This is a genomic window from Gordonia sp. 852002-51296_SCH5728562-b (assembly GCF_001665475.1).
Lineage (GTDB): Bacteria > Actinomycetota > Actinomycetes > Mycobacteriales > Mycobacteriaceae > Gordonia > Gordonia sputi.
On the sequence record NZ_LZMI01000011.1, the window covers coordinates 1 to 57671 of the forward strand.

The 57671-nt window shown below is 65.0% G+C and carries 59 protein-coding genes and 1 tRNA gene; 21 read left to right on the plus strand and 39 right to left on the minus strand.

The features are described 5' to 3' along the window. Positions 1–245, plus strand: a 245-nt coding sequence (locus A5766_RS02700) for a hypothetical protein (RefSeq protein WP_231894525.1), incomplete at its 5' end; no start/stop codon positions are given. Between the two features lie 41 nt (positions 246–286). Here the strand turns inward: A5766_RS02700 and A5766_RS02705 are convergent. From A5766_RS02705 to A5766_RS02745, 9 genes are all read right to left on the minus strand, one after another. Further along, positions 287–790, minus strand: coding sequence for a hypothetical protein (locus tag A5766_RS02705; RefSeq protein WP_005208320.1), 504 nt, complete (start codon positions 788–790; stop codon positions 287–289). Positions 791–950: 160 nt separating this feature from the next. After that, entirely contained in the window at positions 951–1367 is a 417-nt protein-coding gene (locus A5766_RS02710; protein WP_064863141.1) for an Rv3654c family TadE-like protein, read from the minus strand. Next, positions 1364–1741 carry a TadE family type IV pilus minor pilin gene (locus A5766_RS02715; protein ID WP_064863140.1) on the minus strand — a complete coding sequence of 126 codons (378 nt, stop codon included), beginning with the start codon at positions 1739–1741 and terminating at the stop codon, positions 1364–1366. Before A5766_RS02715 ends, A5766_RS02710 begins: the two co-directional genes overlap by 4 nt. A gap of 1 nt (position 1742) precedes the next feature. Continuing rightward, the gene (locus A5766_RS02720) at positions 1743–1976 is read right to left on the minus strand and encodes a DUF4244 domain-containing protein (protein WP_064863139.1); all 234 of its coding nucleotides are present in this window, start codon (positions 1974–1976) and stop codon (positions 1743–1745) included. Between the two features lie 83 nt (positions 1977–2059). Beyond that, complete coding sequence (locus A5766_RS02725; protein WP_064903301.1) at positions 2060–2668, minus strand: type II secretion system F family protein; 609 nt, start codon at positions 2666–2668, stop codon at positions 2060–2062. Then, entirely contained in the window at positions 2665–3495 is an 831-nt protein-coding gene (locus A5766_RS02730; protein ID WP_064903303.1) for a type II secretion system F family protein, read from the minus strand. Before A5766_RS02730 ends, A5766_RS02725 begins: the two co-directional genes overlap by 4 nt. After that, the gene (locus A5766_RS02735) at positions 3492–4706 is read right to left on the minus strand and encodes a TadA family conjugal transfer-associated ATPase (RefSeq protein ID WP_197501283.1); all 1215 of its coding nucleotides are present in this window, start codon (positions 4704–4706) and stop codon (positions 3492–3494) included. The genes A5766_RS02730 and A5766_RS02735 overlap by 4 nt, the downstream gene beginning before the upstream one ends. Then, complete coding sequence (ssd, locus tag A5766_RS02740; protein ID WP_064903305.1) at positions 4703–5764, minus strand: septum site-determining protein Ssd; 1062 nt, start codon at positions 5762–5764, stop codon at positions 4703–4705. Before ssd ends, A5766_RS02735 begins: the two co-directional genes overlap by 4 nt. A 1187-nt stretch (positions 5765–6951) precedes the next feature. Next, entirely contained in the window at positions 6952–7707 is a 756-nt protein-coding gene (locus A5766_RS02745) for a hypothetical protein (protein ID WP_064903307.1), read from the minus strand. 105 nt (positions 7708–7812) lie between these two features. Here A5766_RS02745 and A5766_RS02750 point away from each other — a divergent pair, with 105 nt between their 5' ends. The 6 genes from A5766_RS02750 (at position 7813) to A5766_RS02775 (ending at position 13871) form a co-directional block, all read left to right on the plus strand. Beyond that, a complete protein-coding gene (locus A5766_RS02750) occupies positions 7813–8292 on the plus strand; it encodes a GyrI-like domain-containing protein (protein ID WP_064903309.1) in 480 nt (159 codons plus the stop codon). A 173-nt stretch (positions 8293–8465) separates the two neighbouring features. Next, entirely contained in the window at positions 8466–10418 is a 1953-nt protein-coding gene (gene acs / locus A5766_RS02755) for an acetate--CoA ligase (RefSeq protein ID WP_064903311.1), read from the plus strand. A gap of 197 nt (positions 10419–10615) precedes the next feature. Next, positions 10616–11278 (plus strand): HEAT repeat domain-containing protein, encoded by a 663-nt coding sequence (locus A5766_RS02760; RefSeq protein ID WP_064903382.1) that lies wholly within the window; start codon positions 10616–10618, stop codon positions 11276–11278. Next, positions 11241–12266 carry a MerR family transcriptional regulator gene (locus A5766_RS02765; RefSeq protein WP_331710676.1) on the plus strand — a complete coding sequence of 342 codons (1026 nt, stop codon included), beginning with the start codon at positions 11241–11243 and terminating at the stop codon, positions 12264–12266. Before A5766_RS02760 ends, A5766_RS02765 begins: the two co-directional genes overlap by 38 nt. 105 nt (positions 12267–12371) lie before the next feature. Next, entirely contained in the window at positions 12372–12905 is a 534-nt protein-coding gene (locus A5766_RS02770) for a phage holin family protein (protein ID WP_064861919.1), read from the plus strand. Between the two features lie 3 nt (positions 12906–12908). After that, a complete protein-coding gene (locus A5766_RS02775; RefSeq protein WP_064861918.1) occupies positions 12909–13871 on the plus strand; it encodes an alpha/beta fold hydrolase in 963 nt (320 codons plus the stop codon). Positions 13872–13958: 87 nt separating this feature from the next. Here A5766_RS02775 and A5766_RS02780 read toward each other — a convergent pair whose 3' ends face one another. The 4 genes from A5766_RS02780 to nth are packed head-to-tail and all read right to left on the minus strand — an operon-like array spanning position 13959 to position 17438. Beyond that, positions 13959–15161, minus strand: coding sequence for a MarP family serine protease (locus A5766_RS02780; RefSeq protein ID WP_064861917.1), 1203 nt, complete (start codon positions 15159–15161; stop codon positions 13959–13961). Beyond that, complete coding sequence (locus A5766_RS02785; protein WP_064861916.1) at positions 15158–16009, minus strand: NUDIX hydrolase; 852 nt, start codon at positions 16007–16009, stop codon at positions 15158–15160. The genes A5766_RS02780 and A5766_RS02785 overlap by 4 nt, the downstream gene beginning before the upstream one ends. After that, on the minus strand, positions 16006–16752 hold the full coding sequence (locus tag A5766_RS02790) for a TlpA family protein disulfide reductase (RefSeq protein ID WP_064903315.1): 747 nt from the start codon (positions 16750–16752) through the stop codon (positions 16006–16008). Before A5766_RS02790 ends, A5766_RS02785 begins: the two co-directional genes overlap by 4 nt. After that, positions 16752–17438: an endonuclease III gene (gene nth / locus A5766_RS02795; RefSeq protein ID WP_064903383.1), complete on the minus strand. Its 687-nt coding sequence runs from the start codon at positions 17436–17438 to the stop codon at positions 16752–16754. Before nth ends, A5766_RS02790 begins: the two co-directional genes overlap by 1 nt. 189 nt (positions 17439–17627) lie before the next feature. On the opposite strand from nth, the gene A5766_RS02800 reads away from it, so the two are divergent. From A5766_RS02800 to A5766_RS02815, 4 genes are all read left to right on the plus strand, one after another. Continuing rightward, positions 17628–17840, plus strand: coding sequence for a hypothetical protein (locus tag A5766_RS02800; protein WP_005171585.1), 213 nt, complete (start codon positions 17628–17630; stop codon positions 17838–17840). A gap of 237 nt (positions 17841–18077) precedes the next feature. Then, positions 18078–18752 carry a Crp/Fnr family transcriptional regulator gene (locus tag A5766_RS02805; RefSeq protein ID WP_064903317.1) on the plus strand — a complete coding sequence of 225 codons (675 nt, stop codon included), beginning with the start codon at positions 18078–18080 and terminating at the stop codon, positions 18750–18752. A 128-nt stretch (positions 18753–18880) separates the two neighbouring features. Continuing rightward, a complete protein-coding gene (locus A5766_RS02810; RefSeq protein WP_064903319.1) occupies positions 18881–20008 on the plus strand; it encodes an AAA family ATPase in 1128 nt (375 codons plus the stop codon). After that, positions 20005–22167, plus strand: coding sequence for an AAA family ATPase (locus A5766_RS02815; protein WP_156527343.1), 2163 nt, complete (start codon positions 20005–20007; stop codon positions 22165–22167). The genes A5766_RS02810 and A5766_RS02815 overlap by 4 nt, the downstream gene beginning before the upstream one ends. On the opposite strand, the gene A5766_RS02820 is transcribed toward A5766_RS02815, so the two are convergent. From A5766_RS02820 to A5766_RS24235, 6 genes are all read right to left on the minus strand, one after another. After that, on the minus strand, positions 22133–23020 hold the full coding sequence (locus tag A5766_RS02820; protein ID WP_231894526.1) for an MBL fold metallo-hydrolase: 888 nt from the start codon (positions 23018–23020) through the stop codon (positions 22133–22135). The genes A5766_RS02815 and A5766_RS02820 overlap by 35 nt on opposite strands. 83 nt (positions 23021–23103) lie before the next feature. Continuing rightward, positions 23104–24225: a flotillin family protein gene (locus A5766_RS02825; protein ID WP_064861923.1), complete on the minus strand. Its 1122-nt coding sequence runs from the start codon at positions 24223–24225 to the stop codon at positions 23104–23106. A 153-nt stretch (positions 24226–24378) separates the two neighbouring features. Beyond that, the gene (locus A5766_RS02830; RefSeq protein WP_005208260.1) at positions 24379–24588 is read right to left on the minus strand and encodes a hypothetical protein; all 210 of its coding nucleotides are present in this window, start codon (positions 24586–24588) and stop codon (positions 24379–24381) included. Positions 24589–24592: 4 nt separating this feature from the next. Next, complete coding sequence (locus tag A5766_RS02835) at positions 24593–25369, minus strand: sulfite exporter TauE/SafE family protein (protein ID WP_064903389.1); 777 nt, start codon at positions 25367–25369, stop codon at positions 24593–24595. 19 nt (positions 25370–25388) lie between these two features. Further along, positions 25389–25865: a RidA family protein gene (locus A5766_RS02840; RefSeq protein WP_064903323.1), complete on the minus strand. Its 477-nt coding sequence runs from the start codon at positions 25863–25865 to the stop codon at positions 25389–25391. Between the two features lie 10 nt (positions 25866–25875). Next, complete coding sequence (locus A5766_RS24235) at positions 25876–26040, minus strand: DUF4177 domain-containing protein (RefSeq protein ID WP_005208255.1); 165 nt, start codon at positions 26038–26040, stop codon at positions 25876–25878. Between the two features lie 43 nt (positions 26041–26083). On the opposite strand from A5766_RS24235, the gene A5766_RS02845 reads away from it, so the two are divergent. The 3 genes from A5766_RS02845 to A5766_RS02855 are packed head-to-tail and all read left to right on the plus strand — an operon-like array spanning position 26084 to position 29056. After that, on the plus strand, positions 26084–27127 hold the full coding sequence (locus A5766_RS02845; protein ID WP_064903324.1) for an ArsA family ATPase: 1044 nt from the start codon (positions 26084–26086) through the stop codon (positions 27125–27127). After that, positions 27127–28236: an ArsA family ATPase gene (locus tag A5766_RS02850; protein ID WP_005208253.1), complete on the plus strand. Its 1110-nt coding sequence runs from the start codon at positions 27127–27129 to the stop codon at positions 28234–28236. The genes A5766_RS02845 and A5766_RS02850 overlap by 1 nt, the downstream gene beginning before the upstream one ends. A gap of 7 nt (positions 28237–28243) precedes the next feature. After that, positions 28244–29056 (plus strand): alpha/beta fold hydrolase, encoded by an 813-nt coding sequence (locus tag A5766_RS02855; RefSeq protein ID WP_005208252.1) that lies wholly within the window; start codon positions 28244–28246, stop codon positions 29054–29056. A gap of 29 nt (positions 29057–29085) precedes the next feature. On the opposite strand, the gene A5766_RS02860 is transcribed toward A5766_RS02855, so the two are convergent. Further along, positions 29086–29397: a WhiB family transcriptional regulator gene (locus A5766_RS02860; RefSeq protein WP_005208251.1), complete on the minus strand. Its 312-nt coding sequence runs from the start codon at positions 29395–29397 to the stop codon at positions 29086–29088. A gap of 404 nt (positions 29398–29801) precedes the next feature. On the opposite strand from A5766_RS02860, the gene A5766_RS02865 reads away from it, so the two are divergent. Next, positions 29802–32255 carry a penicillin-binding protein gene (locus tag A5766_RS02865; protein WP_005208250.1) on the plus strand — a complete coding sequence of 818 codons (2454 nt, stop codon included), beginning with the start codon at positions 29802–29804 and terminating at the stop codon, positions 32253–32255. Positions 32256–32397: 142 nt separating this feature from the next. Beyond that, complete coding sequence (locus tag A5766_RS02870) at positions 32398–33474, plus strand: metallophosphoesterase (RefSeq protein WP_005208249.1); 1077 nt, start codon at positions 32398–32400, stop codon at positions 33472–33474. Positions 33475–33642: 168 nt separating this feature from the next. Here A5766_RS02870 and A5766_RS02875 read toward each other — a convergent pair. Continuing rightward, a tRNA-Pro gene (locus A5766_RS02875) sits at positions 33643–33716 on the minus strand. A 317-nt stretch (positions 33717–34033) separates the two neighbouring features. Here A5766_RS02875 and A5766_RS02880 point away from each other — a divergent pair. From A5766_RS02880 to A5766_RS02890, 3 genes are all read left to right on the plus strand, one after another. Beyond that, positions 34034–34441 (plus strand): DUF7144 family membrane protein, encoded by a 408-nt coding sequence (locus A5766_RS02880; RefSeq protein WP_005208248.1) that lies wholly within the window; start codon positions 34034–34036, stop codon positions 34439–34441. A 351-nt stretch (positions 34442–34792) separates the two neighbouring features. Further along, positions 34793–35425, plus strand: a complete 633-nt coding sequence (locus A5766_RS02885) for a lipocalin family protein (protein WP_064903326.1) — start codon at positions 34793–34795, stop codon at positions 35423–35425. Between the two features lie 60 nt (positions 35426–35485). Next, positions 35486–36529: an acyl-CoA dehydrogenase family protein gene (locus tag A5766_RS02890; RefSeq protein WP_064903329.1), complete on the plus strand. Its 1044-nt coding sequence runs from the start codon at positions 35486–35488 to the stop codon at positions 36527–36529. Between the two features lie 7 nt (positions 36530–36536). Here the strand turns inward: A5766_RS02890 and A5766_RS02895 are convergent, their stop codons facing one another. The 13 genes from A5766_RS02895 to A5766_RS02955 all read right to left on the minus strand — a co-directional run bounded on the left by A5766_RS02895 (position 36537) and on the right by A5766_RS02955 (position 50721). Further along, entirely contained in the window at positions 36537–37898 is a 1362-nt protein-coding gene (locus A5766_RS02895; protein WP_005208238.1) for a dipeptidase, read from the minus strand. 31 nt (positions 37899–37929) lie between these two features. Next, the gene (locus A5766_RS02900) at positions 37930–38955 is read right to left on the minus strand and encodes an AraC family transcriptional regulator (protein ID WP_064903331.1); all 1026 of its coding nucleotides are present in this window, start codon (positions 38953–38955) and stop codon (positions 37930–37932) included. After that, positions 38948–39292, minus strand: a complete 345-nt coding sequence (locus tag A5766_RS24595) for a helix-turn-helix domain-containing protein (RefSeq protein ID WP_064903333.1) — start codon at positions 39290–39292, stop codon at positions 38948–38950. The genes A5766_RS02900 and A5766_RS24595 overlap by 8 nt, the downstream gene beginning before the upstream one ends. After that, on the minus strand, positions 39289–40089 hold the full coding sequence (locus tag A5766_RS24600) for a hypothetical protein (protein ID WP_064903334.1): 801 nt from the start codon (positions 40087–40089) through the stop codon (positions 39289–39291). The genes A5766_RS24595 and A5766_RS24600 overlap by 4 nt, the downstream gene beginning before the upstream one ends. Beyond that, the gene (locus tag A5766_RS02915; RefSeq protein WP_082965426.1) at positions 40031–41194 is read right to left on the minus strand and encodes a helix-turn-helix domain-containing protein; all 1164 of its coding nucleotides are present in this window, start codon (positions 41192–41194) and stop codon (positions 40031–40033) included. The genes A5766_RS24600 and A5766_RS02915 overlap by 59 nt, the downstream gene beginning before the upstream one ends. After that, complete coding sequence (locus A5766_RS02920; protein ID WP_064903340.1) at positions 41166–42173, minus strand: helix-turn-helix domain-containing protein; 1008 nt, start codon at positions 42171–42173, stop codon at positions 41166–41168. Before A5766_RS02920 ends, A5766_RS02915 begins: the two co-directional genes overlap by 29 nt. Before the next feature lie 4 nt (positions 42174–42177). Then, entirely contained in the window at positions 42178–42846 is a 669-nt protein-coding gene (locus A5766_RS02925; protein WP_064903341.1) for a hypothetical protein, read from the minus strand. A 198-nt stretch (positions 42847–43044) separates the two neighbouring features. Next, positions 43045–44448 (minus strand): glutamate decarboxylase, encoded by a 1404-nt coding sequence (locus A5766_RS02930; protein ID WP_064903343.1) that lies wholly within the window; start codon positions 44446–44448, stop codon positions 43045–43047. A 73-nt stretch (positions 44449–44521) separates the two neighbouring features. Next, positions 44522–46486, minus strand: a complete 1965-nt coding sequence (locus A5766_RS02935) for a YhgE/Pip domain-containing protein (RefSeq protein WP_005207249.1) — start codon at positions 46484–46486, stop codon at positions 44522–44524. Position 46487: 1 nt separating this feature from the next. Beyond that, on the minus strand, positions 46488–47261 hold the full coding sequence (locus A5766_RS02940) for an ATP-binding cassette domain-containing protein (protein WP_231894527.1): 774 nt from the start codon (positions 47259–47261) through the stop codon (positions 46488–46490). Positions 47262–47267: 6 nt separating this feature from the next. Further along, positions 47268–48584 carry a metal-dependent hydrolase family protein gene (locus A5766_RS02945; protein ID WP_064903345.1) on the minus strand — a complete coding sequence of 439 codons (1317 nt, stop codon included), beginning with the start codon at positions 48582–48584 and terminating at the stop codon, positions 47268–47270. A gap of 327 nt (positions 48585–48911) precedes the next feature. Further along, entirely contained in the window at positions 48912–50384 is a 1473-nt protein-coding gene (locus tag A5766_RS02950) for a hypothetical protein (RefSeq protein ID WP_064903348.1), read from the minus strand. Between the two features lie 94 nt (positions 50385–50478). Continuing rightward, positions 50479–50721 carry a hypothetical protein gene (locus A5766_RS02955; protein ID WP_005209563.1) on the minus strand — a complete coding sequence of 81 codons (243 nt, stop codon included), beginning with the start codon at positions 50719–50721 and terminating at the stop codon, positions 50479–50481. Between the two features lie 82 nt (positions 50722–50803). On the opposite strand from A5766_RS02955, the gene A5766_RS02960 reads away from it, so the two are divergent. Further along, a complete protein-coding gene (locus A5766_RS02960; RefSeq protein ID WP_005209561.1) occupies positions 50804–51763 on the plus strand; it encodes a GlxA family transcriptional regulator in 960 nt (319 codons plus the stop codon). Here A5766_RS02960 and A5766_RS02965 read toward each other — a convergent pair whose 3' ends face one another. The 5 genes from A5766_RS02965 to A5766_RS02985 form a co-directional block, all read right to left on the minus strand. After that, entirely contained in the window at positions 51764–52339 is a 576-nt protein-coding gene (locus A5766_RS02965; protein ID WP_387316958.1) for a hypothetical protein, read from the minus strand. It lies immediately after the preceding gene. 26 nt (positions 52340–52365) lie between these two features. After that, entirely contained in the window at positions 52366–52842 is a 477-nt protein-coding gene (locus A5766_RS02970; protein ID WP_005209551.1) for a Dps family protein, read from the minus strand. Between the two features lie 124 nt (positions 52843–52966). After that, positions 52967–53398, minus strand: coding sequence for an organic hydroperoxide resistance protein (locus tag A5766_RS02975; RefSeq protein WP_064864390.1), 432 nt, complete (start codon positions 53396–53398; stop codon positions 52967–52969). A gap of 150 nt (positions 53399–53548) precedes the next feature. Next, complete coding sequence (locus A5766_RS02980; protein ID WP_005209549.1) at positions 53549–55003, minus strand: catalase; 1455 nt, start codon at positions 55001–55003, stop codon at positions 53549–53551. Positions 55004–55139: 136 nt separating this feature from the next. Continuing rightward, on the minus strand, positions 55140–55613 hold the full coding sequence (locus tag A5766_RS02985; RefSeq protein ID WP_156527348.1) for a Fur family transcriptional regulator: 474 nt from the start codon (positions 55611–55613) through the stop codon (positions 55140–55142). Positions 55614–55829: 216 nt separating this feature from the next. On the opposite strand from A5766_RS02985, the gene A5766_RS02990 reads away from it, so the two are divergent. Then, positions 55830–57608, plus strand: a complete 1779-nt coding sequence (locus A5766_RS02990; RefSeq protein ID WP_064903353.1) for an alpha/beta fold hydrolase — start codon at positions 55830–55832, stop codon at positions 57606–57608. The last annotated feature ends 63 nt before the right edge of the window (positions 57609–57671 follow it).

Sequence of the window (57671 nt, forward strand, 5' to 3'; positions counted from 1 at the left end):
AGTGGGCGCTCACCTGGAGCGCCCACTCCGACAGTGTCACCATGACGCTCGGCGACCGGATCTGGCAGCACGGCGAAGGGCTGGGCGACAACTCGATGCACGCCGGCGCCGTGTATCACGGTGTCCTGGTGAAGGATTCAGAATCGAAAACCTACATGCAGATGGCCGGCTTCACCTCCGCCGAGCACTCGCTGACCTGGTGCAACCCGGACAAGTACGGGTACTCGCGGGAGTGCGGAGCCTGATCAGGCCCCGCAACATCAAAGACCCTTAAGGTAATAGCGAACTATGCGCCGCATTCGCTGGCGTAATCGTTGGTGCGGCAGAACGGAATCGAGTCCTGGCCGGGATGCAGCGACATCAACAGGACCGTGTGTCCTTCTCGTTTACCCAGCGCGCCCTCGAACTGCTTCCCGGCGCCCAGTATTCCGTAGCTGCCCTGACCCAGCTTCTTGGTCTGCGTCTTGACCTCAGTCAGGATGCCGCAGTCGGGGAACACCGTGGTCTTCTGCGCCTTCCAGGCCAACGTCCACGTTTCGCTATTCGACGCACCGCTGCCGAGTGTGATGGTTCCGGAACCGTTGTCGCGCAGATCAATCGATCGCCCGTGCCCAACCCACTGCCCCGCATACGGCGCGCGATCCGAGCATGCCTCGGCCGGGGCCGACGATGCAGGCGGTGCCGCGTACCGCGGGTCCTTGGTCCCTCCTGCGTGTGCGGCAGCGGGCATCGACAGGACCACCGCGGCAGCACAGAGTGCAGCAGCGCCGGCGGAACGGGAGAACTTCATGGACGACCTCCGAGATTCGGACGAACGAGACAGTGGTGCGCCACTGGACGGTACCCAGCCCGATGCTGCATCGATGTAACTCGATCGGGTGAAAGCCGTCATTTGAGTACGAACGGACTACACGGACCGGCGCCTGACGGTGTCGCGGGTCGGGAAGTAGTCACGGGCCCTCTGCCGGGCCGGCTCGCGCCCGCGCCGACGCTGCTCGGACCCCCAACGCCCCCAGGGACACCGACACACGCACACCGACCACGACGTCCTCACCGACGACCGCGCACTCGAACACCTCCGCCCGCGGCCGCTGCTCGGCGGTGAGCGACTTGGCCGTGGCACACGGGTCAGCCCGCGCCGCAACATGATCGGCCGCCGCGGCCAATGCGGCGAGATCGGCGGCCGACTGCGCCCGATGACGAGCCAGCGTCGCCGCACCCACATAGATGACCAGCACGATCAGGGCTGCGATACCCGCGATTGCCCCGGCCGCGGCCACGGTGGCGTAGCCGCCCTCATCGCGGAGAAGTCGAGTGAAGCGTGAATCCCGCTGCGTCCGCGCCCCACCCGACCGGCGACAGGTCACCGCATCACCCCCGGCGCGACGTCGACCTGGTCGGCACCATCGGGCTCAGGGACGGCGACGGCCCGCGCAGACAATGTCAGACCCGGCACCATCGGCGCTCCGCGACGGACCTCGACGACGATCCGATCTGCCTGCGCCGCAACAGAGATCTGCGCACCCGGCACGATCTGCTCGCCTGCGGCGCGGGCATTATCGTCACCCGCGGCCGTCAGCCGAGCGACCTCGCGGGCGGCGTCGGCACAACGGACCTGAGTGGTTACCGCCATGACCACACCCACCGCGAGAATCACCACGATCACGACAGCCGAAATCGCGTACGCTCCCTCGATCGTGACCATCCCCGACTCGTCGTCGATAATCCGTCGCGGCCGCATCTCAACCCACCGACGTGTTGAGCGCCTTGGTGATGATCCCGGTCAGAGCGCTGACAATGTTGTCGCCACTGACCACCGTGTACAAGATCGCCCCGAACGCTGCGGCCGCAATCGTGCCGATTGCGTACTCCGCGGTGCTCATGCCTTCGTCGTCGGTCATCAATCTGGTCAGGTTCGCGTTGGTACGAACCGTGATTCGTTCGAATCCGCTTCGGGTCGCGTGGAGAATCTTCATGATGTGCCTTTCGGTTGAGGTGAAACTGATTGGTGCTGCACTGCTTTGACGTTGAGAACCCACGAAGAGATCCATCGAGTCTTCTAAAGACCGGAGAGTGTTGAGCCCGCGAGGCCGATCACAACCGGGACGATGCCGAGACACACGAACGCGGGGAGAAAACACAGGCCGAGCGGACCGCTCACCAGCACCCCTGCCCGCTCGGCACGAGCATGCGCGTCGTCGTGCGCTCGACGTCGGGTTTCGGTGGCGAGCTCACCCACCTGGGCCGACAGCGCCGACCCCGCACGAGCTGATCGCCGAGCGAGCATCGACAACTGCTCGAAATACTCGGTGTCGGAGGGTTTTCGGCGTGCTGGTCGAACTCCAAGTGGCGTCGACCACGCACGTTCGGGCTCGGCGCCGAGCTCGAGTAGCTCCGCCGTAGCGGTCAGCGGCTCCGCCAACGCCGTCGGTGCTGTCTGTGCGACGGCGAGTGCGGAGGCGGGGACCGTGAGACCTGCGCGCAGACACACTGCGAACAGGTCGAGGCCCGCGGCGATGGCAAACGGATCGTCGACCTCACGGTGCTTTCCGAGCCACCGCGCTTCTCCCGAGGGACTATCAGGCGGCTCGACGACCCGATACAGCAGCCACCGCCGCGGCGGCAGGATCAACACCGCTGCAGCGAGTAGCAGCAGCGACATCGTCATCCGCGCACCACTTTGTCGGTGATCCGTTCGGTCCACACCACGCCCGCAGCGACCAGCGCCGTGCCGATCACCAGCAGCATGCCGCCGAGACCCCCGCCGAGCAGCACCTGGATCGGGCGCGCGCCCGTCGCCTGACCCAGCCCTATCCCGAGGAGCGGAAGTCCTGCCAGCACAACGGCAGTCGCGCGCGCCCCCGCAAGGCCGGCACGCGTGCGCTCGGTGAACGCGCGTCGCGCGGCGAGGTCGGCGCGCAACGACTCGAGCAACTCCCCCATCGGGACGCCCGAGTGCTCCGCGGTTCGCCACGCGACGGCGATCCGGCGCCAGGACTGATCCGCAGAATCCGAACCAGATCCCTGCCCCCGGCTCTCAGACGCCCCATCGACGACGACGCTCCCCCCGAGTTCGGCTCGTGCGGCCAACACGGTCAGCCCTTCGGCCACCTCCGATGGATCATCCCTACCCTCCGAGATCTCGCGGGCTGCAACGGCACATGCGCGGGCGGGCGGAGCTCCCACCGAAAGCTCGGCGATCACCAGCGCCAGAGCGGTCAACATCTCGTCGCGCTGAACCTCGTGCTCGGCCGCACGACGTCTTCGCCGACGGAGCCAGACGACCAGCGCCACCACGATCGACGCCGCCACCGCACCCGAGATCCCTCCGACGAGCAGCGCCACCAGCGGCGCACAGACCAACCCACAAGCGCTCGGCTGCAACGGTGTCCATCGCGTGGCCGCCGTCCCGGTCAACATCGACACGCGATGCTCGACCCGACTCGTCGGCCACCACATCACCCCAATCGCAAGCGCCGCCAACACGATGCTCATGTGCGCTCCTCGACCAACGCGTCGAACTCCGCGCGGTGCTCGGTGAATCCACTGTTTCGCAGCCAAACCGGCAGGATCGTCACCCATCCATCGGCGTTCCGGGATACCATCCCGACTTCGACAATCCCCCGCGCTCCACCGGCTGTACGGCTGACCCCGACAACGATTCGGACGGCGGCCGCGAGCTGTGAGTGCAATGCTTCTCGGTTCATTCCCCCAAGTGCCGCAAGCGCTTCCATACGAGCAGGAACCTCCGAGGTCGAGTTGGCGTGCAACGTCCCGCCGCTCCCTTCATGGCCCGTGTTGAGTGCGGTGAGAAGGTCGATGACCTCGGCACCGCGAACCTCCCCGACGATGATGCGGTCAGGTCGCATCCGCAGCGCTTGTCGAACCAGGACTCGTACCGGAACCTCGCCCATCCCTTCGACATTCGACGTTCGTGCGACAAGACGCACCACATGTGGATGTGCCGGGGCGAGTTCCAACGCATCCTCGACGCACAGCACCCGATCAGTCGGGGCCATGGCACCGATCAACGCGTTCAGCAGAGTCGTCTTGCCCGACCCGGTTCCGCCGACGATGAGAAAGGCGAGACGTGCGGCGACCGTCGCTTCGAGCACCTCGACCAACTCGGGCGGGACCGCCCCCGACGCGATCAGTCCCGCCATATCCATTCCGGCCGTGCGCAATACCCGCAGAGAGATACATGTACCGTCCGCGGCCAGCGGAGGGATGACGGCGTGGAGCCGCACGGTGAGTCCGCGTCTGCCGAGCGACGTGAGCTGGGCGTCGACCCACGGTTGCGCGTCGTCGAGACGTCTGCCGGCGCCGAGCGCCAGCCGACTAGCGAGTCGTCGAACGGCCGCATCGTCGTCGAAGGTGATACCAGTCGGTTCGAGACCACTGCCTCGATCGACCCAGACCCGCTGCGGGCCGACGACGAGCACGTCGGCGACGCCGGGCTCGGCGAGCAGTACCTCGAGTCGTCCCGCGCCGGTCAGTTCGGTCTGCAGATGCCGCAGTGCCGCAAGCAGGTCGGTGTCGCCGAGAACCCCACCCGATTCCGCGCGAATCGCCTCCGCGATGACCGCTGCCGTCGGTTCGGCCGACTCCTTGGCGAGGCGCTCACGCACCCGGTCGATCAGAGCGTCGTCGGACGTCGCGGTCACCGCCTGCACGCGTGAACTTCGCTGTGCCGCGGCACTACTCATGATGCCGCCACTCGAGCGTCGGCGAATCGTGAGTACACGGCCGACGCCGCCCGCCCCAACGGACTGCGCGGCGCGACCCGCAGACGTCCTGCTTCGAGACGCATGGCCAGGCGCGGGTCGGGCCGGCACGCGGCGATCAACGGCACACCAACCGCTTCGGCGATCTGCGCTGCCCGCAACCCGCCGGGAGACGGCCCGCGGATCACGAGTTCGACGCGCGGGCACGCCGGCAGCAATCGAGCGATCAGGAGACGTGCGGCGGCGGTACCTGCGACGGTCGGAGTGGTCACCACCACCACCAATTCGGCCGACTCTGCCACTGCGCGCACCACCGGGGTGTCGGCGCGTGGGAGATCCGCGATCACCAGGTCGCCGTGCGCACGACCGGCGTCTACCGCTGCGAGCACAGGGCCACGCGAAAGCGACCGGATGTCGTCACGCCTCCCGGTGACCAGCGCAAGCCTGTCGTTATACCGCGGCAACGCATTTCGGAGCGACGCACCGCTGACCGCACCCTCGTCGAAGGAAAGGTCTTGCCAGCGGAGCCCTTCGCGCGCTTCCACGCCGAGCGTGAGATCCAATCCGGCCCCGAGCTCGTCGATGTCGAGTAGCAACACCCGCTCGCCGCTGTCGACGGCTGCCAGCGCACTCGCCACGGCGAGCGTCGACGCTCCCGCCCCGCCGTGCGCCGGAATGAACGCCAATGCTCCTGCTTGGCGCGATGCCGGCAGTCTCAGTTCGGTGAGAATCCGCACCAGGTGGGACTCATCGTCGGGGAGCACAGCCGAATCGACGGCGCCGAGATCGAGCGCACCACGCCACGTCGCAGAGGCGGGTTCGACGTCGGAGATCAGCACGACGCCTCCGCGCCGTGGCAGCGAGCTCTGTGCGAGCGTGGCGACAGCGGGCGGATCGAGCACGACCGCACGAGTTCTCAACCAATCCCGCCGGCACTCACGCGCGTCACCGGGGATCAGCCGATAGCCCGCTGCGGCAGCGCACCGGGCAACGTCGTCGTGCAAGTGTTCGGCCACAAGGGCGAGGAGGTCGTCGGACATGAACTGAGCATGCGTCGCACCGCCGACCGGTACGCCCTGCTACCGCGATGCGTGGGCGCATCTGGGGACAGAGGCTTGCTTGTGGATGAGCGCCGCACGCGCAACGCAGCTCACCCGGCAAGTGTCGACGCAGCGGGATTTACTATGATGAATTATCGGTGCGATGGTGTACGCTAGGCACGTCTAACGCACCGGATCGACGCGGCGAGACCGTCTTGACGCGGCCAGACCGTCCAGCCCAGAGAGCAACCCAGCCCGGTTGCCGACAAAGAAGAGACCCCCAGACAGAGGACAACCCCGGCCAGGGGGGGGAGGGGGCCGGGGTTGTCGCGTTTCAGCCCCGGGGGGTCGGGCTGAAAGGCGCCGGTTCAATAAAGAACCGGGTAGCACCGACTATACACACTCGAACGCCAGGTGAGAATACTGATTGCAGCATTTGCGATAGTTTGCCAAGCGGTCATTCGTCCCAAACGACCGTCGTGATGCGCGAGGCCTGGACCTGCGAGTACGTCGATTCGCCCCTCCGCTGGGCGGGTGACGTTAAAGATGTTTAACCGAATCGGCACGGGTGATGTGTGGGTCGGATGACCGGCGGGCATCTTTCGGCTTGATCCTGATCATCCGGATTCTCGCCCCGGAACCCGTCCGTCGAGCTCGCTTGCGGGAGTTTCCAGAGCGGCTCGCCAAGGGGCTTGATGTGACGCCGATCACGGTGTAGAACGTAAATCACGGAAAACTCGTCGAGCAAAGTCCGATCCGGAAGAGAAGGACCGAACCCCCCGGCGAGCACTCCCAGCACGGGCGGCAAGCACCCACGCGGAGCACGCCGCATGAGGCACAAGTGTTGTGCGCCTGCGACATCGCGGCTTCGAGCAACAACTCCGACAACTGCAGCGCCACGCCTGGCCCGAGAGTTCGTCCGGCACCGACATCGACGGATGCCGTGAGCGGGCCAGAGAGCAAGGGCAGCGCGACGGAGGAGACCTGTTCTCGCAGAACGTGATCCCTCGCCGAGGCGGTGACCACAACCCACCGCAGCACGCTTGGTAACTTGGGTCCGTGCTACGCGGGCGGCAACCTGTCGAGAGACAGGTGGGCCGCCCGCAGTGCTGTCTGGGGCGCAGGCTGTCTGGGCAAGTCTTCGCCCGCTGGCAGCGTCCGGCCCCCCGGCACCAATCAGGCAGCCATCATCCCGCGCGAGCGGCGTCGGCGATCGACCTCGCCTCGGTCGCTCCGGCCACCATCGCCTCGCAGCAGAACACGATCCACGCGCCGAGCGCATCAGGCTGACCGGTGCCGAATCCCGTTGCCAGCGAGTGATATTCGTCGACCTTCTTGAACCAGGTCACCTCGGGTACGCCGAGGTTGTGCGGATCGAGGCCACTCGACGTCGACGTCAGGCGCGACGCCGCGCGGGCGACGACACCGCTGGCGCTTCCGAAGGCGTCGAGTGTCAGCAGTTCGCCGTGCACCACCGCGGCCAACACCGGTGCAGGCACCGACGTCGCACCGGTGATCAACTGGCCGAGGAGTTCGAGTCGCGTCGCGACGTCGGCTCCCGGTCGCGGGCGGCCGAGCAGGTCGGGGTCGTCGACGAGGTCGGCGGCGGCCAGCATATGCAACCGCGCGAACGCCTGCGCGGGCGCGCGTCGATACACCGCCGTCAACGCATCGAGCGAATCACCATCGAGCGCCTGGGCCACCCGCATCGCGCCGGCCAGGATCGGGTCGTCGAAGTCTCCGTCACGCCTCAGCTCGACGCTCCCACCGTCAATCGCCGCAGACGATCGGCCGGCCCGCCACGACGCCTCGGTCGCGGTGTTGTTCCAACCACGCAGATTGGCCGGATGCCGGTGCACAGCGCCGAGCGCGTCGCGCGCACGGTCGGCGGCCTCGCGCACGCCGGGCAACTCCGTAAGCGGCGCAAGTGGGTCGGTAGTCACAGTTCGCCACGGTAATCGATTCCTGCGCTGCCAGATTCTGTGCCCCGCGGGCGCTCACCCAACGAACGCCCGGTCGGAGCCATGCAACCGTGACATCGTCGGTCTATGTCCGTCCTCACGCAGCACCCACAGATCACCACCGTCGACGCCGAGCAGCTGGCGCTGATCCGCGCGACCGTACCCTCTGACGCGCTACGCGGCTTCTACGACGACGCGTTCCGCAGACTGCCTGGGGCGATCGCGTCGTCGGGCCTGGCGATCACCGGACCGCCACGTGGGCTGACATTCGGACTCCCTACCGACGCCATCGACGTCGGTGTGGGCTTCCCCGTCGACGGAGTCGTCGAAGCGACCGATGACGTGACGCCGTTCCGAACCCCGGGAGGTCGCGCGGTCACCTACGACCACCGCGGCAACTACGACCATCTGTCCGACGTCTACGCGGAGTTGTTCGCGTGGATTGCCGATCACTCCCTGGTTCGCGGGGATGTCGTGTGGGAGATCTATCTGACTCAGCCGACTCCCGACGCCGATCCAGAGGACATGATCACCCAGATCTTTGTCCCGGTGACAGACGCGGTGTGAACCGTTCGTCGCGCACCATCGACAGCTCGGCGCGCGAGCTCTGCCGCCAGTCCCCCGGCGCCTGCAACGCCACCCCAACGTGACTACCCTCACAATGAGACCCCGGCACGCCCCACCTCACCGTGGGTGGAGTCGCGTGAATGCACACCGAGAGTGAAAGGCCCTGCTCAGAGATGTCCACAGCTGCACACCCCACCGCACAGGTGTATCCGCCGACGCCCGAGTTCGTCGCGCAGGCGAACGGCACCGCCGCGCTCTACGACCATGCCGACGCCGACCGCCTCGAGTTCTGGGCGGAGCAGGGCAGGCGCCTGGACTGGGACACCGATTTCGACCAGGTCCTCGACTGGTCGGATGCACCATTCGCGAAGTGGTTCGTCGGAGGCAAACTCAACGTGGCGGTCAACTGCGTCGACCGCCACGTCGCCGCGGGCAAGGGCGACCGTGTCGCGATCCACTGGGTCGGCGAGCCCGGCGATTCGCGTGACCTCACCTACAGCCAGCTCAAGGACGAGGTGTCCAAGGCGGCCAACTACTTCGCCTCGATCGGCCTGGTCCCCGGCGACCGCGTGGCCATCTACATGCCGATGGTCCCCGAGGCGCTCGTCTCGATGCTCGCGTGCGCACGCCTCGGCCTGACCCACTCGGTGGTGTTCGCCGGGTTCTCCGCAGGCGCGCTGCGCTCCCGCGTCGACGACGCCGAGGCCAAACTCGTCATCACCACCGACGGCCAGTTCCGCCGAGGCAAGCCCGCACCTCTCAAGACCGCCGTCGACGAAGCACTCGGCACCGGCGACGCCGCCGCGAAGTCTGTCGAGAAGGTCCTCGTCGTGCGTCGTACCAATCACGATCCCGATCTGAACTGGGTCGAAGGTCGCGACGTGTGGTGGGAGGACACCGTCGACGAGTCGTCGACTCATCACGAACCGGAAGCCTTCGACTCCGAGCACCCGCTGTTCCTGCTTTACACGTCGGGCACCACCGGTAAGCCCAAGGGCATCGTGCACACTTCGGGCGGTTACCTGACCCAGGCCAGCTACACCTTCCATTACGTCTTCGACCACAAGGAAGGCCGCGACGTCTTCTGGTGCGGCGCCGACATCGGCTGGGTCACCGGCCACTCGTACCTCGTCTACGGGCCGCTCTCCAACGGGGCGACCGAAGTGGTCTACGAGGGCACCCCCAACTCCCCCAACGAGCACCGTCACTTCGAGATCATCGAAAAATACGGTGTCACAACGTATTACATCGCTCCCACGCTGATCCGTACGTTCATGAAGTGGGGCCGCCAGATCCCCGACGCCCATGATCTGAGCTCCATCCGACTGCTCGGCAGCGTCGGCGAACCGATCAACCCCGAGGCGTGGAAGTGGTTCCGCGAGGTCATCGGAGCCAACTCGGCACCCATCGTCGACACCTGGTGGCAGACCGAGACCGGCGCCATCATGATCTCGCCGCTACCCGGCGTCACCGCGACCAAGCCAGGCTCGGCCATGGGACCGCTGCCCGGCATCTCGGCGAAGATCGTCGACGACAACGGCCAGCCTGTCGGCGCGGGCGAGCAGGGCTACCTGGTCCTCGACAAGCCGTGGCCGTCGATGCTTCGCGGCATCTGGGGCGACGACGAGCGCTACCGCGACACATACTGGTCGCGGTTCGCCGAACAGGGTTGGTACTTCGCCGGCGACGGCGCCCGCTACGACGACGACGGGGCACTCTGGGTCCTCGGCCGTGTCGACGACGTCATGAACATCTCCGGCCACCGCATCTCCACCGCGGAGGTCGAATCGGCCCTCGTCGGGCACTCCGGTGTCGCCGAAGCCGCCGTGATCGGAGCTGCCGATGAGACCACCGGGCAGGGCATCGTCGCGTTCGTGATCCTGCGCGAAGGCGTAGCGAACACCGGAGATCAGCTGATCAAGGAGCTCCGCGAGCAGGTGTCGGTGGAGATCTCCCCGATCGCCAAGCCGCGTGAGATCAACGTCGTGCCCGAACTGCCCAAGACCCGATCGGGCAAGATCATGCGACGTCTTCTCAAGGACGTCGCCGAAGGCCGCGAGCTCGGCGACACCTCGACACTGGTCGATCCCTCGGTGTTCGAGGCGATTCGCAGCCGAAAGGGCTGATCCGCACACAGTTGCTCGCCCGTTTTCAGTCATTCGGCGCGGCGCCGGCCGGCAAAAGCCCAGGTCGGCGTCGACGGTCGACGGAAAAATGACTGAAAACGGGCGAGCTGCGTCTGGAGATCTCGTTGTCCCGGCGGCCTTGCTCTTGACCCTGACACGGTGACAGGGTTTTGACTCAGGTCGTGGAGGTGATCACGATGACTCAGACACTCATCGACGCGCTGTCGGCGCCGGATCCGTCGATCCGGCTGCGCGCAGCACTGGCGGCGGGGACCGAACCCGATCCAGCGCTCGTCGACGCACTGGTACACCGCAGCGGCGTTGAATCCGACTTCTTCGTCCGCGACATGCTGACCTGGGCACTCACTCGGACGCCGCACGCAGCGACGGTGCCGCGAGTGGCCGCGGAGTTGGACTCGACGTCGGCGCAGGCGCGCAGCCAGGCATTACACACGCTGTCGAAGATCGGCGATCGCAGTGTCTATCAGCACATCACGGGCCTGCTGCACGATCCAGACGACGAGGTAGCCCGGACAGCGTGGCGGACGGCGGTTGCGCTCGTTGCCGATGACGATGAGGACGTCTCCGATCTCGCAGCCGCCCTGGCCGCCGAACTCGGCCGCGGCGACCGAGAGGTGCAGCGCAGTCTCAGTCGTGCGCTGAGCGCGCTCGGCGAGGCAGCAATCGGCGTTCTAGACTCGGCGAGCACAAGCGGCCACGAGGCAGTGCGCATTCACGCCGACGCGACCCGGCGCCTGATGAACGACCCGGGCGGCGGGTTCGCCGACGCAGTCGAACAAGCAAAGCGCGCACTGACACTGCGTGGTGCACCCGTCCGCATCGACCATGCTGATCGGTGAGGTGTCGCGGCATTCGGGCGTGAGCGTCCGGATGCTGCGGCACTACGACCGGCTGGGGCTGGTGCGACCGGCGACCCGCACCGCGGGCGGGTACCGCGACTACTCCCCCGACGACATCGCGCGGCTGTTCCGCGTCGTCGGACTGCGCGCGCTCGGGGTGTCACTGGCAGGAATCAAGACACTGCTGGACACCCCGGGGACCGCCGAACCCGCAGACCTGGTCGACGAGCTCATCGCGAAGACGCGCCAACGCATCACGCGCGAGACCGCGTTGCTCACGCGCCTGACCCGCATCGCCGACGCCGCGCCGACCGACTGGGAGGACGTGCTGAACTCGGTGAAACTACTCCACGACCTCGACTCCGACTCCCCGGCCCTACGCCAGCGGGCCGCGCTGACCGCACACGGCGGGCGACTCTCGCCGGAGGCGCTCGCGAAAGCCGTTCTGGCCGAGCGCGATACGAATGTCGCCGGCACCCTCGTCTGGGCGCTCGCCGATTTCGCCGATCCCGCTGCGGAGGCCGCACTCGGTGCGGGTCTCCTCTCCCCAGACCCCGAGATCCGACGCCGTGCGGTCTCGGCGATCACGAAGCTGAACACCGACACGTCCGTCGAATTGCTGCGACGCACCGCACTCCGCGACACCGACCGTGCCGTCGCCGATGCCGCGTCGCTCGCCCTCGCAACGCGGGGTGACACTGCCATGATCCCGCGGTTGATCAACATGGTCGTCGACGGCAGTCATGACGTCGACGCCGCCGACGCGATCCGCGACCTCGCACACACCTCCGCAACCGCCGACGAGATCGCGACGGAACTCGGCAGGCTCCTCGATGGCGACCACGTCGATCCGCAGGCACGGAGCAGACTCGCCCAGGCACTCGTCGACCTGCCCGGCGAGGTGGCCGTGCACATCCTCGACGCGCAGACCGACGACCGCGATCCCGCGGTGGCCGCACTCGCCACGCTGCGACAACACCGCTCATGACCGGGTCGACCCGCCGCCACGCCACGTCGACGCGGCGGCGGGCACAACCGCGAAGACCCGCGCATGGCAACATATGGCAGGAGAACGCCAAAGACGGAGGATGCTGTGAGTGGAAACGAGTCCGGCCAGTCCGACTACCGCAACGCAGGGGGCAAGACACCGTCGATTCCGTTGAGCGACGCCGACCGCGATTCGTCCGGCGAAGCCAGCGTCGGAAGCCTGGTCAAGAACGCCACCGCGAGTGTCTCGACGCTGTTCCGGTCCGAGGTCGCGCTGGCCAAGGCGGAGCTGGTCGACGACGCGAAGAAAGCGGGGGCGGGCACCGCTCTGCTGATCGTGGCGGGCGTGATGGCTCTGTACGCGAGCTTCTTTTTCTTCTTCTTCCTCGCCGAACTGCTCGACGAGTGGGTCTCGCGCTGGCTCGCGTTCCTGATCGTGTTCGCGATCCTGGTTGTCATCACGCTGATCGCAGCCTTCGTCGGCTACCTCGTGTTCAAACGAGTTCGCGGTCCGAAGAAGACGATCAGCAGCGTCAAGGAAGTGCAGACCGTGCTGCCGGGCCGCCACGACGACGGCCCCGGCTCGTCGCTCGGACACGGCGGCAGTCATCCTGCGATACCGCCCGCACGCGAGGCCTGAGATTTGGCCGCAGCCCCCGACCCGTCCAGTGTCCGGTTCGCCGGGCCCTGGCGTCATCTCGACGTACGTGCCAACGGGGTGCGGTTCCACGCGGTCGAGGCCGACGGCCCGGGCACGTCCTCGGAACATCCAGACCGCCCACTCGCCTTGCTGCTTCACGGTTTCGGTGAGTTCTGGTGGAGTTGGCGCCACCAACTGGCCGACCTGACCGAGGCCGGTTACCGAGCTGTCGCGGTCGATCTGCGCGGCTACGGCGACAGCGACAAACCTCCTCGCGGTTACGACGGTTGGACCCTGGCAGGCGATACCAACGGCCTCGTGCGCGCGCTCGGGCATACATCCGCGACGCTCATCGGCCACGCCGACGGCGGGCTGGCATGCTGGGCGACCGCCACGCTGCACCCACGTGCGGTGCGCGCGATCGCGGTCATCTCCTCACCTCATCCGCGGGTCCTGCGGCGCGACGTGTTGCGAGACGCCGAGCAGCGGTCGTCGTTTCTCGGAAACTTCTTGAGCAACCAGGTGCCGCGCATGGCCGAGCGACGACTGACCCGACACAACGGCGCATTCATCGGCGAATACTTCGCCGAGCGGTCGGGGCTCGCATGGCAGGACACCGACGACTACACCGACACTGTCGACAAGAACCGATCCGCGATCCAGATTCCCGGCGCCGCACACTGCAGCCTGGAGTACCAGCGCTGGGTGTTCCGGTCGCAATTTCGACCCGACGGCGTCCGCTTCATGGACCTCATGGAGAAGCGGCTGTCCATCCCGGTCCTCGCGGTGCGCGGCGTCGACGATCCCTACATCACCGACGAATCAGTCGGTGCCGGTGCCGAATGGGCCTCGGACTTCGACTATCGCCCCATCCCCGGCAGCGGTCACTTCGCCCACCAGGAGCGGCCGAGTGAGGTCAGCATGCTGCTCGGCGACCTCCTCGCCGGCACCGGCCGCGACGACTAGCGCACGCTCGACGTCCCGCGGCGCACAGTCGGCAGGCTCGATCGCAAACCCCTCGCCGACCGTGCGCTTCCTACGGCCGAGTGTGCGTCAGGAGTGCACGCACTCGCCCGTGCTCACGCGCGCGGTGCGGCGTTCGGAGGCGTCGAGGTCGGACTTCACCTGCTTGGCGGTGAGCACGAAGCCGGTGTTGTCCGCGGTGTCCTCGGCGGCGCCGAACACGACGCCGAGCACGTCGCCGTCCGGAGTGATCATCGGCCCGCCGGAGTTGCCCTGGCGGATGGTGCCACGCACCGTGTACACCTCGCGCAGCACCTGGTTGGTGCGGTAGATGTCGGGTCCCGACAGGTTGATCGTCTCGCGCACCCGCACCGCGGTCGACGTGAACGGACCGGCCTCGGGATAGCCGAGCACGATCGCGTCGGCTCCCGGCTTCGCCGACGAGTCGTCGAATTGCAGTGCCTTGGCGCTCAATCCGGGGACGTCGAGGACCGCGATGTCGGTGCGGCTGTCGAAGAGCACCACCTTGGCGGCGAGCGAGTCGCCGCCCTCGGTCTGCACCGTCAATCGGCGGGTTCCGGCGACGACGTGCGCGTTGGTCATGACCCGCTCGGGCGACACGACGAATCCGCTGCCCTCCAACGCCTGCTGGCAGCTCGGGGCAACACCCTCGATCTTCACCACGCTCTGCTGTACTCGCGACACCACCGCGGAATTCTCCAGCGACGTGTCGGGTGGGTCGACGTTCGCGACAGGAGTCTGCACGAAGGGGCCGATCACCTCGGGCAGACCCGAATCGTCGAGCATCGGTCCGAGTTCGCGGGTCGGGAAATCGCGCAGCCACGTCGGGGCGACGGAATCGACACCCCGCAGAATCGTGGATCCGCGCACCGCGCTTGCGATTTCGGGCGACGACGCGCGTCCGAGCGGAATCGCCAGCAGCCAGGCCGCGACCAACACCGCGATGACCTGCAGCATCAGCCCGATCACGCTGTCGACGTGCCGCAGCGCCGTCGACCTGATACCACCGCGGGCCGCTCGTCCGAGCACCATGCCCGACGTCTCGCCGATGATGACCAGCACCACGAGCAGCGCAACCCCGACGACGAGCCGCATACTTCGATCGTCGATACGTGAAAGTATGTGGGGCGCAATCAAAATGCCTGCCACCGCGCCCAGAATCACGCCGACGACCGCCAGTCCCGACGCCACCGCGCCCTGCCGCCAGCCACTGAGCGCGGCGAGCAGTGCGAGCACGATGACGATCACGTCAACCCATGTCGATCCGCTCACCGGGCGGCATCCTCGGACGCCTCGGTATCTCCGTCGCCGGAATCAGCCGCGCGACGCAGCGTCGGAAATCCGCTCAGCTGAGGCGATCCCGCGCGGGCGATCGCCTCCTCGAGCGGGCGGACGTCGTCGTGGTTCCACGGGACGTCCCACCCCGACGCATCGCTGATCGCCGCGAGGAGCCCACCGGTGAAACCCCACACCAGAAGTCCGTCGACGAAGAATGCCGGACCGCGATAGGCGCGCGCACCGAGCACCGACCGCTGCACCTGAAAACGGTTCTGCGGTGCCAACATCTCGCGCAGATTCACGCGCACAACGCGCGACGTCTCGCCTGCGTCGACGACGCCGACCGGTCCCGGTTCACGCCAGTGCGCGACAACCGGGGTCACCTCGAAGTTCGAAACGGGTACGGGAAAGCTCGGCAGATTGGCGAGGACGTCGACGCTGCTCGCCTCGAGTCCGGTCTCCTCGGCGGCTTCGCGCAGCGCGGTGCCGACGGGATAGTCGTCGCCCGGATCGAACGAGCCGCCGGGGAAAGCCACCTGCCCGCTGTGCTGGCGCAACGTCGGGGCTCGCTCGGTGAGCAGCACCTGTGCGTCGGCGGGCAGGCCGCCCGGATGGTCGGGGTCGGCATCCCACGAGCCGGAGAACAAGATCAGCACCGACGCCGCGCGGCGGTCGCGACGCAGCATCGACGCCCAGCGCGAGCGGTCGCCACCGCGATCGAGCACGCTGTCGGTCACGGCCGAGACATTGCCGGTGAGCTGCCGCAACCACGGAGGAATCTTCGCTGTGTCGACGAGCTGCCCGACGTGTGGCTCCTGCGACGGCTGTTCGGTGCGCGTCACGTGGCGACACCGGTGGCGTCGCGCACGGCGTCGGCAACCTCGTCGACGCTGCCGAACTCCTTGGGAAGTATTGTGGCAATGGTTCCGTCGGCGCGGAGCAGGATGGTCGACGGGAAGACTCTCGGTGCCCGAAGTGCTGCCGCGACCTTGCCGTCGACGTCGAGGACCGTCGGGAGATGGACGCCGACCTCGCGCAGGAACGTCAACACCGCGAACGGATTACCCGCGCCCTGTTCGGCATGCACGGTGAGCACCGTAACCCGATCGCCCGCGCGCCGCGCGTACTCGGCGAGTACCGGCAGCTCGCGCCGACACGGCAGGCACCACACCGCCCACATATTGATGAGCACGGGCTTTCCTGCAGTTCCGGCCCCGAGGTTGTAGGCGTTGCCGGTTGCCAGACACGGCGCGACGACCCCCGCCAGTGCCGCGCCGGACGATTCCGGCAACCCGGCGTTCGGGCATGGTTCGACGGCGGCGTCGGCGCGGGCCTTGGCGAGCGTGGCGTCGTCGACCTTGGCGTCGGGGACCGCCGCGACACCGGAGTTGTCGGTCGGCGAACCGAGACTGTTCGACGATCCCGAATCGCGCGGCCAGATGGCGACGATCAACGCGACCATGACGACGAAGAAGACCAGCGTCCAGCGCAACGACGTCGGAAAACGGCTGCGTCGACGCTGGGGTGGCGGGTCGTCGTGCGGGCTCGGTGCGTCGGGGCCCGACGTCGTCGCGGATGTGCCCACTACGCGGAGATCCCTGCGAGCTCGAGGATGTGGTCGGTTTCCGGACCCTTCACGAGCTTTGCCGCCTCGGCTTTGTCCGTCGGACCGAGTCCGACGGACGGACAGTCATGCGCGAGCACACAGACGCCACACGCGGGCTTGCGCGCATGACACACGCGCCTGCCGTGGAAGATCACGCGATGCGAGAGGTTGGTCCACTCCTTGCGCTCGAAGAGCTCTCCGACGGCGTGCTCGATCTTGACCGGATCGGTTTCGGTGGTCCACCCCCATCGCTGTACGAGACGCGAGAAGTGGGTGTCGACGGTGATGCCCGGGATGTCGAAGGCGTTGCCGAGCACGACGTTGGCGGTCTTGCGACCGAATCCGGGTAAGCTGACCAGCTCTTTCAGCGTGTGCGGAACCGTGGAGTCGAAACGTTCGACGAGCGCCTGCCCCAGCCCGATGATCGAGTTGGCCTTGTTCCGGTAGAAGCCCGTCGAGCGGATCATCTCCTCGAGTTCGGTGCGATCGGCCCCCGCGTAGTCGGCGGCGGTGCGGTATTTGGCGAACAGCGCGGGTGTCACCTGGTTCACGCGGACGTCGGTGCACTGCGCCGACAGGATGGTCGCGACGGACAGTTCGAGCGGGTTGGTGAAGTCCAACTCGCAGTACACGTGCGGGAACTCGACCTTGAGTGCACGGTTCATGCGGCGTGCACGGCGAACCAGACCGAGATGGGTTTCTGTCCTGGCTCCCGCAGCCGACTTACGTGCACTCACACGCTTCAGGTTAGCGATCGACTCCGACCAGGTCGGTGGCGACGGCTTGATAACAAGTCAGTGAAGGCGACGATTCCAGTTATGAGCCTCGTCGGCGGTCGGTGTTTACTGATCGGTATGCAAGGACTCGCCGCACTGCTCTTCCCAGCTGTGTTGATGCTTTTCGCACTCGCGATGGAGAAGGTTCAGCACCACACGGACCGGCTCAGCGTCTCCCGCGACAACGTCGAGGAGTTTCTGCAATCAGCTGAGTCCCAGCACGTGGACACGCTGGCCAGGGACGGATTTCCCGCAGCGCTCGACGAGCTGCGCGAGCGTCGCGCGAGCTGAGCGCAACCCCAGACCACCACACGAAACGAACTACGTCGACGTCGTCGACCACTCGACGATCACGCCCTCGCAGGGCGATCCTCATGATCCACACGGCCCCGCCACAACATCAATTCAGCACGCGCAACACGGCCCCAAAGTGGCGCTAGTGACCCATCCAACACATATGCTTCAGGGCGAGAGTAGCGTTGCTGAGTGCGTGTGTCGTTCACGCGGCCGATGAGAAAGGTTCCTTAGGTGGAGGAAGTACTGGCGCGGGCGGGAATTTTCCAGGGTGTGGAGCCCTCCGCTGTCGCGGCGCTGACCAAGCAACTACAGCCCGTGGATTTTCCGCGCGGACACGTGATCTTCCATGAGAGAGAGCCAGGAGACCGCCTCTACATCATCCTGTCGGGCAAGGTGAAGGTCGGACGACGCTCACCCGACGGACGCGAGAACCTGCTGACCATCATGGGACCGTCCGACATGTTCGGCGAGCTCTCCATCTTCGACCCGGGCCCGCGCACGTCGTCGGCCACCACGGTCACCGAGGTCCGTGCCGTGTCGATGGACCGCGACGCGCTGCGCGCCTGGATCAAGGATCGCCCCGAGATCGCCGAGCAGTTGCTGCGCGTGTTGGCCCGACGCCTGCGTCGCACCAACAACAACCTCGCCGACCTGATCTTCACCGACGTCCCCGGACGCGTTGCCAAGCAGCTGCTGCAGCTCGCACAGCGCTTCGGCACCCAGGAGGGCGGCGCACTGCGCGTCACCCACGACCTGACGCAGGAAGAGATCGCCCAGCTCGTCGGCGCATCCCGCGAAACCGTGAACAAGGCGCTCGCCGACTTCGCACAGCGCGGCTGGCTGCGCCTCGAAGGCAAGAGCGTCCTGATCGCCGACTCCGAGCGACTCGCGCGCCGCGCGCGGTAGTTTCCCGTAGCTTGACAGGTCCCGTACGCAATGCAGCGTGCGGGACCTTTTTGCGCACCCAGCTCACCTACGTCACAGATAACGTACGTCTATTGCGACGTACGTTATCGGTGACGTAGAGTTGGCCCATGCGCCCCCTCTTCCCCAACCCTGGCGGTGTAGTCGATCCCGATGACCTCGTCGGTCGTGACGCGGAACTACTCAAGATCAAAGAGGCAATCTCCAGGAGCGGCGGCGCGTACGTCACCGGTGAGCGCCGGATGGGCAAGACTTCGATCCTCAAGAAGCTCCATTCAGAACTGGAACAGGCGGGTCGGGTCGTCATCCGGCTCAGCGCAGAGACCGATCGGATCGACACCTTCACCGAACGACTATTGCAAGAACTCCGCACCCACCGCCTTATCTCACGTGGCATTGCGAAGTGGGAGAAAGAGGTCAGCGGCGAGTTCGCACTCAAGTTTCTCGGCAGTGGGCTCAAACTGTCAGGCAAGGCAAAGAAGGGGCACGACCAGCCAGTCGAGCTCGACCTCATGCAGCTACTCTCCGCCACCTCAGGCCCCAGGGGAGCGGTATTGATCATCGACGAGATCACTGTGCTGTGCAATGCCCTCGGACCCGAAAACGCAACCGCCTTCCTCGGCGACCTTCGCGCCCACAGGCAGGGTGAACGACCGCTTGCCGTCGTCATCTCCGGCTCCATCGGGCTACACCACGCGCTTCCCGACACCCGCGTGATCAACGACCTCTGGCAAGTAAACGTCGGGGCGCTCAGGAGTGAAGAGGCGTCCGAACTCGTCAACCGACTGGTACTCGGGGTCGGCGTCGAGTGGACACACGCGCTGGAGACCGAGATCCTCCAGGCAACGAGCGGCATCCCCTACTACGTCCAAGCTGTCGTACAACAGCTTGCCGACGACCCTGATCGCACCGTGAATGACATCGTCGACTATTGCATCAATGAAAATCTCTGGAACACCGAGCATTACGATTCACGACTTGATGACTACTTCGGTCGCGACGATGCCCGGCTCGCCCGAGCCGTGCTCGACGAATTAGCGATGAACGACGCACTGGATGTCGACTCTCTGACTGCGCCCCTGAGTGCGGTACTCGGCGCTGCCCCTGATCGCGATGATCTCTTGCGAGTGCTCCGCCTGCTCGAGAAGGACCACTACCTGACGCGCGAGTCGATGACCGATCGCATGTCCTCCCAATTACTACAACGCATTTGGCGGACGCACCGGAGGCTGGGATGACTCGATCGCGCCCGCGGCCCTTCACACCGGCACAAGAAGACCCAGCCGTCCTCGACCAACGGACCGTCGGTCGAGATCGCCTTCTGGACACGTTGACGCAACGCCTCAAAACAGCTGCGACCACGCGCTCACGCCCCCACACACTTCTCGTCGGGCCACGCGGTTCGGGAAAATCGCACCTGCTACGAGTGGCATTGCACCGCATGGCACAGGATTCAGAGACCGCCGCTCGATTACTCGTTGCCGAGATAGCCGAGGATGCCACGGGCATCACACGATACGACGACCTGTTGTACGAAATCGGTGTGGCCATCGGCCTACGGCCGGAGCGAAGGAGCAACACCACTGACCTCGAAGGACAGATACTCGACGCAACCGCCGATCGCACGCTCGTGTTGGTGATCGAGAACCTCGACCGCGTGTTCGCGTCGATTTCGACTGCGGGTCAACGCAATCTACGTTCGTGGGTCGAAACATCGGGCCAGATACTGCTTTTCGCGGCAACGCCGTCCCTCTTCGCGGGAGTGCAGGACCGCACGGAGCCGTGGTTTGGCGGGCTCATCACCACTCCACTCGACGGTCTCTCCACAGAGGCCGGGCGCAAGCTGCTCACACGCCTCGCAGTGGACGGGGGCGACACCGCACTCGCAACGTTCCTCGATTCGGACGTGGGCGAAGCTCGCGTCAACGCCGTCGGAGCACTCACCGGCGGTTCTCCGCGCATCTGGATGGTCTTATCGGAATGTCTCACTGTCGACTCCCTTGACCAACTGATCCCTGCAGTCGAGGACCTGGTCGAAGGGCTCGTGCCCTACTACCAGCAGTTGCTCTGGGACCTTGCGCCGAACCAGCAGGCGATCGTGCGCCAACTTGCGGAAGGGGCGGCTGCTGCGCAGAGCGCGAAAGAAATCGCCGACGCAACAGGACTCACCCAGCAGACAGTCAGCAAGGCACTGGAATTGCTCCGGAGCGGTCGATGGGTGTCAGCAGAAAAGGTGCCTGGCGGCGACCAACGCAAGACCTGGTACTCCCTTCGAGAGCCGATGCTGAGGCACCATTTCCAGTGGCGTAGCGGTCGCGGCGAACCTCTGGCGCTCGTCGTCGAGCTACTGCGCGAGTGGTATCAACCCGGAGCACTCCGAACGCAGCTGGCGGGCGCTGCACCCAATTCGCCCGCCGAGCGATACCTGTTGCAATCGCTCAAACCTCAAGTACCGACGTTCGACTTCGGCTACAACGCTCTTAGCCTCGTAGATCTTCTCACCGAAGCTCGGCGGTGGATTGATGGCGAGGACGAGATGTACACCGCCGATTGCGGACGTTACGTCGAACTCTGCGTCCTGATGTATCGCGGCGACGACCTGTTGCCCGCCGAGCACGTCGGTTCTCGGCCGCCGCTGGCAGCCACTGACAGTGCCGTGGCGCACTGCCTCGACTCCGCCGACAGGGAGTCGCTGGTCGGCCTCTTGGCTGCCGCATCCGAAGCGACCACAGGGCCAACCAAAGCCGGGCTGCTGCTGGTTGCGGGAGGCTGGCTACAGAATGTCGATCCTGGTGCAGCCGTTGAGTTGCTGCAGTCCGCATTGGCGGAGACAGGGGGACACGCGCCGCTTGACTTCGCGATCCGTCTCGAGATTGCCGGATGCAGCGGACGCGCATCGGCTCGGCGCGGGCTTGACGAATTGACGTCGATGCTGGACGAAGTCGTGGAAGTGCTGGGAGAAGCCCACCTCATCACCCTCACCACCCGCGGCTTGATCGCCTACTACACCGGCGAAACCGGCCACCCCGACACCGCACTCACCCTCTACCACCAACTCCTCGACGACCACACCCGCATCCTCGGACCCAACCACCCCGACACCCTCACCCTCCGACAGTCAGTCATTGCGATTCTGGTCGACTCCGACGAGCCCGAGCATGCGCTGGACATTGCACTGCGGGAGCCCCCGATCATGCCGGCGCACCTGCTTATCGCGCTGATGCGCCTGCCGTCGGCGCCGAAAGGACTCGACATCCTCTGGCACGCTGGGCATGGCGACGAAGAAGCATACGTGAGGCTTCCAGAAGAGCTGAAAGATGTTGCAGCACAGCTCAAAACCATCGTCGCCGAAGCCGCCTCGGTCACGCCTCCCGCAGGTACTGCAACTGCGCCTTGACCGACATACGGGCGGCAGGCCAGAGCTTCTTGTCGACGTCGGCGTAGACCTTGCGAACCACCTTCATGGGCTTCGCATTCTTCGCCGAGACACCCATGTCGTCGAGCGCGGCCACTATCTGGTCGAGCCGATCCTCACGGTGCTTCTTGTAATACCGCGCCACGGGACCGAGATCGGGATGGTCGGGGCCGTGCGCGGGCAGTAGCGTCGCGCCCTCACCCTCGACGATCAACCGGTTCAACGAGTTCAGGTAGTCACGCAGCGTGCCGTCGCTGGGATCCAGCACGGTGGTGCCACTTCCGAGGATCGTGTCACCGGTGAGAACCGCGCGCTGGTCCTCCCACTCGACGAGAAAGCTCACCGAATCGCCGGTGTGCCCCGGCGTGTGCAGCACCGTGATCTTCAGCCCGGCGACCTCGATGACCTCGCGGTCGGCGAGAGGTGCTGCGCCACGCGAGTGTTCGGCAAGCCGCGCCCGCGTCGGCCCGCCGGTGTGCTTGTGCAGCGCCTTGATCGCGCCGGTGTGGTCCCCGTGCCGATGCGTGATCAGCGTCAACGCGATTCCGGGTTGCTCGGCGATGCGCTTGACATGCTTCTTGTGCTTACGCGGGCCTGGGTCGACGACGACGCACTCGGCACTACCCGGAGCACGCAGCACCCAGGTGTTGGTGCCGTCGAGTTCCATCATTCCGGGGTTGTCGCACAACAGAACCGACGCAAACGGCGTCACCTCGCGCAGCACCCCGTACGCGGGATGCTGCGCGGCAGAGGCGTCGGACGCCGTGGGAGTTTCGGATTCAGCGGCATCGGATGCAGCGGCGGCAGGGGCGTCACGATCGCCTGGACTCGTCATGCACACAGCGTAATGCGGCTCACACCGCCCGAATCCGACCGCCCTCCCCCGGCGCACTCACGCTGCACACCAACCCGTACCGACTACTGGCCGGAACCGTTCTGACTCTGCTCGGCGGCGGGCCCCACCTGCAGCTGGTCCTGCAGGCTGCGCAGCAGACCGGCGCCCTGGGTGATCACGCCGGTCATGATCTCGTTGACCCCCTCGGCGCCGTTGTACACGGTCAGATTGGCCGAACCGAGCCCCTTGGCGACCTCGGCGACGAGGTCGGGCAACTGCTCGATCAACTGCTGGTCGAGCGCGATCCGGTTGTTCTTCGCCGCCGCCTCCGACGAGATCTCGACGGCCTTCGCCTCGGCCTCGGCGAGGATCTGGGTGCGTCGGGCCTCGGCTTCGGCAGGCTTCACGACCTCCGAGATCAGTTGCTGCTCACGGAGATCGGCCTGCGCCTGCGCCAACACCGACTGCTCGCGGATGATCTCCTGATTCACGCGCGCCTCTGCCAACGGACCCGCCTGCGCCGCCTCGGCATTGGCCTTGTCGGTCTCCGACTTGATCTGCGCGCGCTTGATCGACGTCTCACGCTCGTAGTCGGCCTGGTTGCGCAGTGATTCCTGCTGCGCCTTGGCGGCCTCCTGGTCGGCGCGGGCACGCTCGACGGCGGCCTCACGCTGAACCTTGGCGATGTTCGGTGCAGCAAGGGCGTTGATGTACCCCGAATCCATGTCGTCGATCGACTGGATCTGGAAGGAGTCGACGACCAGCCCGATCGACCCCATCTCACGCTTCGACGCCTCGAGCACCTGACGGGCGAGCGTGTCACGCTCACGGATGATCTGCTCGACGGTCATCGAGCCGACGATCGAACGCAAGTGACCTGAAAAGACTTGTCCGGTGAGCTGATTCATCTCGGCCTCCTGCTCGGAGATGAAACGCTGCCCGGCGTTCACGATGGACACGACGTCGCCGCCGACTTTGTGTGCGATCACCGCGCGCACATTCAACTGGATGCCCTGCGTCGTCACACACACCTCGCGTATCGACGCCTCGTGTAACGCCATAGACAAGTAGCGCACCTTGCGGAAGAAGGGCATCACCCATTTGCCGTGTCCGACAACGACAACGAACGGCGCGCCTTCGTCACCGGACTTCTTGCCCGAGATCAACATCGCCTCGTCCGGTTCGGGAACGTGGTAGCCGAGCATGAACACTCCTCTGCGTTGGGTCGGGTACAGCATGCCGTAACCGACGCGACAACCATCCACCGCGTCGTTCCTTTGTCCGACGGCCCCGCACACTGCAGCCCGGGATCACATTGCGGCCCGGCATACGGCAGCGCCTGAAGTACGGCGATACCTCTACACACCATCGGGCGGGGCGATCCACCGTTCGACGTCGACGACGCGCCCGGGCAGCACGCCGATCACGAGGATGTTCTCGCCCTCGTCGATGGCCTCGCGCGCCTGCGCGAGGTACCGCTCGGTACCTCCGGCGATGCGCAACTCGACCTCACCGAGCGAGTCGCCACCTCCGATACCGAGCGTCACGATTCCGATCGCACCGACCATGGCTTCACCCCCGACTTCGATCCGGTGTGCCGACCATATCGAAGCCGAGCTTCGCGACCATCACGACGACCACCACGAGCAGCACCCACCGCACGAACGAGCTCCCTCGCCCCAGCGCCATATGCGACCCGAGTTGGGCGCCTGCGATGTTCCCGACGGCCAGTGCCAGTCCGAGGAGCCACATCACATGGCCCTGCGCCGCGAACACCGCGAGCGCGCCAAGGTTGGTTCCGGTGTTGATGACCTTGGCCATCGCCGAGCTCTCGAGAAAGCTCGTGCCGACGAGCGCTGTGAGCGTGATGATCAGGAACGTGCCGGTACCGGGACCGAGCACGCCGTCGTAAAACGCGATGACAACACCGCAGATCACCAGCCCGAGAATGATGGACCGGCGTGACTTCCCGGTCACGTCGTGGGAGCCGAAACGCGGGTTGAGAGCGACGAACAGACCGACCGCGACCAACAGCACCAGCACAATCGGGGTGAACACGTCGGCGGGCAGCAGACCCGCGACGAGCGCACCCAGAGCCGAGAAGACGACCGCACAGGCGAAGACCGGGGCGAGGCGTCGACCATCCATCGGTACCCGACGCGAGTAGCGCCATGCGGCAGACGACGTCCCGAAGATCGCCATCAGCTTGTTGGTGCCCAGCGCCGTCGCAGGAACCAGACCGGGGTTGGTGATCAGTAGCGCCGGAATCATGATCAGGCCGCCACCGCCGACGACGGCGTCGACCCAACCCGCGGCGACGGCCGCGACGAGGAGGACTACGACGTCGATACTCACCGGGTGGTGGGTATCACGACTCGGGCGTGACCTCGACGATCAGCTCGACCTCGACCGGCGAGGCCAGCGGGAGTTCTGCGACACCGACGGCGGAGCGCGCGTGGACACCGGCTTCTCCGAAGATGTCGGCGAGCAGATCCGACGCCCCGTTGAGTACCTGCGGCTGACCGCAGAAACCCGGTCCCGAGGCGACGAATCCGGTCACTTTCACGATGCGGGTGATCGAGTCGAGTCCGACGAGCGCGTCGATCGCCGACAACGCGTTCAACGTGCATTGTCTGGCGGCGCTGGTCGCCTGGTCGGGCGTGACCGTGCCATCGGCACCCTCGTGGACCTTGCCGCGGAACTCGAGTTTGCCCGACACGAAGGGCAACTGCCCCGACGTGTAGACCAGGTCACCGATGCGCACGGCCGGGACGTAGTTGGCCACCGGCTTGGCGGCGGGAGGCAGGACGATGCCGATCTGCGGAAGTCGCTCACTCCAGCTCATGAATCGCTCCTCAGCCCTTCGGACGCTTGAGATATGCCACGTGCTGTTCGCCGGTCGGGCCGGGCAGCACGCTGACCAGTTCCCATCCGTCGGCACCCCAGGTGTCGAGGATCTGTTTCGTGGCGTGCGTCAGCAGCGGCACCGTCGCGTACTCCCAGGCGGTCACTTCAGTCATGGACCCACCCTAACCCGAGAGACCCAGCATCTAAGGTGAACCTGTGGCCGACAAAACAGCCGACGGGCAGACACTGCCAGGCACCGCCGACGAAGCGGAGAACACCTGGCCCGACAGCGCTTCGCGGGCCCGCCTGCACTTCGTCTCCGGCAAGGGCGGAACGGGTAAGACAACCGTCGCCGCAGCACTGGCGTTGGCGCTGGCCGCCGACGGTAAACGGGTGCTGCTCGTCGAGTGCGAGGGTCGTCAGGGAATTGCGCAGCTCTTCGACATCCCGCCCCTCCCGCCGAACGACACCCGCATCGCCACCGCCGAAGGGGGCGGCGAGGTGTGGGCGCTCGCCATCGACATCGAACACGCCCTGCTCGAATACCTCGACATGTTCTACAACCTGGGGTTCGCAGGGCGCGCGATGAAGCGCATCGGCGCAATCGATTTCGTCACGACGGTCGCGCCCGGCCTCCGGGACGTGCTGCTCACCGGCAAGATCAAAGAGCGCATCATCCATACCGACAAGGCGGGCAACCGCGTGTACGACGCCGTCGTCGTCGACGCCCCGCCGACCGGCCGGATCGGCAACTTCCTCGACGTCACCACCGCGATGGCCGATCTGGCGAAAACCGGACCGATCCGCAATCAGAGCGAGGGCGTCGCCCGGCTGCTGCACTCGGACGAGACCGTCGTCCACCTGGTGACGCTCCTCGAGGCGATGCCGATCCAGGAGACCGTCGAGGCCGTCGACGACCTGCGGTCCAAGAACGTCAACGTCGGCACCCTCATCATCAACAAGGTCAGCCCCGTCTACCTGCCCGCCGACCAGATCGACGCGATCGCCGAGGGAGTCATCGACGCGCCGAGGATCGCCTCGAGTCTCGCCGACGCACAGATGCCGGTCTCCGACACCGACCTCGCGGGTCTGCTCACCGAGAGCATCGAGCACGCGACGCGCCTACAGGCCCAGCAGATCGCCAAGGCCCAGCTCGACGAGGTCGAGGTGCCGACACTCGAGCTACCACTGCTCGACGAGGGCATCGACCTCGGCTCGCTTTATGAATTGGCCAACCTGCTGCAGAAAGCCGGTGCGTGATGCCGCTCGACCTCAAGATGGGCTCGGTCCTCACCGATCCGGAGACCCGCGTCGTAATCTGTTGTGGCGCAGGCGGTGTCGGCAAGACGACGACTGCTGCCGCGATGGCCGTCTACGCCGCGGAGCACGGCCGCAACGTCGCGGTTCTCACCATCGACCCCGCTCGACGGCTCGCACAGTCGCTCGGCATGACCGAGCTGACCAACGACCCTCAGCCGGTCAGCGTCTCACCGCTCACCGCCGACGGCTCCGGTTCACTCGACGCCATGATGCTCGACATGCGGCGCACCTTCGACGACATGGTGCTCGAACATTCGACGCCCGAGCGCGCGGCGGCGATCATGGAGAACTCCTTCTATCAGACGGTCGCGTCGTCGTTCTCCGGCACGCAGGAGTACATGGCGATGGAGAAGCTCGGCAAGCTGCTCGAGCAGGACCGCTGGGACCTCATCGTCGTCGACACCCCGCCGTCGCGGAATGCACTCGACTTCCTCGACGCCCCGCAACGCCTCGGGTCGTTCTTGTCGGGGCGCCTGATGAAGGTGCTCGTCGGCGGCGGGCGCGGCGTCGGGCGCATGGTCACCGGCGCGATGAGCCTCGCGATGCGTGGTGTGTCGACGATCATCGGCGGCGACATGCTGCGCGACGTCGCGACATTCGTACAATCGCTGGATTCGATGTTCGGCGGCTTCCAGGAGCGCGCACTGCGCACCTATGAGCTGCTCAAGCAACCCGGCACCCGGTTTGCGGTGGTTGCGGCGGCCGAGCCCGACGCCCTGCGCGAGGCCGCGTTCTTCGTCGACCGACTCAGCGAGGAGTCGATGCCGTTGGCGGGCTTGATCCTCAACCGCACACATCCCAACCTGACGAGCATCTCCGAAGAGGCCGCCCACGTCGCACTGGAGAGAGTTTCCGACGACCTCACCGAAGGCGTGCTGAGACTGCACGCCGCGCGCGCGGCAGCCGGCAAACGCGAACTGCATCTCCTGCAACGGTTTACCGCGTCGCACCCGACAGTTCCGATCGTCGGCGTTCCGTCGCTGCCGTTCGAGGTCGCCGACCTCGACGCCCTGCACGCCGTCGCGGAAGAGATCACCGGCAGGGGCTGAGTATCTGATGGCGCAACGTCGGCGGGCACGCACGCAGCCGACCCCGACGCTCCGCGGATTCGAAGGGTCCTACGTCGACGTCGCGGGCCATCGCGAATGGCACGAGGTCGCGGGGAGCGGACCGCCCGTCGTCCTGCTGCACGGCGGGTACGGCGGGGCTACGTCGTGGGCGCTCACCGCGCCGGTGTTGGTCGAGGCCGGATTCCGCGTGCACGTCCCCGAACGTCGGGGGCACGCGCGGACGCCCGACGTCGACGGCCCGATCACATATCAGGCGATGGCCGACGACACGATCGCGTATCTCGAGAATCACGTCGAGGGTCCGGCACATCTCGTCGGCTGGAGCGACGGTGCCGCTGTGGCCGTGCTGGCCGCGCGCGAGCGCGCCGAGAAGATCACGCGCATGGTGTTGATCGGCCAGTACTACAACGACGACGGCAAGGTTGCCGACAGCGCGTTGACCGAACTGCTCGATTCCGGGAGTGCGATGGCGGGCCTGCGGTCGCAATACGCGGCACTGTCGCCCGATGGCGCCGACCATTTCACGACGTTCGACGCAAAGATGAAGCACCTGTTCGCCACTGAACCGCAGATAGATCTGGATTCGTTGGCGCCGATCACGACTCCGACGATGGTTCTGCAGGGCGATCACGACGAGGTCACCCTCGAGCACAGTTCGGCGGTCGTGGCCGCGCTCCCGCACGCGCGTCTGGCGGTACTGCCGGGCAGTCACATGGTGCCGGCGGAGCAACCCGACGCACTCAACGCGTTGCTGATCTCGTTCTTGCGCAACGGGTTTCCCCGTTCACCCTGGGGTTGAACCCGGGGCGGGATCAACCGACGGCGAAATCAACCGACAGATACCTCACGGCGTCGACGCTGAGCCGCGAAGAACTCTGCCCACGAGGTCACCTCGGGATGCTGACGCAACAACGCACGACGCTGACGTTCGGTCATGCCACCCCACACACCGAATTCGACGCGGTTGTCGAGGGCGTCGGCTCCACATTCGAGTTGCACCGGGCAGTGACGGCAGATGACTGCGGCCTTACGTTGAGCCGCTCCACGAACGAAGAGCTCGTCGGGGTCCTCACCGCGGCAGCGTGCCCGTGCCACCCACGTCAGTCGAGTTTCGTTGGTCGATACCGCCGATGTCGCCATGAGCCGACCCCTGTCTTTTGTCGTTGCGCGCTGTGCGCGACCCGTGCCCGGCACAACGACCCTGCGTCGTTGCCGGCGAATGCTCGCCTCCAACACCACGTCACCGATTTCTGAGGTGGTCGAACGATTCAGAGATGCTCGTGCCACTTCTCGTCACTGTTGTTATGTGAGTCACATTCTGCACTCAATCTAAGGATCTGTGCATGTGACCGCAACCCCTGAGCCGGAGAAAAATGGCACAACCGTGCAAACTCGCAGGGAAACCGACAAAAGCGTCCCGACAAACCCCCGTCGGATCGGCGCCGAGCGTCGATTCATGCAGACGGAGCGTTCGATCTGAGACCATCGGGCACCTCACCGGCGGGCCAAACGGTTGTCTCAGAAATCACACGTATCCTGTCCGAGTGCCGAAGTCGAAGAAGCTGTGGTCGCTCGCAGGGGCATGCGTGCTGGCCGGCGTGCTCGTAGCCGGATTGCTCTATCCCGTGGCCAGCGGCGTGGGTATCGCGTCGAATCGCGCGGCGTCGGCAGTGGAGAACGTCTCGTCGGAGTTGCTCAGCGGAACACTGCCCGAGGTCACCACGATGACCGACGCGGCGGGGACACCCATCGCACGACTCTTCGATCAGTACAGGTACCAGGTCGGATACAACGACATCTCCCCCGACATGATCCGCGCGATCATCTCGATCGAGGACAGACGCTTCCTCGAGCACGACGGCGTCGACTGGAAGGGCACGATCCGCGCCTTCCTCAAGAACTCGTCGTCGGGCGAGGTCCAGCAGGGCGCGTCGACGCTCGATCAGCAGTACATCAAGAACTACCAACTCCTCGTGCTGGCCCGCACCGAGGCCGACCGCCAGGCCGCCATCGAGACGACCCCCGCCCGCAAGCTGCGTGAGGTGCGCATGGCGCTCACGATGGAGCAGTCGCTGCGCGACGAGGCAAAACGAAAGGGACTCGACGACGCCGCGGCCAAGCAGGAGGCGAAGAAGCAGATCGTCACCCGCTACCTCAATGTCGTGCCCTTCGGCAATAACGCCTACGGCATCGAGGCCGCGGCACAGACATACTTCGGCAAGAGCGCCAAGGATCTGACCGTAGGCGAATCGGCGCTGCTCGCGGGCATGGTGCAGTCGAGTTCCGCGCTCAACCCCTACAGCAATCCCGAAGCGGCGACCGTCCGACGCAACACCGTCCTCGACACGATGATCGCCAACTTCCCCGACCGACGCGTCGAGCTCGAAGCTGCCAAGAAGGCCCCACTCGGAGTCCTTCCCCAGCCGCGGACGCCGGTGCAGGGCTGCATCGGCGCCGACAACAACGGCTTCTTCTGCGACTACGCACTGCAGTTCCTGGCCGAGAACGGCATGTCGCGATCGTCTGTGACCCGCGGCGGCTACATCATCCAGACCACTCTCGAGCCCGAGGTGCAGCGCAACAGCGTGCGGTCCGCACAGGCCAATGTCAGCCCCGACGCCGACGGTGTCGCCGCGGTCATGAGCGTGATCCGGCCGGGCACCAAGTCGCACGACGTTCTGTCGATGGCATCGAGCCGCAACTACGGACTCAATGCCAACGCAATGCAGACCGTGCAGCCACAGCCCTTCTCGCTGGTCGGCGACGGCGCGGGCTCGGTCTTCAAGATCTTCACCGTCGCCGCGGGCCTCGAGAAGGGGTTGCCGGGAAACTCCAACATCCCCGTTCCCGGCAGCATCGCGGTTGAGGGCATGGGCGACAGCGGCGGTGCCTTCGGCTGCCCGGTCAACTATTACTGCGTCAAGAACGACGGTAAGTATCCGGCGTCGATGTCGATCACGCAGGCGCTCGCGCAGTCGCCCAACACGGCGTTCGTGAAGTTGTTGCAGCAGGTCGGCGTGAAGCCCGCGGTCGATATGGCCGTTCGCCTCGGCATGCGTTCATACACGGTGCCCGGCTCGTCGGGTTTCGGCGACAAGAGCATCGCGCAGTACGTCAAGGACGGCAATCTCGGTTCGTTCACCCTCGGCCCCTGGCCGGTCAACGCCATCGAGCTCTCGAACGTGGCCGCGACGCTCGGCTCCGGCGGCATGTGGTGTCCGCCGAACCCGGTCAAGTCGATCAGCAAGATCAAGCGTGACCAGTACGGCAACCCGGTCCTCGACCCCGACGGCAAGCCCGCGACCACTCCGGTCGCGTTCAATCCGCCCGCATGCGAGCGGGTCGTCGAACCCGGTATGGCCAACACGATGGCCAATCTGATGAGCCAGGACGACAGGGGCGGCGGCACGTCCGCGGGCGCAGCAGGCGCAGCGGGCTGGAACCTTCCGGTATCGGGCAAGACCGGTACGACGGAAGCGCACCGCTCGGCGGCGTTCGTCGGATTCACCAACCAGATGGCCGCGGCCACCTACGTGTACTCCGACGGCCCCAACCCGTCGGGTGTGTGTTCCGGACCCGCACGACTGTGCGGCGAGGGCGACATCTACGGCGGCATGGAACCCGCTCGGACGTGGTATTCAGCGCTCACCCCGATCGCGACGAAGTTCGGTCCTGTCAGCCTCCCGCCCGCCGACCCGCGCTACATGAACGGCAACAACAGCGGTCGAATACCGCAGGTCACGGGACTGCCTGCCAGCGACGCGACGTCGCGTCTGCAAGAAGCGGGCTTCAAGGTCAACCAGCTCGAGGTCGACAGCAGCAGGCAGCAGGGCACAGTGGTGTTCACAGCGCCGTCCGACTCTGCGATGCCGGGCAGCACCGTCACGATCTACGTCAGCAACGGCAGAAAGAACGACAGCGGCGACAGCCCGGGCCCGACTCAGACCACAGTCCAGGTGCCCGGCGTCGGCCCGGTGGTGATCCAGCTCCCCGGCTGACACCGAACGGTGAGTTGATCCCGGCTGACGCCGACCGGTGAGCTCATCCGGCTGACGCCGACCGGTGAGCCCGCTGGCGTGAGCTCATCGAAGCGTGCCGTTGAGGTGGTTGGCCTACCATGGTGGCGCGTATCCTGGGTGAATGTCTGATGTCCACACGGATGCCGCATCACGCGTGCGGGCCGCACTCTCGTCTATCGCGTCCTCTTCTGTCGCGTCGTCGTCTATCGGTTCGTTGTCTCCGTCTGGGTTTGTCCGCGAACAATTGTCGTCGCATCGCACCGCGCGTGCCCTCGGCGCGGCGGCGGGCCTCGCCGCGGGCGGGCTCTTCTATTCGACAGTGATCGAGCGCAACGCCTTCACGTTGCGGCACGCCACCATGTCGGTCCTCGAACCGGGCGCCGCGCCACTGCGCGTCCTGCACATCAGCGATCTCCACATGATGCCGAACCAACGTCTCAAGCAGGCGTGGGTATCTGAACTCGAGTCGTTCGAACCCGACCTCGTCGTCAACACCGGCGACAACCTCGCCCACCCCGGCGCGGTACCTGCCGTGATTCAGTCGCTCGGCGGATTGCTCTCGCGCCCAGGGCTTTTCGTGTTCGGTTCCAACGACTACTTCGGGCCGAGCCCCAAGAACCCGCTCAAGTACTTCAAAACCGATCACGAGCGCACCCACGGCACCCCGCTGCCCTGGCAGGATCTGCGTGCGGCGTTCATCGAGCGTGGCTGGCTCGACGCGACGCACTCCGTGCGTGAGCTCGAGGTGTCCGGTGTCCGCGTCGTCGCATCGGGCGTCGACGACCCGCACATCGAGCGCGACCGCTACGACACGATCGCAGGCCGGCCCAACCCGCTCGCGCATCTGCGCCTGGGATTGACGCACTCGCCCGAGCCACGCGTCCTCGACCGCTTCGCTGACGACGGCTACGACCTCGTGATGGCGGGCCACACGCACGGCGGACAGCTCTGCCTGCCCGGCATCGGGGCCATCGTCACCAACTGCCACCTCGACCGTTCCCGCGTCAAGGGACCGTCGAATTGGGGTACGTCGATGAAGTTGCACGTCAGTGCCGGACTCGGCACCTCGCCGTGGGCGCCTGCCCGGTTCTGCTGCCGCCCGGAGGCCAGCCTGCTGACCCTCACTCCGGTCTCGCACGGCGACGCCGAGTTCGACGAAGACCACTCGCTGCCGCAGCTGGCCTCCGAGACGAGCTGACAGCTCGATAAGGACTGACGGCTCGATACCAACAGAAACACGGGAACAGAAGCACGGGATAGCCCCCAGAAACGAGGAGGCCCTGACCTGGATCACTCCGGGTCAGGGCCTGCTACTACTTCTCAACCACAAGAAGCTTTGTCGGATCCGGTTCAACCAGATCCGTTGTCGGGGTGGCGGGATTCGAACCCACGACCTCTTCGTCCCGAACGAAGCGCGCTACCAAGCTGCGCCACACCCCGTGTGCAACCTGCGATAGCTTACCCCCGCGACCGCCCAGCTACTAAATCGCCTGGTCAGAGTGCCGATTGCAGCCAGCGCGAACAGGCGGCCGCGCAGCGCGAATCCAGACGCAGACAACGAGAAGCACGCAGCACAATCCGACCACCCATGGTCACCCAAGGACTCAGAACAACGCATTCTGAGACAAGGTTTGGCATCACTACCACACAAAAAGGACACATCTGTCCCTGTGGTCACTAGTGTCCACACCAGAACAATCACCTCTCGACCAGCGCGACCGATTCATCAGAATCGACAATGCGAAAGGTACGGGCACATGAGTAGTGAGTTCGAGAAGTATGAGGCGAAACAAGGCACCGCATTCGGAATCACCGTCGTGGCCGCTGCACTTCTGTTCGTGGCGGGCATCGTCGGAGTATTCGCGGGAATCTCCGCGATCGCAGGCGATAATCTCTATGTCGCCACTCCCGACTACATCTACAAATTCAATCTCACCACGTGGGGCTGGATTCATCTGATCATCGGCATCATCGCGATCATCGTCGCGGGCGGCCTGGCGGTCGGCTCCGGATGGGCGCGAGTCTCGGCGATCATCATCGCGTCCCTCTCGATCATCGCGCAGTTCCTCTGGCTGCCCTACAACCCGTGGTGGGCGATTCTGATCATCGTCCTCGACATCGTTGTCATCTGGGCCGTGTCCACCTGGGAACCCGACGTCGTCTGACGCTGATCCTCTGACCTACCAATTCACCAGATAGCGGGCGAGCCCTGGGACAAGGACTCGCCCGCTTTCAGTCATTCCCGTTTTCAGTCATTCCCGTTTTCAGTCATTTGGCGCGGCGCCGACCCGCAAAAGCCCAGGTCGGCGTCGACGGTCGGCGAGAAAATGACTGAAAACGGGAGTGCGCGGACCGGGCCGACGGCTTCTTGCGTGTGACAGAACCTGCTTCTCGCGTGACAGACCCGGCTTCTTGCGAGACAAATGCGGTCGCGAACCCATCCGCCGTGTCGTCGGTGTCGAATCCTGCAACGTTCCCAGAACCCCAGAACACCACCCGACCCCAGGAGTCGTCCGATGCACACGCAGCGTCCCGTCCGGATTCTCGTCGTACTCGCCACAGCACTGCTCGCCGCCATGACATCGCTGCTGTCGATGCCCGCACCCGCTCGCGCCGACACCACGCTCCAGCCGGTCAAGAATCTCGACGTCGAGCGCTACCTCGGTACCTGGTGGCAGCAGGCAACCATCCCGGCGTTCTACGGAGTTCGCTGCGCCAAGGACACCAACGCCACATACACACTGATCAATCCGACGACGGTCGGCGTCGACAACAAATGCACCAGCTTCACCGGGCAACCCGACGGCATCAAGGGAAAAGCGACAGTCGTCGACCCGAAGAAGAGCAATGCCGCGCTGGCGGTTTCCTTTCCGGGAATCCCGAACACGATCAACACCGGCTCGTTACCCAATTACGTGATCGCGTGGGTCGCGGATGGCAAGAATCCGAAGGGCCCGTATGAGTACGCCATTGTCGGCGACCCGTACCGGCTGTCGGGTTTCGTGCTGAGCCGACAAAAGGTCGTGAGCAACGAGCAGCTGCACATGCTGCGGCTCAAGACGGAGTCGTTGGGCTTCAACTCGTGCACCTTCCTGATCTCCCCCATCACGGGTGGCCGCTCGGACTACTCGCCGCTCTGCACCGTGTGATCGACCGGCTCGGCGGTGAACTCGGCTCGAGTTCACTGCCGGGCCGATTACCCTGAACGCGTGGACACCGCGCCAAGCCCCACCGCGCTCATCGCCGCCGCGTACCCCATCGCCGACGACCTCCTCTTTCCCGACGCCGCAGAGGTCGACCGCACCGGCGAGGTCCCCGCCACCCACTGGACGGCACTCGCCGACGCCGGGCTGTACGGCATCGCAGCACCGCAAGCAGTAGGCGGGCCGGGGCTCGAGCTCACCCAGGTCATCGAGATCATCGAGGTCCTCACCAGTGGCTGTCTCTCCACGGCCTTCACCTGGCTACAGCATCACGGTGTCGTCATCTCGCTGGCAGGCACCACCAACGACGCCCTGCGGGACGAACTCCTCGACGACGCCGTGTCCGGCCGCGCCCGCGCAGGCGTCGCCTACGCGGGCGCCGTTCCGACACCCCCACGGATGAGTGCGTCGCGGACCGACGGCGGCTGGGTCTTCTCGGGATACGCGCCGTTCGTCAGCGGGTGGGGCCACATCGACCTGCTGCAGATCTCGGCGCGCGACGTCGACTCCGACGACATCGCCGCAATCGTTCCCACACACCCGATGTCGGCAGCCATCACGGTCTCGCCGATGCGACTCACCGCGGGCAACGCATCGCACACCGTCAGCCTGCGCGTGGATTCGCTCCCTGTTCCCGACGCCCTTGTGGTCAGCAGGGTCGCGCTCGACGACTTCTTCGCCACCCAGAACATCGGCATCCGACTCAACGGCGCGCTGCCGTTCGGCATCCTCCGCCGCTGCACAGCGCTGCTCGACCGTGGCGGCGCAACCGCGCAGGCGCGACGACTCCGCGAGCGCGGCAGCGAGATCCGCACCCGTCTCGACACCTCACTCGCCGACGCCGACGCACTGCTCGCCGCGCGCGCCGACGGGGCACAGCTGGCCGTCGACGCCGCCGCGGCGCTGGTGGCGGCAGACGGCGGCCGCGCGCTGGTCGTCGGAAGCGACGCCGACCGCCTCTCCCGCGAGGCGACGTTCACCCTCGTCGCCGCGAGTCGCCCCGAATTGAAAGGCTTACTGCTGCAACGCTTCAGCGGAGAGAACGAGTAATAGTCGACTACTCGGGCCGCACGTAGTCGCGCAGGAACAATGCCTCGGCGATGGCGAGATTCTCGATCTCCGACGGGTCGACGCTCTCGTTGGGCGCGTGGATCAGACACGACGGCTCTTCGACGCCGAGCAGCATGATCTCGGCGTCGGGAAAGGTCTGCTGCAGCACGGTACACAGCGGAATCGATCCACCTTGCCCCTGCATCACCACGTCGCGCCCGTAGGCGGAACTCATCGCGTCGACCAACGCGTCGAAAGCAGGCCCCTCGGTCGATCCGGAGAACGGCGCCCCGACGGCCTCGCGCTCGATCGACATCTTCACATGCCAGGGCGCGACCTCTTCGAGATGCGCGATCAGCGCGTCCTGAGCGACCTTCGCGTCCATGCCGGGCGGCACCCGCAGGTTGATGCGTGCACGTGCACGCGGGGTCACCGCAGCCGACGACCCGACGACCGGCGAACAGTCGATACCGAGCACCGTTGCGGCCGGGCGAGCCCACACCATGTCCGAAATACGGCCGGAGCCAACGACATCCACGCCGTCGAGCACAGTGGCGTCGCGCCGGAAGTTCTCCGCGGGGTAGTCGATGCCGTCGAATTCCTGTGTGGCATCCAGCCCGCGAACAGTGGTGTTGCCGTGCTCGTCACGCAGGCTCGCGAGCATCGAGATCAACGCCGCCAATGCGTCGGGAGCCGCACCACCGAACATGCCCGAATGCATTGCGGATTCCAGTGTTTCGACGCTCACGACCACATTGGCGACACCACGAAGACTCGTCGTCAAGGTCGGTTGTCCCACAGTACAGTTGCCGGAGTCGCAGATGAGAATGGCGTCGGCGTCGAGCAATTCGGGATGTTTCGGCACAAAGTCCTCGATGCCTCCCGAGCCCTGCTCTTCCGACCCTTCGCCGATGATCTTGATGTTCACTCCCGCCTCGCCCGCGAGAGCGCGCAGCGCGGTGAGGTGGACGGCGATGTTGCCCTTGCAATCTGCTGCACCGCGCCCGTACCAGCGGCCGTCGCGTTCGGTGAGTTCCCATGCGGGAGACTTCCACGCGTCGGGATCCATCGGCGGTTGCACGTCGTGGTGAAAGTAGAGCAGCACGGTCGGGGCGCCTGCCGGACCCGGGATGTGCCCGGTCACGGCCGTGCTTCCGTCGGCGGTCACATGCGCTTCGACGTCGCGCACCCCGACCTCGGTGAACGTCGCGATCAGCCACTCGACCATCGCGTCGCAGTCGGGCGGCGGCTCGCCCGCGGGATCGTAGACGGATTTGAAGGCAACCATCTCGGCGAGGTCGCTGCGGGCCTGCGGCATCAGCTCGTGGACTCGAGCACGAATGGGGTCGACAGCCGTGGAATCGGTCATGCTTCGAGTAACTCACATCGCGGGGACCCTGTCACGTCGACGGCGCCGTGCCGCGGTCGGCTTGTGGTCGCGCCCTGGTCACCGCGGCGCGATACTCGTTGGGAGTCATCTTGAACTCGTCACGAAAATGCTTGCGCAGCAATGCTGCTGACGTGAAGCCCGATTTCGCGGCAACGACGTCGAGCGCCGACGAATCGTGTTGGTCGAGCAGTTCACGGACGTAGGCGACCCGTCGTGCCACGATGAGCTCTGCAGGCGACTGTTCCGAATCGACGAAATGTCGGTAGAGCTGTCGCCGACCGATCCCCAGTAGTTCGGCCATCACGTCTGCGGTGAACTCCGGATCGGCGAAGTGCCGCTCGGTTGCCTCCCGTGCGGCAGCGATGACCAGTCGTGTGTTGTCGACGCGGTGAGCGCCGACGTAGCCGATGGTGCTACGAATCAAGCTGATCGCGGCGAGCTCGTCCTCTTCGGACACGGGCCGATTGCGCACCGCGGCGTCGACGGCAAACGCTCGCACAAATCCCGCCGTCGCCAGACCCAACGTCGTCTCCTCGATCGTCGGCAACATGCCGCTGCGCGCGGACGTGAGGCCGTCGTCGATCTTGTGAGCCGGGATCATCAGCATCGCCGATTCGCACACAGCGTCGAACTCGCCCACGAACGGGCTGGCCGTCGTGATCAGTGCCAGTTGGTTCGAGAGGTAGCGTTTCGTCCTCCCGAACTGGCGAAGGCGCAGTGTTCCCGCCAGGCGATGTACCGCGGCAATCACCAGCGGCGGCCCCTCCTGCGCCGCTACGTCGTCAGCTGTACGTTCCGTGTGCCGTGGCGTCGACAATGCGCAGAGCGCGTGCACTACCGACAACGGCCGGTAGAACACCGACGCGACGAACGAGGCCGGCTCCGAGGCGGTGACCCTTCCGAACCCGGCCGAATAGGCCGCGATTCCCGACTCCCCGCGCATCAGCATCGAGCTATCAGGGCGCGCGGCCTTCAGTTCATGTTTCCACGCCTCGACCGCCCTGTCGTCGAGTCGCGTCGACGTAGCCTCAGCCACTCACGCCACCATCGTCGCGAATGAGGCCCGCGATGTCGTCGTTCGCCTGCAGACGACGTCGGAACTCCTGCGGCGTGACGCCGTATCGGGACCGAAACCTGTTGCGCAGCGCGTTGGCCGACGGAAAGCCGGAGAATTGCGCAAGGCGGGCGATGCTGATGTCGGCCTCGCCGCTCAACAGCTCTCGCGCACACTCGAGTCGACGTTCGACGATCATCTCCGCGGGAGATTGTCCCGACGGCGTGAGGTACCGGTAGAGCTGACGCCTGCTCAGATACAGCCGGCGCGCAAGTACATCAACGTCGAAATCGGAATCCCAATAGTTCCGATCGGTCACCTTCGCGCTGCGACCTGCGCGAATAGCGCGTTGTCGGGTGCGAAGCATGCATCCACGTCGCCGCGTAACGAACGCAGGTCGGATTGTCGGATGGCGGTTCGAATCAGATCGACCACGCTCATCTCGGTGTCGGAGTCGATGTGCTTTCCGCGCACGGCGGCTTCCTGTACAAAGGTGACCAAAAACGCCGCAATTGCCGAACCAAGCGTCGACCCCATGACGATAGGAGCAAGCGATTGCTGCCCCGTCTGGAAACCATCTCCCAACAGCTCTGTGGGTACCCAGATCCCTACCGAATCCGAGATGCTGAAGGTTTCCACTTCGAACGGGGAGCGATTGTCGACCATCAGCAGACGATCCGACTGCCTGAAGGAATACGTGTGGGAGCCGTGGCGGATCTGCCCGGATACCGGAAGCTGCTGCGTCGCCACCAGCACGTAGTCCGAGCGGTGACGTTCGATCAATTCGGCGGTGCGTGCCGTCGTACATGGCGTGCGGAGCAGCGCGAATACCGAGGTCACACCCAACGTGCGCCAGAAGATGTGCTGTTGCAATTCCGAGCCGTGCAGCGGCTCCACCGACATAGCCGAGATGAAGTCCGACGCTCCGCTGTCGGCCGAGCAGGCAGGTCGCGGTAGGTTCTTCCCGTCGATCTCGGAGGCGCCGATACGCTGATGCCAGGCGGCAATGAGCTGCGGAGTGAGGCGGTATCTCGCCGCCCCGCGCACATGGCCCGCGTCAGCCTTCTTCGTGCCGGCTGCTTTCCGCGAGCCTTCGAAGATCGTGCTTTCGGACATTGTCACCTAGCTCGAAATCAGTGTCGTGGATCGGAATCCCCGGAGGATCGACCCGATTCTCCCAAACACCGTGCACTTCCGCTCGCGCAATCACGCTTTCACTGAATTGTCGGGGCGCGATTCCGAACTCTGACTTGAACCGATTCCGTAATGTACTGACCGACGCGTACCCCGATCGATGCGCCACTTCTTCCAGAAGCATCGGGTGATCGCCACTGAGCAGCTCGCGGGCGCACCTCAGCCTGCGTTCGTTGATCAACCTCGACGGTGTCGTCCCCGTGTCGTCGAAATGTCGGTAGAGCTGACGTCGACTCATGAACAAATCCTGCGCGATGGAGTCCGGGGAGAAGTCCGGATCGGCATACCGCTCCTCGATCATCTCGCGCGCGCGTTGACGGACGACTGCCGCGCTCGACGACAGGTGTCGCCCGACCTGCCCACTGTGTTGGGTAACGGTGGCGCGCAGGAGTTCGATGACGATACGTTCAGCCTCTGCGTCCACTGGCCGGTTCGCGGTCGCGGCGTCGGCGACGAAGCGTTGGACGAACGCCGCAACCGTGCGAGGGAGAAGGCTGGCCGAGTCACCAGGCAGCACCGCGTCCACAACGCCGAGAGTCTCCTCGCGCACCAGCAGGATCGTCGGGTCCGTGACACTTGTCGTCCACAGGGTGAAGGGCGTGTCAGCCGGGTTCACCGCCATCTGCCCCGGCCGCAGCGCGCCTATCTGGTCGCCGACTCTGACGTGAGTACAGGCGCGCAGACCGTTGACGACGACGACAACCTCGCCCGAGGTTCCACGACCCGCTTCCACACCGCGCGTGAGTCGGTACGGGGTGGCCAGTTGCGCGTACACGCGCAGCATCGACAGTGTCCGCTGATAGCTGAGCGCCTCGAAACCACTCGGGTCCGCTGCGGTCGCAATCGCCCAATCCGAGAACTGCGCCAATCCGTTTCGCCCCGACAGCGTCCGCGGCGCACGCCCGGTGAGCCCGACTCCGAGGCCCCGCTTCCACCGCACGACGACATCCTGGGACAGCGACTGCGCGACGTCCCCGGATCGCATGCCGTTCATCGCCTCACCAGCCATCGCTGACTTCTCTCGCATACTCGAGGGGCGTGATTCCGTACCGCGCCGTGAAACGATTCCGAAGAGTGGCCACGGACGAGAAGCCCGAGGCGTGCGCGATTCCACTGAGACCATAGGAACCGCCGCGCGCGATCAGTTCCCGCGCCCGGTCGAGCCGACGTTGCGCGATCATCTCCGCGGGGGATTCGTCGAATTCGGCGAGGCGCCGGTAGAGCTGACGTCGACTGAGGTGAAGCAGACCCGCGAGCGACTCGGCGTCGAAATCCGGGTTCCGATAGTTGCGATCGATCGCATCGGTCACCCGCCCGCGCAACACGGCTGGGCTGTCGACGGTGTGCGCTTCCCGCGACCTGTGTGGATTGAGGGTGGACCGAAGGAGGTCGATCGCCGCCATCTCGGCGTCGAGGTCGACGTCGGCGCCTCGCACCGCGACGTCGTAGGCAAAATTGCGCAGGAAGACCGCCGTGGCCCGACTCAGCGGCGAATCCTCCATCACGGGATCGGCCTCGGCGAGGTCAGCGTCGTTGACCATGTCGGCGGGCACCCAGACGCTCGCGTACTCGGCGGTCGTCGTGTTGGTGATCGAGAAGGTCTCCGACATCGACAGCGCGGCAAGTGGATTGGAGTAGGTGAATGAGTATTGGCGATCCCTGGAGGTCACAAAACCATCCGTAATGGAGTCGGTTGTACCGAACAGAACGAAGTCAGAGTTGTACTCCGAAATGCACTGCGTTGTCCTGTGCATCGTCGACGGTGTGCGGAGCAGCACGTAGGTGAGGACGAAAGACAGTGGACGCCAGAAGAGGTACTCGTCAAAATCGTCCTCTCCGCCAAGCGGTTCCAGCGCAAACGTCGGCATGTAGTTCTCCGCGTCGCGCGCCCCGCTTCGGTGCAGATGCCGCGATGAGGCGCTGCCGAGTTGCGGCGACGTTCCCACCCGCCGGTACCAGTCGTGCACACGTCCCGTGTCGAATCGCTTCTCCTCGCGCTTACCCATGCGCCTACGACCGTTCAGGAATTCGCCGAGGCAAGACGATCATCGACGAGACGAAGAAGCAGACGGCACCGATGAACGTGCAACTGTTCGCCAGGACGTCGTCGACGGTATTGCCGTTGGGTGTGATGTACGCACCCACTGCACTCACGCCGAAAGCGATGCAGCCCAACAAGTTGATCTGCGCCGACCACCATCCGACATCACCGGGATTCCACGCCTTGCTGGTGTGGTTGTACGCGACGATCACCAGTATCCCGCTGATGAGGAACATCACCGAGCCTGCGGCATCCGGCGACCATACGAGATGCTTCTCCGATGCGATGTTGCGCGCGGACAGGGCGGCCGCAGTGCTGGTGTTGAACATCAGAGTGCCGAAGAATTGTGTAGCTGCCGCAAGCCATTCCGCGCGCACCATCGTTCCCGGCGAGTAGTCGACGGGCACAGTGACCGCGCCGCTACGCAGCAATTGCACCAACGCTGCGGCCGTGAAGAACCACGCGCCGATGAAGTAACAGATGTTCGCATTTGCAGCGCCCATCCATATACCGATCCACGGCGCTGATCCCAACGCGAAGAGCGCGGAACCGATCATGAAACCCCAACACTGCTTGGACAGCGTTGGCGTCAACAGGACGCGATGCCAGTCGGGGGACTCCACAGCGGCAGAGGTCACGACAACTGCTCCTTTCTGTCAGGTACCGAGTTTCGGGCACGTACCGAGACGCACACGCCCTGATCCGTACCTTCTGCCGTCACCACGGCGCTCGGCGGCGGGTGAGCGGGTATCCACTCCCCGCAGCCCGAGAGCCGGAGGTGACAGAGCTCGGCAACGAAACCGATCAGCAGTGGTGCCGATCGACTGCGCCGACGATCAGTGGTGGAAGTGCGAGCCGGTTCCTTCGCGTGGCATCGCCGTCTCGAGCTTGTCGAGGAACGCCACTTCGCTCTCGATGTCGGCGAGCAACGCTGCAGCCAAGTCGTGACTCAGGCCCGCTCGCACCACAATTCGCTGCAGCGTCCAGTGCGCCAGGCCGTCGGCCATCGGATAGGCAGGGACAAGCCAGCCCTTGAGCCTCAAGCGATCAGAGAGGTCGTAGAGCGACCACTTGTCGGTGTACCTCTCCTTGAGTTTCCACGCGAACACCGGGATCGTGTCTCCGTGGCTGACGAGATCGAAGGGTCCCATCCCCGCGATGGCGTGCGAGAGATACAGCGCGACATCGATCGAGCCCTGCTGAATCGCCCGGTAACCTTCGCGCCCCAGTCGCAGGAAGTTGTAGTACTGCAACAGCACCTGGGCACCGGGACGCGAGAAGTTGAGTGCGAGAGTGGGCATGTCACCGCCGAGATAACTGCAGTGGAAGACCATGCTCTCGGGCAGTGCCTCGGTGTCGCGCCAGATGATCCATCCGAGTCCGGGATAGACCAGCCCGTACTTGTGGCCGGAGGACACCACGCGCGGTACGCGGAAGTCCCATTCGAGTTCGGGCTGGCAGAAGGGTGCCACCATTGCACCCGACGCCCCGTCGACGTGAATCTTGACGTCGAGTCCGGTGGATGCCTGGATCTCGTCGAGCTTTTCCGAGATCTGTTTGACCGGTTCGTACAGCCCGTTGTAGGTGACGCCGAGGATGGCGATGACTCCGATGGTGTTCTCGTCGACGTACTTTTCGAGATCGTGGCCATCGAACACGAAGTGTTCTTCGGAGACGGGAACCCAGCGCGGCTCCACCTCGAAGTAGTTGAGGAACTTCTCCCAACACACCTGTACCGCGGTGGACAGCACCAGGTTGGGCTTGTCGATCGGCTTGTTCTCTGCCTTACGTCGATGCTGCCAATGGCGTTTGAGCGCAAGGCCTCCGAGCATCGCGGCTTCGGACGAACCGATGGTCGACGTCCCGATCGATGAATCGACGTCGGGCACATGCCACAGATCGGCGATGGTCCTCCAGCATCGGTCTTCGATCGCGGCGGTCGCCGGATACTCGTCCTTGTCGATCATGTTCTTGTCGTAGGTTTCCGAGTACAGCCTCCGCGCTTCGTCGTCCATCCACGTCGAGACGAACGTCGCCAGGTTCAGCCGGGCGTTGCCGTCGAGCATCGCCTCGTCGTGGACGATCTGATAGGCGGTCTCGGGCAGACTCATCGAGTCCGGGATGGTGAACTTCGGGAACTCGGTCGCCTCTCCCGGTCGCGCGAATACCGGGTTGAGGACGATGTTCTCGGTGGTGTTGGTGGTCGCACGCGCGTTGGTATGTTTGCGTGAGTTGGTCATTGAGATCTCCTCGATTTCGTTGTGCTTGTGGGTCGGGGGGACGTCAGAAGGCGAGGTTCGTAGGCTGTCACTCCTACACTTCGACCGGCGGGTACAGGCGATCCATGTTGTACTGCCTGTTTCTTCGCGCGGCCAATGTCGAGACGGCGAGGAACAGGCATGTCAGGCCGATGACGACAGCCAGTGCGATCCAGAATCGACTGTCGACGCCACCGACGGTGAGTTGTCTCAGGCCGGTGACCGTGTACGTCATCGGGTCTACCCAGTGGATGTATTGGAACGGTTTCGTTGTCGTCGGCACGGGGTAGATACCTCCCGCGGACGTCAACATGATCATCAGGAAGGCCAGTGTGACAACGCGGCCGACAGCCGGGCCGAACAGCGCGTTGAACATCTGGATCATTGCCATGAACATCGCCACCATCAGAAGCATGAAACCGAAGGTGGCCCAAGGGTGTGTTGGACGAAGCCCGATGGCGAACACGACGACCAGATACAAGATCGCGGCCTGCAGGACTCCGACCAGGAAGGTCGGTGCGTAGGAAGCAAGGATCACGCGGAATGAGTTGAGTCCCTGAGCAATCGGTCGCGCCTGCAACGGCGTGAACAGCATCCACGCGATAATGCTGCCGACGAACAGTGCCAACCCGAAGAAGAAGGGTGTGAAGCCGGTGCCGAACGTCTTGGCCTCATTAAGAGTGTTCTCCTCGAGCGAGACAGGCTGCGCAAGCGACTTCGCGAACTGCTCCTTTTGCTTTTCAGACCACTTCGGTATGTCCGAAACGCCGTCGTTGACCTTGCCTGCCAGTTGCTGCGTACCATTCGCCAGTTGCGTAGTGCCACTGGACAATTGGTCCGCACCGTTACTCAGCTCCACGAGACCGGTACTGAGTTGGGTCGCGCCGCTGCTGAGCTCGTTCGCCGCACCCCGCGCAGACATGATGTCGCTCTTGAGCTTTCCACTCTCGAGGAGGGTGAGCGCCTGTCTCACCGGACTCTGCGGATCGCTCATCTGCGCCGAGACCACGGTCGCATCGCTCTTCACCTGTGTCAGTTGATTGTTCGCGTCCGGACCGAGTCCCTGCGTCTTGAGGAAGCTCTGGACCGGACCCAGCGCGCCTGCGAGCGCCCTGATATTGGGATCGGTGCTCTGTGCCAGCTGCGCGACGGTGTTGTCGAGGAGTGTGCTCGCCTGAGATTGGGTCGTAGACGCAGAGGTCAACTGTGCCGACACCGCCTGGGAGTTGGTCCCGAGCCGATCGGCCGCCGCTGTCAGTTCGGCTGTCGAGAGTCCGCTGCCTCCGGCGTTGTTCAGCGCGGCCAGAATCGGATCCGTCGCCGAGGTGACAGCCGAGTCGAGTTCATTCAGTCCCCCGGCGAGTTCTCCTGCTCCGTTCTTCGCGGTGACGAGGTTGGTGGAGAGTTCGTGCGCGCCCTGGTTCGCGGTTTTCATGCCGACATTGAGCTGATTGACTCCTGCCTGCGCTTCTTTGAGCTTGGGGATCAGCTTGCTCACATCGCTGAGTACGATATCGAACGTCTGAGCACGCACCTGCGCGCTCACCTTGTTGACCACCTGTTGGGCCGCGTCCTGCCCCATCACCGTCGACAGGTAGTTGTTGGCATCGTTGTAGGTGAAGATCAAACGCGCCGAACGCGGATTGTCGCCGGTCGGCGACGCGACGGACTCGCTGAAGTCGCTGGGCAGCGTGATGGAGAAGTAGTACTTCCCGTCACGCACGCCCTCTGCCGCGTCCTTTTCCGAAACCTCATGCAGATCAAGCTGTTTCGAGTCGACGAGTCCTTGCGCGACCTGCGCACCGGCGTCGAGCTTTTGTCCCTGCACCGTGGTACCGGCGTCGGCGTTGACCAACGCGACGGGGATCTTGTCGACCGCATTGAACGGATTCCAGAAGGCCCAGAGATAAAGCGCGCCATACATCAGCGGCATGAGGATGATGACGATGAGTGCGAGGCGGGGCATCCGGCCGCGGTAGTAGCGCTTGAAATCGCTACCCGGAGAGAAGGCTGCGAGCATGTCAGACACGGTCCTCGGTCTCGAGTTGCACGAACTCGTTGTCGGTCAAATTGTGAACCTCGATCACGTCTCGCACGTGAGCGTCAGGGAATGTCCCGTTGACATCTGCGGTGATAACCGTCTGTTGCTCACCGAGTGCCGCTAGTCGATCGAGGAGTTTCTGCGCGCTGTCGATTCGGGTCAGCCGATCGATTCCGCCGACGACAAGGAGTGGGGGCTTGCGTATGTTTGCCACCGCAATCCGCAACATAGCGGCGGTGAGCTCAGGGAGTTCCTCCACGTAGTCGTCGATGTCCGGCAGGGAGTAAGGGCCGAAGACGGGTCGGCAGATTCGTTCCATGTCATCTGGCGTTGCACGACCTACCCACTTGTACCACTTTGCCGCCCAACGTATTTGCTCGGTGATAACGTCGCGCACCCGAATGGTCTGTTCGATGCCGTCCACCTCGTCGATCCATGCGACCGCCGAGCGGGAGAATAGGCGTTGGGCATTGTTGACCTTGCCGAACGCGTGCAGCTCTCCCGACGACGGTCGCATACGTCCGGCCAGAGTCAGTAGCAGCGATGTTCGACCGCGCCCACCGGAACCGACGAGCACCGTGACGCCACCTCGCCGAATCGTCACATCGGTCGGGCCGAAGATGTGGCCCCACGACGCGCGTACACCGATTCCGTCGGCCCGCAGCAAGGTCTCGTCATCGACACCCACGGCGTCGCCTCCGCCAGTGGACTTCTGCACCGCAATCGGGGCGGTCACTGGATCACCGTCTGTCATCACCACTCAATTCACTGGCGCGGCAGCGCCGGATTCGAGAATGGGCAGACGATTCTTCACGGCCGAGCCGTTCTTCATGATCAACGAGAAGTTCTTCTCCGGGTCGGAGATGAGCGAGATGTCGGCAATCGGATCCCCGTCGACGACGAGGAGGTCGGCCCAGGCGCCCTCTGCGATGACACCGAGCGGCGCGGAACCGTAGGGATCGCGATTACCCGCCATGGCAAACAGCTCGGCATTGCCCGATGTGAGCATCTTGAGCGCCTGTTGGTTCGGGTAGAACTCGCCGAGGCGCGCGGCCATTTCACTCTGCCGCGGAGCTGATTCGGGTTCGAGCAGGAGGTCGGTTCCCCAGGCGGTCTTCACCCCGTACTTCTTGGCCCACGCATACACATCGGCTGTACCGTTGCAGATTTCGCGATTCTTGCCTGCACGGTCGGCATCGGGATAGCTGTGATCGTGCTCGAAGAACGGCTGCATCGACAACCAGATCTCCTTCTCCGCGATGAGGGCGACCGTCTGCTCGTCGGCGAGATGCCCGTGCTCGATCGAGCGCACACCGGCCTCGATCGCGCGTCGGATTCCCGTGACTGTGTAGACATGCGTCGCGACGTAGGTGCCGTAGTCCTCGGCAGCTTGAACCGCCGCGCGCATCTCTTCCGGTGTGAACTGCAGCGTGTAGAGCGGGTCGTACATCGACGCCGCACCACCGCCAATGGTCAGTTTGATCTGCGAGGCACCCTTGCGGAGTTGTTCACGCACCGCTGTCAGGACACGCGCAACACCATCGGCGACGCGGGTGAAACCGATCGAGTCGGTACGGCTTGGGCCTCCGTCGAACTCGTAAGGGATCTCGTAGACGAAAGCGAAATCGCCGTGACCCGAAGTCTGGGAAATCATCGCCTGACTGGGATAGATTCGCGGCCCCTCGAACTCACCCTTGTCGATGAGGCTCTTCACCGGAGCTGTATCGCCGCCCATATCCCGGACAGTGGTGAAACCGCGGAGCAGCATGCGACGCGCTTCGGCAATCGTGTTGCCGAATAGCAGGCCGGTTGCGCCCATCACGAAATCGAGATAGTTGTTGGCATTTCCCATCAGGTGGACGTGGGCGTCTGTGAGTCCCGGCATCAAAAAGCGTCCACCACCGTTAATGACAGTCGTCGGAGTTCCCGGTGTCTCGCCGACGGGCGAGTCGGAAATGGCACTGATCCGCGATCCCTCGACAACCACATCGGAGTTCTGTCGTACCGAATCGCTGACAGCATCGAATACATTCACATTGCGAATAACTGTCCTCGGTGAGGATTTCTGGCTAGGCATGGGCCAGAGATTAGCGTCGAATTTGTGACGACGTCCATCTGCGTGCCTAGGTGACACAGATCCGAACAAATGCGGGACTTATTACCCTAGCAAGAATTTCGCAGCCATTTGGTAGCGGAATTGAGCGCACGACAAAGCGGCCGAGACTCTACTGAGCCACAGCCGAACGCCCACTGACCCAGCGCGGGCACAGAGGTCTAATTTCCAGTGCTCATTTTCATGCTTAACGTAACCCACTCAGCTTCGAGGAGATCAGGACCCGACGATTCCGACACAAAATGTGAGTCATCGTGTCACGAAAGCAGCGGTCGCGGACTCTGCAACGACCTACTGGAACGACACAAAGAATGGACTTGGCTCCACATTCATCGTCTGCGCAGGAGTGAGCATCGGAGCGTCCTCGGTGTAGAAGTTTTTCCACCCCATCACGACGTTCGGCGGCAGATCGACCAGAATTCGCCGCCATGTGTCCATCTTGACCGAGGGGATCCCGTGTCCGTCGGCATGGATCACGGTTTGCAGCTCCGGTCGCGTCGTCACGATCTGCTGACGGTTCGCGAGCATGTCGGTGTCGAACTCGTGCAGCACGAACAACTTCTGCGGCAACCCATGCTTACGCGTCAGCCCGGCGAGCCAGTCCGACGTCGCGTTGACCTCTGCGGCCCCGACCGAACCGATCTGGGTGAGGTGCACCTGGTCGGGTTTGAGCCGCCATTCGGGGTCGAGCGCGAGTCCGACATGCGGCATCGCCAGTAGATCTGCGTAACGCTTGGCCTGCGTCAAGAAGTTCATCCGTCCGGGCTGCAGGTCCAACGTGACATAGACGCCTGCCCTACCCGCGGCCTCCACCCACGGTCGAATCTGCGCGGGATCGATCATCGAGGTGTACGCGCCGCCGTCGCCCGGCGACGCCGACGCGACGGTCACGATGATCTCGAAGGCGGGCACCACCAGTTCGCGGCTCACCCGTTGGTATTGCGCGGCGATGCCCTTGACCTGCGCGATCGTCGCGGCAAGGTCCTGGCGGCCGAGCGGTCCGAGCGACGGCGCGCCGGGAGAACCGTATAGCGCAACCATGCGTCTTCCGGATGCCACGAGCTGCCCGCCGCCCGGGATCTCCGGCACGGTGACCGCCTCTTCGACGTTGCGGGCAAACGTCGGTGTGTCGCCGAACGCCCGTCCCAGAGCGATCACGGGAACCGTGCCGCGTGCTTCGCGCAGTGCCCGCACCGACTCGCCACTCGCGCGCGGGTCCGGCACTGCGACGTCGACGAGTCGTGTTCCGCCTGCCGCTGCGGTGGCGGCCAGGTCGGGGTCGAGCGGCCCCGCTGCAAAGACGACCGGCCTCGGACCACCGGGGGCCGGGTTGCCACGCAACCGGGTGAGTTCGTCGGCGTGCGCTGTCGAGAATTGCGCTGTGGAGTGAAGGCCGGTGTCGCCGGCGCCGACGACCCACACCGACCGTGTGCCGAGTCGACGCAACTCGGCTTCGACGCCTGCGCTTGTCTCTGGGCGCGCCGCGAAGACCGGGACATGCTTTGTCGCTGCGGTCTCGGAAATCTGTTTCCAGTCCTCGCCGGTCGCGGAGTCGGTGACCACGATGGCGTCACTCGAACTGCGAAATAGATTGCTGCTCAATGAAATTGCGGGAGTGCTCGGCACATCGACAACCTGCGGCCCGATCGCCGGGGTGGCGAAGACCGCGACGTCGGGTATGCGTGGGAGCGTCGACGCGGTGGTCAGGAGCGCAATCACGACGAGTGCCGCCAGGAGAGCGACGGCTCGTCCGCGTGAGACCACCGATGCGTCACTCCCCTCGCGATTGCCTACGACCCGTGCCGACGTGCCTTACCAACGTAACAACCCCGTGCCCGCCCGGACCGCATCCGGTTCGTCACGCGGAGTCGCGGCGGTGCAGCCGCAGCACAGACAGCTCGTCGGCGATACGTTGCGCGTCAGCGTCGGCCGACGGTGTCACCGAGCCGCGCGCCCAGTCGCCGTGTCCGCTGGAGCGATCGAAGCCGAACGGTATGGCAGGCAGCTCGCGGTCCCAGTGCACGCGGATGACGGCGTAGACGACCGGAACCACGAAGACCAGGACGAGAAAGACCAGGAGGAGAGCGTCTGAGAATGTCATGTCAGAAATTATCTGTCCGCTCAAATTCCGCCACCAGTGGCACTAAAGCCAACGTTCGACAATTTTCTGCCATACTAGGTACGTGCTCAACAAGGTGGCAGCGATCCTGCAAGGCAACGTCGCACTCTTTGAATTCGGCGTGCTCAACGAGGTGTTCGGCCTCGATCGCACGGGTTACGGCGGCCCGCCATTCGACTTCCGCATCTGCGCACCAGACCCCTCCCAGCCGCTCAGTATCGGCAACGGCGCGAGCATCGTCGCAACGCATGGACTCGACGCCGCGCGCGACGTCGACCTCGTCGCCATCCCGGGCGGCAGCACGAGTGGCGAGTACCCCGAGGAGGTCCTCGACACCGTGCGCGCGGTCGTCGACAACGGCGGGCGGGTCCTGACAGTGTGCTCGGGCGCATTCGTCGCGGCGGCCGCCGGACTACTCGACGGCCGACGCTGCACCACCCACTGGGCCTACGGCGAGAAGCTCGCGCGCATGTATCCGGCGGCCCGCGTCGACACCGACGTACTGTTCGTCGACGACGGCCCGGTCACCACCAGCGCCGGCACCGCGGCGGGCATCGACGCCGCGCTGCATCTCGTCCGCGAAGAAATCGGGCACGAGGCAGCCAATCTGATCGCGCGACGCATGGTGGTTCCGCCGCATCGCGACGGCGGTCAACGACAGTTCGTCGACACCCCGATCCCCGAGTGCGGCTCAAAGGGCTTCGCCGAGATGCTCGACTGGCTCGTCGAGAACCTCGACCGCGAGGTCCGGGTCGACGAGATGGCCGCCCGCATGCACATGTCGCCGCGGACCTTTGCCAGGCGCTTCGGCGACGAAGTGGGCGTATCCCCGCACAAATGGCTCACCGAACAGCGCGTTGCGCACGCGCGTCGGCTACTGGAGACCACGTCGCTGCCGATGGAACAGATCGCCACGCAGGCGGGATTCGGGTCGGCGACGCTCCTGCGTCACCACTTCGCGTCAGCGGTCGGCGTCTCGCCCGCGACCTACCGTCGACGCTTCGCCGCCCAACAGGCCGGCTAGCTAGGCGTCGTTCTTCGACGCCGTGTCAGTAGTTGACGTCTTTTCGGGAGTCGATGCCTTTTCACGAGTCGATGCCTTTTCAAGAGTTATCGAGGCAGTCTCGGTGACAACCGGGTCGTCAACTGTCGGCGCGTCGTCGTATGACTCGCTGAAGGAGACGCGCGGGGTCGTGGCGACGTGGACCAGCGCGAGTACGCCGTAGACGATCGCGGCGATACCGAAGAGCGCCGCCAGCACCACAGCGCCGATGTGTACCGCGCCGAGCACCACTCCGTCTCCGCGCGATGCGACGGCTCCGACCGCGCTGAGCACAGCAGCGAGAAGGGCCCATGCCGCGCCGCGTAGACGCGGCGTCACGATCGATGAGTAGAACAGCCGCTGATACAGCGTGACCTCGTACTCCTCGACGGCCGCGAGACGGACCGGATCACCGTCGGCGAGCTCACGCAGTTCACGCGCCAAACCCGCGGCGCGAGCCAGTCGATCGGCTTCGCGCTCGCGGGTTCGGACATATGCGATGGTCGCGACCGTGGCTGCAACGAGCCCAAGGCCGACCATGACCCCCAGATCATTCACGCACTAGACGCTACAGCGCGGGCGTCTCATGCAATCTGTGCTTGCCACATCCAGTGGAGTTGTTCCAGTTTGGCGGCGAACGAGATCAGCAGATCCTGGGTGACCGGGTCGGCCTCTTCCGTCTCGTCGATCCGCGTACGCAGACCGGCGATCACAGCCTTGAGGTTCTCGACGATCGACGCGATGACCTCGGTGTCGGACGTCCAACCGTCACCGAATCCGGTGGTGCCCGCCGTCTTGGCGACGGTCTCGGCCCGACCGTCGGGCGAGACGCCGATCGCGGTTGCACGCTCAGCGGCCTGGTCGGTGAACTCGCGACTCACCGTGACCAGCTCGTCGAGCTCGAGGTGGACCGAACGGAAGTTCCGTCCGACCACATTCCAGTGGGCCTGCTTGGCGACCAGGGACAGATCGATCAGATCGACAAGGGTCTGCTGTAGCGCGTTACCGGTGACCGTCTTCTGCTCATCGGTCAGGGTGCTCGTGATCGGAGTGTTCGTCATTGTGTGACTCCTTCTCTCTCGCTGCCGCCGGTAGGCGGACTTGAATGCTGCCGCCGGGTGGGCGGACTTGTGGTTGTACCCGGCGCCGGGCTGTGGCGCCGGGCTCGCAACGGTCGCGTCGGTGTCAGACGCGAACCGTCAGGTTGTGGGCGATGTTGCCCTTTGTCGCCTTGGAGTAGGGGCAGAAGGCATGTGCGCCCTCGGCGAGTTCCTTTGCCTTGGCTTCGTCGACGCCGGGAATGTAGGTCTCGATGTCGGCGACGAGTCCGAACCCGCCGTCAGCCGGGTCCTTGCCGATGCCGATGGTGACGGTGACCGTCGAGTCGTCGGGAACCGGCGAGCCCGCGTTCTTGGAGGTCGCACGCAGTGCGCCGAGGAAACAGGCCGCGTACCCCGCCGAGAAGAGTTCCTCGGGGTTGCTGCCTTCTCCGCTGCCACCGAGTTCCTTCGGTGGGCGCAGGTCCAGATCGATCTGTCCGCTGGCGGATACGACCTCGCCGTCGCGGCCGCCGCCGGTCGCCGTGGACGAAATGGTGTAAGCGGGTTCGATGGCCATGTGTGTTCTCCTCTGTGAATGGACACTGCTGTACAAATGGACACTGCTGTCTAGATGGACACTGCCTGAGATGTGGTACTTCTTTGTCTTACAACAGCTCTCACGATCGTGCTGTTCCGATATCGCAGATGTTCGGCCAAGTTTTCAGTCTCAGAGTCCTGCTCGGACGCCCGATTCGACCTTCTTGCCCAGATCCTCGTCGACGTTTCGCCAGTACTCGAACACTCGCGACAGCACCGGCTCGCTGACACCGCCGAGCACGTGTCCGACGATGTTGTCGACGAGGCGTTCGCGTGCGGCATCGTCGAGCACGTCGCGCACCATCGTGCCCGCCTGCGCCCAATCGCTGTCCTCGGCGTGCTCGATGTAGCCGGCACGCACCGCCGCGCCGTCGAAGGACCAGTGCCCTTCGTCGCCCGCGGCACCCGGATCGGCGTGCGGTCCACCAAATGAATTGGGCGCGTATACCGGAACGTCGGGGGCGGAGAAGTTGTATGCCATCGCGCCCTCCTTGGAGTAGGTATTGACCTCTGCACGTTTCGCCGAATTGACCGGCAGCTGAGCGTAATTCGTCCCGATGCGATAGCGATGCGCGTCCGCATAGGCAAAGACCCTGCCGAGCAACATCTTGTCGGGCGAGAAGCCCACTCCGGGAACCACATTCGACGGCTCGAACGATGCCAGTTCGATCTCGGAGAAGAAGTTCTGCGGGTTGCGGTTCAGCGTCCAGGTGCCGACCTCGATGAGCGAGTAGTCCTGCTGCGACCAGACCTTGGTGAGGTCGAACGGATTGAAGCGGTACTCCTCCGCCTCGTCGACCGGCATGATTTGGACCTTGAGCGTCCAGCTCGGGAACTCGCCGTTCTCGATCGCCTCGTACAGATCCTGGCGGTGATAGTCGGGATCACTGCCTGCCAACGTGTCGGCCTCTGCCTGCGTGAGGAACTCGATGCCCTGGTCGGTCTTGAAGTGGTACTTGACCCAGAAGCGCTCACCGTCGGCATTGACCCACTGGTAGGTGTGCGAGCCGAATCCGTCCATGTGCCGCCACGACTTCGGAATGCCGCGATCGCCCATCAACCAGGTGACCTGATGCGCGGTTTCGGGCCGCAGCGTCCAGAAGTCCCACTGCATGTTGTGATCGCGAAGTCCCGAACCGGGAAGTCGCTTCTGCGAACGGATGAAGTCGGGGAACTTGATCGGATCCTTGATGAAGAAGACCGGCGTGTTGTTGCCGACCAGATCGTAGTTGCCGTCCTCGGTGTAGAACTTGATCGCGAATCCGCGGGGATCGCGCCAGGTATCGGGGCTACCCTGCTCGCCCGCGACCGTCGAAAAGCGTACGAGCGATTCGGTTTTCGCGCCCGGCGCGAACAGCTTGGCCTTGGTGTAGCGCGACACGTCACCCGTGATCACGAGTTCGCCGAACGCCCCGCCGCCCTTGGCGTGCACGATCCGCTCGGGTACGCGCTCGCGGTTGAACTGCGCAAGCTTCTCGATCAGGTAGTGGTCGTGGAGCAGGATCGGACCCTGCGTTCCCGCCGTCAACGACTCGTCGTCGCTTGCGACCGGAATCCCGGTGTTCGTGGTGGTGCGTGGTGTCATCTGCGAATCTCCTTCGTTGTCGGGGCTGTTCGCTTCTGAGGTCGGTTCGCGAGCGACGACGCCATCGTCTCGCTCGCTGCTTCCGCCGCGGCGGGCGGGCCACGGCGGCTGAAAACGCTTTCGTAAAAGGTTGGAATTAAACAGGTTTCGGAGTCGACGGCTTCACGTTCGACGGATTCGAGTTCGACGCGGCTGCACGACAGCGCGGGCACTGCCCCCAGAACGTCACCTCGGCCTCGTCGATCGTGTAGCCGTGGTCATCGTCGGGAACCAGACAGGGAGCCTGTCCGACGACGCAATCGATGTCGACGATCTCGCCACATGTACGACAGACGAGATGGTGGTGATTGTCTGCGGTGCGCGTCTCGTAGCGCACCGCAGATCCTGCAGGTTCAATGCTTCGGAGCAATCCGTTCTCGGTGCACGAGCGCAGTACGTCGTAGACGGTTTGCGTCGACACCGCGCCGAGTTGCTCTCGCACACCACGCGCGACGACGTCGGCCGTCGAGTGCGGGTGCTCAGCCAAGACCTCGAGCACCGCGAGGCGCGGAGCGGTGACCCGCATACCTGCCTCACGCAGTTGCTGCACGAGCGCCTGTCGGTCCTGCATGACTCCAACCATAGTCACATTTCTGGAATAAGTCCATTCTTTGGATAGATTCCAGATAATCCGCACCGACGGTGCCGGTACATGGATTCAGGATCGGCGAAACCGATCCGCACGCAGGCCCCGAATGTCATGCTCGCAGGGTTGTCCGGTGTCCCGTGTTGTCCGGTGTCCCGTGTTGTCCGGTGTCCCGTGTTGTCCAGTGTTTTGGGGGGATTCATGCGCACGCTCGTCGTCAGCACGCTCGCACTGCTCATCGTGGCGGTCGGGATCGTCGTCGCGCCGCAGGCACATGCCGCCGATGCCTTCACCGTCACCACACTGCACTTCGACGTCGCTCACAACTCGGGACCACGCTGCGACGTCGTCGGCGATCTCTATGTTCCGCAGGGTGTTTCACCAAGCAAGCGTGCACCGGCCGTGCTGACGACCAACGGCTTCGGCGGCAGCAAAGACGCCCAGGCCCCGCTGGCGCGTCTGTACGCCTCGCGCGGCTACGTCGTACTCGCCTATTCCGGCCTCGGATTCGGTAGATCGAGTTGTCGGATCACGTTCGACAGCCCGACGCCCGATGGCACAGCGGCGTCGCGACTCGTCAGCTATCTGGGTGGCGTCACCGGCATCGCCTTCCGCGACGCCGCACATACAAAGCCCGCTCCTCAGCTCGACGTCGTCGTGCATGACTCCGTAGACCACCTGGGAACACGGAGATCCGACGATCCTCGCGTCGGCATGATCGGCGGCTCCTATGGCGGCCACATTCAGTTCGCGGCGGCCTCGGTCGATCCGAGAATCGACGCGATCGTACCGATGGTGACCTGGAACGATCTCTCATACTCGTTGTCTCCCAACAACACCGGACAGTCCGTCGGTGTCAGCACCCCGACTCAGGGCGCGGTCAAGATCAACTGGAGCGCGTCTCTCGCCGCTGCGGGACTCATGTCCGGCGTGCAGCACGCATCAGTCGAACCGCAGCGACTGACCGGCTGCCCCGATTTCCCCGCGGCGGTGTGCTCCGCGCTCGTCGGGTCGGTGACGAGCGGAACCGTTGATCGGTCGATCCTCGACGGGTTCCGGCGTGGATCGGTCGCGTCGTTCCTCGACCGCGTCACCATTCCGACCCTCTTGGTGCAGGGCGAGAAGGACACTCTGTTCAATATCCAAGAGGCGCTGGCCACCTACCGTGGTCTCACGGCCAGAGGTGTCCCGGCGGGGATGATCTGGTTCTCCGGCGGACACTCCGGCGAACCCTCCGAGGGCGACCTCTCCTCCACCGCACCCGACCCCGCCACCCAATACGTCACACAGCGAGCCCTGGGATGGCTCGATCACTACCTGAAGGGCATCGGCCCCGGTACCGGTCCGAGGTTCGCCTACTACCGCGACTGGATCGGCTATCGCGGCATCGCCACGCCGGCCTATGCGACGGCAGACAGCGTCGATGTCGGCAGGCCTGCGCAGTTCGCTCTGTCCGACGTGAACGGCCTGGTGCCGTCGGCCACGACGCCCCGACCGGGTACCGCACGCTTCGGCACCGCACCGGCGGGGTTGCCCACCACCCACGACGCACCCGACGCACTCGGACTCGTCAGCCTGCCCGAACGCGACGTCGCGGGCACGTACGCCCAGTGGGATACCGCGCCGCTGCGATCGGCACTCGATGTCGTCGGAACGCCGACGCTACGCCTGCGCGTGTCCGCGCCCCGCGGCGTCGGCGCGCCGCTGCCAGACCAACTCGTCCTTTTCGCCCGAATCGTCGACGTCGATGCCGCCGGATCGGCGACGACCGTCGGCAATCTCGTTGCGCCGGTGCGGATATCGGACCCTCGAGCACCGGTGACGATCACTCTGCCCGCATTCGTGCACCGCTTCGAAACGGGCCACCGACTACGCCTCGTCGTCTCGGGCGGATCGACGAACTACCGCGGCGGGATGCGCCCGATTCCGGTGTCGATCGACGCCGGGGGACATCAGACTCTCCAACTACCGGTCACCTGAGCCTGCACGACACCACGAGACCCGCCACGTTCTCGAGTGGCGCCCTCTGCGTGGCTGTCGTAT

Coding starts and splice junctions, on each gene's coding strand:
- A5766_RS02940 (WP_231894527.1), bottom strand. CDS start 47,261: ATGACAGACGGTGATCCAGTGACCGCCCCGATTGCGGTGCAGAAGTCC.
- A5766_RS02930 (WP_064903343.1), bottom strand. CDS start 44,448: ATGACCAACTCACGCAAACATACCAACGCGCGTGCGACCACCAACACC.
- A5766_RS02735 (WP_197501283.1), bottom strand. CDS start 4,706: ATGAGTAGTGCCGCGGCACAGCGAAGTTCACGCGTGCAGGCGGTGACC.
- A5766_RS02750 (WP_064903309.1), top strand. CDS start 7,813: ATGTCCGTCCTCACGCAGCACCCACAGATCACCACCGTCGACGCCGAG.
- ssd (WP_064903305.1), bottom strand. CDS start 5,764: ATGTCCGACGACCTCCTCGCCCTTGTGGCCGAACACTTGCACGACGAC.
- A5766_RS02895 (WP_005208238.1), bottom strand. CDS start 37,898: ATGACCGATTCCACGGCTGTCGACCCCATTCGTGCTCGAGTCCACGAG.
- A5766_RS02720 (WP_064863139.1), bottom strand. CDS start 1,976: ATGAAGATTCTCCACGCGACCCGAAGCGGATTCGAACGAATCACGGTT.
- A5766_RS24600 (WP_064903334.1), bottom strand. CDS start 40,089: ATGTCCGAAAGCACGATCTTCGAAGGCTCGCGGAAAGCAGCCGGCACG.
- A5766_RS02730 (WP_064903303.1), bottom strand. CDS start 3,495: ATGAGCATCGTGTTGGCGGCGCTTGCGATTGGGGTGATGTGGTGGCCG.
- A5766_RS02705 (WP_005208320.1), bottom strand. CDS start 790: ATGAAGTTCTCCCGTTCCGCCGGCGCTGCTGCACTCTGTGCTGCCGCG.
- A5766_RS02800 (WP_005171585.1), top strand. CDS start 17,628: ATGCAAGGACTCGCCGCACTGCTCTTCCCAGCTGTGTTGATGCTTTTC.
- A5766_RS02880 (WP_005208248.1), top strand. CDS start 34,034: ATGAGTAGTGAGTTCGAGAAGTATGAGGCGAAACAAGGCACCGCATTC.
- A5766_RS02970 (WP_005209551.1), bottom strand. CDS start 52,842: ATGACGAACACTCCGATCACGAGCACCCTGACCGATGAGCAGAAGACG.
- A5766_RS02990 (WP_064903353.1), top strand. CDS start 55,830: ATGCGCACGCTCGTCGTCAGCACGCTCGCACTGCTCATCGTGGCGGTC.
- A5766_RS02855 (WP_005208252.1), top strand. CDS start 28,244: ATGGCGCAACGTCGGCGGGCACGCACGCAGCCGACCCCGACGCTCCGC.
- A5766_RS02885 (WP_064903326.1), top strand. CDS start 34,793: ATGCACACGCAGCGTCCCGTCCGGATTCTCGTCGTACTCGCCACAGCA.
- A5766_RS02830 (WP_005208260.1), bottom strand. CDS start 24,588: ATGGTCGGTGCGATCGGAATCGTGACGCTCGGTATCGGAGGTGGCGAC.
- A5766_RS02935 (WP_005207249.1), bottom strand. CDS start 46,486: ATGCTCGCAGCCTTCTCTCCGGGTAGCGATTTCAAGCGCTACTACCGC.
- A5766_RS02825 (WP_064861923.1), bottom strand. CDS start 24,225: ATGCTCGGCTACCACGTTCCCGAACCGGACGAGGCGATGTTGATCTCG.
- nth (WP_064903383.1), bottom strand. CDS start 17,438: ATGAACCGTGCACTCAAGGTCGAGTTCCCGCACGTGTACTGCGAGTTG.
- A5766_RS02955 (WP_005209563.1), bottom strand. CDS start 50,721: ATGACATTCTCAGACGCTCTCCTCCTGGTCTTTCTCGTCCTGGTCTTC.
- A5766_RS02860 (WP_005208251.1), bottom strand. CDS start 29,397: ATGGCGACATCGGCGGTATCGACCAACGAAACTCGACTGACGTGGGTG.
- A5766_RS02975 (WP_064864390.1), bottom strand. CDS start 53,398: ATGGCCATCGAACCCGCTTACACCATTTCGTCCACGGCGACCGGCGGC.
- A5766_RS02760 (WP_064903382.1), top strand. CDS start 10,616: ATGACTCAGACACTCATCGACGCGCTGTCGGCGCCGGATCCGTCGATC.
- A5766_RS02870 (WP_005208249.1), top strand. CDS start 32,398: ATGTCTGATGTCCACACGGATGCCGCATCACGCGTGCGGGCCGCACTC.
- A5766_RS02985 (WP_156527348.1), bottom strand. CDS start 55,613: ATGCAGGACCGACAGGCGCTCGTGCAGCAACTGCGTGAGGCAGGTATG.
- A5766_RS02820 (WP_231894526.1), bottom strand. CDS start 23,020: ATGACGAGTCCAGGCGATCGTGACGCCCCTGCCGCCGCTGCATCCGAT.
- A5766_RS24235 (WP_005208255.1), bottom strand. CDS start 26,040: ATGACTGAAGTGACCGCCTGGGAGTACGCGACGGTGCCGCTGCTGACG.
- A5766_RS02815 (WP_156527343.1), top strand. CDS start 20,005: ATGACTCGATCGCGCCCGCGGCCCTTCACACCGGCACAAGAAGACCCA.
- A5766_RS02915 (WP_082965426.1), bottom strand. CDS start 41,194: ATGCGAGAGAAGTCAGCGATGGCTGGTGAGGCGATGAACGGCATGCGA.
- A5766_RS02920 (WP_064903340.1), bottom strand. CDS start 42,173: ATGGGTAAGCGCGAGGAGAAGCGATTCGACACGGGACGTGTGCACGAC.
- A5766_RS02810 (WP_064903319.1), top strand. CDS start 18,881: ATGCGCCCCCTCTTCCCCAACCCTGGCGGTGTAGTCGATCCCGATGAC.
- A5766_RS02980 (WP_005209549.1), bottom strand. CDS start 55,003: ATGACACCACGCACCACCACGAACACCGGGATTCCGGTCGCAAGCGAC.
- A5766_RS02715 (WP_064863140.1), bottom strand. CDS start 1,741: ATGCGGCCGCGACGGATTATCGACGACGAGTCGGGGATGGTCACGATC.
- A5766_RS02945 (WP_064903345.1), bottom strand. CDS start 48,584: ATGCCTAGCCAGAAATCCTCACCGAGGACAGTTATTCGCAATGTGAAT.
- acs (WP_064903311.1), top strand. CDS start 8,466: ATGTCCACAGCTGCACACCCCACCGCACAGGTGTATCCGCCGACGCCC.
- A5766_RS02850 (WP_005208253.1), top strand. CDS start 27,127: ATGCCGCTCGACCTCAAGATGGGCTCGGTCCTCACCGATCCGGAGACC.
- A5766_RS02725 (WP_064903301.1), bottom strand. CDS start 2,668: ATGACGATGTCGCTGCTGCTACTCGCTGCAGCGGTGTTGATCCTGCCG.
- A5766_RS02840 (WP_064903323.1), bottom strand. CDS start 25,865: ATGAGCTGGAGTGAGCGACTTCCGCAGATCGGCATCGTCCTGCCTCCC.